The organism is Acidovorax sp. GW458-11-26-14-TSB4, assembly GCF_059423865.1.
The window spans coordinates 1-55,144 of record NZ_JBWKYR010000016.1; the positions used below are offsets into that span (position 1 = coordinate 1).

At 68.0% G+C, this 55,144-nt stretch carries 55 protein-coding genes (1 of these 55 cut by a window edge); 23 read left to right on the top strand and 32 right to left on the bottom strand.

The genetic code is table 11. From position 1 onward, the window contains the following. Positions 1-276: 276 nt before the first annotated feature. From AC07X5_RS24620 to AC07X5_RS24645, 6 genes are read right to left on the bottom strand one after another with little or no spacing between them, the layout of a single operon-like run. Positions 277-1,371, bottom strand: a complete 1,095-nt coding sequence (locus tag AC07X5_RS24620) for a lipocalin-like domain-containing protein (RefSeq protein ID WP_494772343.1) — start codon at positions 1,369-1,371, stop codon at positions 277-279. 22 nt (positions 1,372-1,393) lie between these two features. Then, positions 1,394-2,479, bottom strand: coding sequence for a PLP-dependent cysteine synthase family protein (locus AC07X5_RS24625; protein WP_494772257.1), 1,086 nt, complete (start codon positions 2,477-2,479; stop codon positions 1,394-1,396). A 41-nt stretch (positions 2,480-2,520) separates the two neighbouring features. Then, positions 2,521-5,112, bottom strand: coding sequence for an FtsX-like permease family protein (locus tag AC07X5_RS24630; RefSeq protein ID WP_494772258.1), 2,592 nt, complete (start codon positions 5,110-5,112; stop codon positions 2,521-2,523). 14 nt (positions 5,113-5,126) lie between these two features. Next, the gene (locus AC07X5_RS24635; RefSeq protein ID WP_494772259.1) at positions 5,127-5,783 is read right to left on the bottom strand and encodes an ABC transporter ATP-binding protein; all 657 of its coding nucleotides are present in this window, start codon (positions 5,781-5,783) and stop codon (positions 5,127-5,129) included. After that, positions 5,780-6,751: a tRNA (adenosine(37)-N6)-dimethylallyltransferase MiaA gene (gene miaA / locus AC07X5_RS24640; protein WP_494772260.1), complete on the bottom strand. Its 972-nt coding sequence runs from the start codon at positions 6,749-6,751 to the stop codon at positions 5,780-5,782. The genes AC07X5_RS24635 and miaA overlap by 4 nt, the downstream gene beginning before the upstream one ends. Beyond that, positions 6,738-7,979, bottom strand: coding sequence for a multidrug effflux MFS transporter (locus AC07X5_RS24645; protein WP_494772261.1), 1,242 nt, complete (start codon positions 7,977-7,979; stop codon positions 6,738-6,740). The genes miaA and AC07X5_RS24645 overlap by 14 nt, the downstream gene beginning before the upstream one ends. A 153-nt stretch (positions 7,980-8,132) precedes the next feature. On the opposite strand from AC07X5_RS24645, the gene AC07X5_RS24650 reads away from it, so the two are divergent. After that, positions 8,133-9,506, top strand: coding sequence for a serine hydrolase domain-containing protein (locus AC07X5_RS24650; protein ID WP_494772262.1), 1,374 nt, complete (start codon positions 8,133-8,135; stop codon positions 9,504-9,506). Here AC07X5_RS24650 and AC07X5_RS24655 read toward each other — a convergent pair. Beyond that, complete coding sequence (locus tag AC07X5_RS24655; protein WP_409956066.1) at positions 9,466-10,377, bottom strand: alpha/beta hydrolase; 912 nt, start codon at positions 10,375-10,377, stop codon at positions 9,466-9,468. The genes AC07X5_RS24650 and AC07X5_RS24655 overlap by 41 nt on opposite strands. Before the next feature lie 139 nt (positions 10,378-10,516). Beyond that, positions 10,517-11,860, bottom strand: coding sequence for an NADP-specific glutamate dehydrogenase (gene gdhA / locus AC07X5_RS24660; protein WP_409956065.1), 1,344 nt, complete (start codon positions 11,858-11,860; stop codon positions 10,517-10,519). Positions 11,861-12,116: 256 nt separating this feature from the next. On the opposite strand from gdhA, the gene AC07X5_RS24665 reads away from it, so the two are divergent. Next, positions 12,117-13,286, top strand: coding sequence for a glycerophosphodiester phosphodiesterase (locus tag AC07X5_RS24665; RefSeq protein ID WP_494772263.1), 1,170 nt, complete (start codon positions 12,117-12,119; stop codon positions 13,284-13,286). Positions 13,287-13,462: 176 nt separating this feature from the next. Here the strand turns inward: AC07X5_RS24665 and AC07X5_RS24670 are convergent, their stop codons facing one another. Further along, positions 13,463-14,113 carry a PA4824 family protein gene (locus tag AC07X5_RS24670; protein WP_494772264.1) on the bottom strand — a complete coding sequence of 217 codons (651 nt, stop codon included), beginning with the start codon at positions 14,111-14,113 and terminating at the stop codon, positions 13,463-13,465. Between the two features lie 145 nt (positions 14,114-14,258). Further along, positions 14,259-16,262, bottom strand: coding sequence for a DNA mismatch repair endonuclease MutL (mutL, locus tag AC07X5_RS24675; RefSeq protein ID WP_494772265.1), 2,004 nt, complete (start codon positions 16,260-16,262; stop codon positions 14,259-14,261). Positions 16,263-16,355: 93 nt separating this feature from the next. On the opposite strand from mutL, the gene AC07X5_RS24680 reads away from it, so the two are divergent. Further along, positions 16,356-17,006 carry a DedA family protein gene (locus tag AC07X5_RS24680; RefSeq protein ID WP_494772266.1) on the top strand — a complete coding sequence of 217 codons (651 nt, stop codon included), beginning with the start codon at positions 16,356-16,358 and terminating at the stop codon, positions 17,004-17,006. 87 nt (positions 17,007-17,093) lie between these two features. Here the strand turns inward: AC07X5_RS24680 and AC07X5_RS24685 are convergent, their stop codons facing one another. Further along, positions 17,094-17,336: a YMGG-like glycine zipper-containing protein gene (locus AC07X5_RS24685; protein WP_007856567.1), complete on the bottom strand. Its 243-nt coding sequence runs from the start codon at positions 17,334-17,336 to the stop codon at positions 17,094-17,096. Positions 17,337-17,617: 281 nt separating this feature from the next. Between AC07X5_RS24685 and AC07X5_RS24690 the strand changes: the two genes are divergently transcribed. Next, a complete protein-coding gene (locus AC07X5_RS24690; protein WP_494772267.1) occupies positions 17,618-19,204 on the top strand; it encodes a methyl-accepting chemotaxis protein in 1,587 nt (528 codons plus the stop codon). 9 nt (positions 19,205-19,213) lie between these two features. Here AC07X5_RS24690 and AC07X5_RS24695 read toward each other — a convergent pair whose 3' ends face one another. From AC07X5_RS24695 to tsaE, 3 genes are all read right to left on the bottom strand, one after another. After that, a complete protein-coding gene (locus AC07X5_RS24695) occupies positions 19,214-19,546 on the bottom strand; it encodes a cupin domain-containing protein (RefSeq protein WP_494772268.1) in 333 nt (110 codons plus the stop codon). Positions 19,547-19,652: 106 nt separating this feature from the next. Continuing rightward, positions 19,653-21,107 carry an N-acetylmuramoyl-L-alanine amidase gene (locus AC07X5_RS24700; RefSeq protein WP_494772269.1) on the bottom strand — a complete coding sequence of 485 codons (1,455 nt, stop codon included), beginning with the start codon at positions 21,105-21,107 and terminating at the stop codon, positions 19,653-19,655. 4 nt (positions 21,108-21,111) lie between these two features. Further along, positions 21,112-21,651, bottom strand: coding sequence for a tRNA (adenosine(37)-N6)-threonylcarbamoyltransferase complex ATPase subunit type 1 TsaE (gene tsaE, locus AC07X5_RS24705; RefSeq protein WP_494772270.1), 540 nt, complete (start codon positions 21,649-21,651; stop codon positions 21,112-21,114). A gap of 12 nt (positions 21,652-21,663) precedes the next feature. Between tsaE and queG the strand changes: the two genes are divergently transcribed. Then, entirely contained in the window at positions 21,664-22,746 is a 1,083-nt protein-coding gene (gene queG, locus AC07X5_RS24710) for a tRNA epoxyqueuosine(34) reductase QueG (RefSeq protein ID WP_494772271.1), read from the top strand. Here queG and AC07X5_RS24715 read toward each other — a convergent pair. After that, entirely contained in the window at positions 22,695-23,294 is a 600-nt protein-coding gene (locus tag AC07X5_RS24715) for an arylesterase (RefSeq protein WP_409960495.1), read from the bottom strand. The two genes, queG and AC07X5_RS24715, sit on opposite strands and share 52 nt — an antisense overlap. A 56-nt stretch (positions 23,295-23,350) precedes the next feature. Then, the gene (locus tag AC07X5_RS24720; RefSeq protein WP_494772272.1) at positions 23,351-24,259 is read right to left on the bottom strand and encodes an AEC family transporter; all 909 of its coding nucleotides are present in this window, start codon (positions 24,257-24,259) and stop codon (positions 23,351-23,353) included. 122 nt (positions 24,260-24,381) lie between these two features. Between AC07X5_RS24720 and AC07X5_RS24725 the strand changes: the two genes are divergently transcribed. The 3 genes from AC07X5_RS24725 to AC07X5_RS24735 all read left to right on the top strand — a co-directional run bounded on the left by AC07X5_RS24725 (position 24,382) and on the right by AC07X5_RS24735 (position 27,358). Further along, complete coding sequence (locus AC07X5_RS24725) at positions 24,382-25,344, top strand: tripartite tricarboxylate transporter substrate binding protein BugE (protein ID WP_494772273.1); 963 nt, start codon at positions 24,382-24,384, stop codon at positions 25,342-25,344. A gap of 71 nt (positions 25,345-25,415) precedes the next feature. Further along, positions 25,416-26,315, top strand: a complete 900-nt coding sequence (gene xerD, locus AC07X5_RS24730) for a site-specific tyrosine recombinase XerD (RefSeq protein WP_494772274.1) — start codon at positions 25,416-25,418, stop codon at positions 26,313-26,315. Between the two features lie 89 nt (positions 26,316-26,404). Next, positions 26,405-27,358: a Bug family tripartite tricarboxylate transporter substrate binding protein gene (locus tag AC07X5_RS24735; protein ID WP_494772344.1), complete on the top strand. Its 954-nt coding sequence runs from the start codon at positions 26,405-26,407 to the stop codon at positions 27,356-27,358. 66 nt (positions 27,359-27,424) lie between these two features. Here the strand turns inward: AC07X5_RS24735 and AC07X5_RS24740 are convergent, their stop codons facing one another. The 3 genes from AC07X5_RS24740 to AC07X5_RS24750 form a co-directional block, all read right to left on the bottom strand. Beyond that, entirely contained in the window at positions 27,425-28,705 is a 1,281-nt protein-coding gene (locus tag AC07X5_RS24740; RefSeq protein ID WP_409960465.1) for an EAL and HDOD domain-containing protein, read from the bottom strand. 102 nt (positions 28,706-28,807) lie between these two features. Then, on the bottom strand, positions 28,808-30,079 hold the full coding sequence (locus AC07X5_RS24745; protein WP_494772275.1) for an EAL and HDOD domain-containing protein: 1,272 nt from the start codon (positions 30,077-30,079) through the stop codon (positions 28,808-28,810). A gap of 73 nt (positions 30,080-30,152) precedes the next feature. Continuing rightward, the gene (locus AC07X5_RS24750) at positions 30,153-30,956 is read right to left on the bottom strand and encodes a ferritin-like domain-containing protein (protein WP_409960467.1); all 804 of its coding nucleotides are present in this window, start codon (positions 30,954-30,956) and stop codon (positions 30,153-30,155) included. 103 nt (positions 30,957-31,059) lie between these two features. On the opposite strand from AC07X5_RS24750, the gene AC07X5_RS24755 reads away from it, so the two are divergent. From AC07X5_RS24755 to AC07X5_RS24765, 3 genes are all read left to right on the top strand, one after another. Further along, on the top strand, positions 31,060-31,584 hold the full coding sequence (locus AC07X5_RS24755) for a gamma carbonic anhydrase family protein (RefSeq protein ID WP_494772276.1): 525 nt from the start codon (positions 31,060-31,062) through the stop codon (positions 31,582-31,584). 45 nt (positions 31,585-31,629) lie between these two features. Continuing rightward, complete coding sequence (gene hslO / locus AC07X5_RS24760; protein ID WP_494772277.1) at positions 31,630-32,622, top strand: Hsp33 family molecular chaperone HslO; 993 nt, start codon at positions 31,630-31,632, stop codon at positions 32,620-32,622. Positions 32,623-32,733: 111 nt separating this feature from the next. Next, a complete protein-coding gene (locus AC07X5_RS24765; protein WP_409960470.1) occupies positions 32,734-33,225 on the top strand; it encodes a CZB domain-containing protein in 492 nt (163 codons plus the stop codon). Here AC07X5_RS24765 and AC07X5_RS24770 read toward each other — a convergent pair. The 6 genes from AC07X5_RS24770 to pyrG form a co-directional block, all read right to left on the bottom strand. Further along, a complete protein-coding gene (locus AC07X5_RS24770) occupies positions 33,185-33,706 on the bottom strand; it encodes a hypothetical protein (protein ID WP_494772278.1) in 522 nt (173 codons plus the stop codon). The genes AC07X5_RS24765 and AC07X5_RS24770 overlap by 41 nt on opposite strands. A 20-nt stretch (positions 33,707-33,726) precedes the next feature. After that, positions 33,727-34,005: a septum formation initiator family protein gene (locus AC07X5_RS24775; RefSeq protein WP_409960472.1), complete on the bottom strand. Its 279-nt coding sequence runs from the start codon at positions 34,003-34,005 to the stop codon at positions 33,727-33,729. A 94-nt stretch (positions 34,006-34,099) separates the two neighbouring features. Next, complete coding sequence (gene eno / locus AC07X5_RS24780) at positions 34,100-35,386, bottom strand: phosphopyruvate hydratase (protein WP_409960473.1); 1,287 nt, start codon at positions 35,384-35,386, stop codon at positions 34,100-34,102. A gap of 148 nt (positions 35,387-35,534) precedes the next feature. Further along, positions 35,535-35,825, bottom strand: coding sequence for a DUF1330 domain-containing protein (locus AC07X5_RS24785; protein WP_007859228.1), 291 nt, complete (start codon positions 35,823-35,825; stop codon positions 35,535-35,537). 6 nt (positions 35,826-35,831) lie between these two features. Further along, positions 35,832-36,689, bottom strand: coding sequence for a 3-deoxy-8-phosphooctulonate synthase (kdsA, locus tag AC07X5_RS24790; RefSeq protein ID WP_494772279.1), 858 nt, complete (start codon positions 36,687-36,689; stop codon positions 35,832-35,834). A gap of 39 nt (positions 36,690-36,728) precedes the next feature. Then, positions 36,729-38,402, bottom strand: coding sequence for a CTP synthase (pyrG, locus tag AC07X5_RS24795; protein WP_409960474.1), 1,674 nt, complete (start codon positions 38,400-38,402; stop codon positions 36,729-36,731). Positions 38,403-38,515: 113 nt separating this feature from the next. Here pyrG and coaBC point away from each other — a divergent pair, with 113 nt between their 5' ends. The 4 genes from coaBC to AC07X5_RS24815 all read left to right on the top strand — a co-directional run bounded on the left by coaBC (position 38,516) and on the right by AC07X5_RS24815 (position 41,446). After that, entirely contained in the window at positions 38,516-39,739 is a 1,224-nt protein-coding gene (gene coaBC, locus AC07X5_RS24800) for a bifunctional phosphopantothenoylcysteine decarboxylase/phosphopantothenate--cysteine ligase CoaBC (protein WP_494772280.1), read from the top strand. A 49-nt stretch (positions 39,740-39,788) separates the two neighbouring features. Then, entirely contained in the window at positions 39,789-40,280 is a 492-nt protein-coding gene (locus tag AC07X5_RS24805; RefSeq protein ID WP_494772281.1) for a hypothetical protein, read from the top strand. After that, entirely contained in the window at positions 40,277-40,723 is a 447-nt protein-coding gene (gene dut, locus AC07X5_RS24810) for a dUTP diphosphatase (protein ID WP_494772282.1), read from the top strand. The genes AC07X5_RS24805 and dut overlap by 4 nt, the downstream gene beginning before the upstream one ends. 219 nt (positions 40,724-40,942) lie before the next feature. Further along, positions 40,943-41,446, top strand: a complete 504-nt coding sequence (locus AC07X5_RS24815) for an outer membrane lipoprotein (RefSeq protein WP_494772283.1) — start codon at positions 40,943-40,945, stop codon at positions 41,444-41,446. Between the two features lie 70 nt (positions 41,447-41,516). Here the strand turns inward: AC07X5_RS24815 and AC07X5_RS24820 are convergent, their stop codons facing one another. Next, positions 41,517-42,041, bottom strand: a complete 525-nt coding sequence (locus AC07X5_RS24820) for an FKBP-type peptidyl-prolyl cis-trans isomerase (RefSeq protein ID WP_494772284.1) — start codon at positions 42,039-42,041, stop codon at positions 41,517-41,519. A gap of 53 nt (positions 42,042-42,094) precedes the next feature. Between AC07X5_RS24820 and AC07X5_RS24825 the strand changes: the two genes are divergently transcribed. The 3 genes from AC07X5_RS24825 (at position 42,095) to AC07X5_RS24835 (ending at position 44,228) form a co-directional block, all read left to right on the top strand. Continuing rightward, positions 42,095-43,234, top strand: a complete 1,140-nt coding sequence (locus AC07X5_RS24825) for a JmjC domain-containing protein (RefSeq protein WP_494772285.1) — start codon at positions 42,095-42,097, stop codon at positions 43,232-43,234. A 2-nt stretch (positions 43,235-43,236) separates the two neighbouring features. After that, positions 43,237-43,764 (top strand): hypothetical protein, encoded by a 528-nt coding sequence (locus AC07X5_RS24830; RefSeq protein WP_494772286.1) that lies wholly within the window; start codon positions 43,237-43,239, stop codon positions 43,762-43,764. A 215-nt stretch (positions 43,765-43,979) separates the two neighbouring features. Beyond that, positions 43,980-44,228 (top strand): hypothetical protein, encoded by a 249-nt coding sequence (locus AC07X5_RS24835; protein WP_494772287.1) that lies wholly within the window; start codon positions 43,980-43,982, stop codon positions 44,226-44,228. An 89-nt stretch (positions 44,229-44,317) separates the two neighbouring features. Here AC07X5_RS24835 and AC07X5_RS24840 read toward each other — a convergent pair whose 3' ends face one another. From AC07X5_RS24840 to AC07X5_RS24865, 6 genes are all read right to left on the bottom strand, one after another. Next, positions 44,318-45,154 carry an MBL fold metallo-hydrolase gene (locus tag AC07X5_RS24840; protein WP_494772288.1) on the bottom strand — a complete coding sequence of 279 codons (837 nt, stop codon included), beginning with the start codon at positions 45,152-45,154 and terminating at the stop codon, positions 44,318-44,320. 70 nt (positions 45,155-45,224) lie between these two features. Beyond that, complete coding sequence (bamC, locus tag AC07X5_RS24845; RefSeq protein WP_494772289.1) at positions 45,225-46,322, bottom strand: NlpB/DapX family lipoprotein; 1,098 nt, start codon at positions 46,320-46,322, stop codon at positions 45,225-45,227. Positions 46,323-46,366: 44 nt separating this feature from the next. After that, positions 46,367-47,263, bottom strand: a complete 897-nt coding sequence (gene dapA, locus AC07X5_RS24850; protein WP_409960485.1) for a 4-hydroxy-tetrahydrodipicolinate synthase — start codon at positions 47,261-47,263, stop codon at positions 46,367-46,369. A 32-nt stretch (positions 47,264-47,295) separates the two neighbouring features. Further along, a complete protein-coding gene (locus AC07X5_RS24855; protein WP_409960486.1) occupies positions 47,296-47,850 on the bottom strand; it encodes a class I SAM-dependent methyltransferase in 555 nt (184 codons plus the stop codon). A 53-nt stretch (positions 47,851-47,903) separates the two neighbouring features. After that, the gene (locus tag AC07X5_RS24860; protein WP_409960487.1) at positions 47,904-48,071 is read right to left on the bottom strand and encodes a hypothetical protein; all 168 of its coding nucleotides are present in this window, start codon (positions 48,069-48,071) and stop codon (positions 47,904-47,906) included. A 27-nt stretch (positions 48,072-48,098) separates the two neighbouring features. Next, on the bottom strand, positions 48,099-49,316 hold the full coding sequence (locus tag AC07X5_RS24865) for an MFS transporter (RefSeq protein ID WP_409960488.1): 1,218 nt from the start codon (positions 49,314-49,316) through the stop codon (positions 48,099-48,101). A 120-nt stretch (positions 49,317-49,436) separates the two neighbouring features. Between AC07X5_RS24865 and AC07X5_RS24870 the strand changes: the two genes are divergently transcribed. The 5 genes from AC07X5_RS24870 to parC form a co-directional block, all read left to right on the top strand. Continuing rightward, on the top strand, positions 49,437-51,419 hold the full coding sequence (locus tag AC07X5_RS24870; protein WP_494772290.1) for a DNA topoisomerase IV subunit B: 1,983 nt from the start codon (positions 49,437-49,439) through the stop codon (positions 51,417-51,419). Beyond that, entirely contained in the window at positions 51,419-52,402 is a 984-nt protein-coding gene (locus tag AC07X5_RS24875; RefSeq protein ID WP_494772291.1) for a hypothetical protein, read from the top strand. Before AC07X5_RS24870 ends, AC07X5_RS24875 begins: the two co-directional genes overlap by 1 nt. A 49-nt stretch (positions 52,403-52,451) precedes the next feature. Beyond that, entirely contained in the window at positions 52,452-53,387 is a 936-nt protein-coding gene (locus AC07X5_RS24880) for a hypothetical protein (RefSeq protein ID WP_494772292.1), read from the top strand. Positions 53,388-53,479: 92 nt separating this feature from the next. Next, a complete protein-coding gene (locus AC07X5_RS24885) occupies positions 53,480-54,289 on the top strand; it encodes a lytic transglycosylase domain-containing protein (protein ID WP_494772345.1) in 810 nt (269 codons plus the stop codon). Next, on the top strand, positions 54,286-55,144 hold the start of the coding sequence (gene parC, locus AC07X5_RS24890) for a DNA topoisomerase IV subunit A (RefSeq protein ID WP_494772293.1). The gene runs 1,499 nt beyond the window's last position; the window shows 859 of its 2,358 coding nt (coding positions 1-859); the start codon lies at positions 54,286-54,288; its stop codon lies beyond the right edge, outside the window. The genes AC07X5_RS24885 and parC overlap by 4 nt, the downstream gene beginning before the upstream one ends.

A 55,144-nucleotide genomic window follows, 5' to 3' on the forward strand; every position in this document is an offset into this window, starting at 1 on the left:
GAGCTGCCTCGCAGAGGCAGCGCAGGGAGTTCTTCGGCGTCACCCCAGGACCGAGCATCGCAGGCTGCCCCCTCGCCGCCGGCGAGGGGGACACGGGCAGCGGGGTCGTCTTTTCTTGGCCTACCTTCTTTTGACGAAGCAAAAGAAGGTAGGTGCGCCGCCGGGCGCGCATCCCGGCTCCCGCCCTCAACCGAGGCATGCTGTGAGCACCGAGCACCGAGCACCGAGCACCGAGCACCGAGCACCGAGCACCGAGCACCGAGCACCGAGCACCGATTAGAGCTTCAACGCCTTCGCATACCCCGTCATCTCCAGATACCCCTTCCCCACCACCCGGCCATCCCGCACCAGCTCCGACAGGCCCTCCCAGTAGATCGCTCCGGTAGACCCACTGCTGTCCAGCTCCTGGTCATCCAGCAAACTGCGCACAACGAAAACACCCACCGGCGTCTGCACCCGCCACTGCACCGGATACTTCGCCCCGCTGTGTGGACTGCTCCACTCTCGCTCGGGAGTGAACACCACTTCGCCAGCGCCAAAGATGCGCGCAGCAACTTGCCCTGGCGGGCGGAAGGAACCGCCCGCCCACAACGCCGACCCATCCGCACGCCGCAGCCGAAACGCCGTGAGCGCGCTGCCATCGAGCAGGTTCATTCCGATCCAGTCCCAGCCCCGCGCCTCGGGGTGCATCAGCGCCTCGCTCCACTCATGGTCCATCCAGGCGCGGCCGCTGCCGGGATCGATGGCCAAGCGCTTGCCATCGAGCACGATGGCACCACTGACTGCCAGCTGCGGCTGGCTGTAGTAGTAGCTGGCCTGGGTGCTCTCGGGGCCCTTGCGTGACAGGCCTTCGCGGCCCTGCAGCAGCAGCGGCTGGGTGGCGCCGAACTGCAGTTGCAGGCCAAAGTGCTCGCCCTGGATACGGGTGGTGTAGCGGCCGCCTGGGCCATCGGGCAGATCGCTGCGCACCAGGCTCCAGTCCTGCAGGCGGATCGCTGTGTCGGCCTCGCTGGCCTGGGCTACGCCAAAGCCTGCGCGCGCGATGCGCTGGTCGTGGTGCAGTCTGCGGCCCTGCAGGTCGGTCAGTGCCGCATGGGCGAACAGCAGTTGCTTCGCAGCGAAGGCCGATTGGATGCCCTGTGCAGCATCCACGCGCGAGCGGAAAAACGTGACCTGGAAGCCCCAGTCCTGTGCGCCCGCCCGCGCATGGCCGGTGATGTACCACCACTCGGTGCGCAGCCCGGGGTGACTGCCATGGTCGCGCGGAAATGCCAGCACGCGAGGGGGCAGGGCATGGGCCATGCCGTGCCAGCCGGTCGCGCCCGCCATGCCCAGCATGAGTGCGCTGCGGCGCGAGAAGGCGGCTGGCATTGCGGGCGTAGTATTGCTCACGTCAATCCATCAAGGTCCGCACCTTGCGCTGGGCCTCGGTGCAGTCGCCGAAGTTCGTGGCCACCCATTCCGCGTTGAAGTAGGTGGGCAAATAGCGCTCGCCCGCATCGCACAGCAGCGAGAGGATGGAGCCCTGCTCGCCACGCGCGCGCATCTCGCTCGCCAACCTGAGCATGGCCACGAAGTTGGTGCCGGTGGAGGGCCCCACGCGCCGCCCGAGCAACTGCGACAGTGCATGCATGGCGGCCACAGACTCCACGTCGGCCACTTCCTCCATGCGCTCCACCAGGGTGCGGATGAAGCTCGGTTCCACGCGCGGGCGGCCGATGCCTTCGATGCGCGAGCCGGGCGCGGTCAGCGTGGCATCGCCCGTGCGGTGGTAGGCGCTGAACACCGAGCCGGCCGGGTCGGCCACGCAGACCTCGGTGGTGTGCTGCATGTAGCGCAGGTAGCGGCCGATGGTGGCGCTGGTGCCGCCCGTGCCCGCACCCACCACGATCCAGCGCGGCACGGGGTGCGGCTCGCGCGCCATCTGGGTGAACATGCTTTCGGCGATATTGTTGTTGCCGCGCCAGTCGGTGGCGCGCTCGGCGTACGTGAACTGGTCCATGTAGTGGCCGCCGGTCTGCTCGGCGATGGCGCGGGCCTCGGCGTACACCTGACCGGCGCTCTCCACCAAGTGGCAGCGCCCGCCGTGGAACTCGATCTGCGCAATCTTCTCGGGCGAGGTGCTGCGCGGCATCACGGCCACGAAGGGCAGGCCCAGCAGGCGCGCGAAATAGGCCTCGCTCACGGCAGTGGAGCCGCTCGACGATTCGACCACGGTCGAGCCCTCGCTGATCCAGCCATTGCACAGCGCATACAGGAACAGCGAGCGTGCCAGCCGGTGCTTCAGGCTGCCCGTGGGATGGGTGGACTCGTCCTTGAGGTACAGGTCGATGCCGTGCGCGGCATAGGACGGCAGACGCAGTGGAATGAGGTGCGTGTCGGCGCTGCGCTGGTAGTCGGCTTCGATGCGCGCGACGGCGTTGTGCAGCCAGGTGCCGGCCTGCACGGAAGGGGGATGGGTCTTGTGGACAGCGGTCATGGGGGGATTGTCTCGCAGTGCATACCGCTGCCGCACAGGGCTTACCAGTCTTCCTTCACGGCCATCACCGCATCGCGCCCGGCCGCCGCGCGCCCAGCCAGCCAGGCCGTCACCGTGCCCGAGACCACCACGGCCGCGCACAGCACCGCCAGGCGCCAGCCGGGGACGCGCAGGTCCATGGTCCAGTGAAAGCTCTGCGGGTTCACCACATGCACCAGCACCACCGACACGGCCAGACCCAGCAGCACGCCGGCGAGCGCGCCCACGCCGGTCCAGGCCGCGCCCTCGGCCGCGACCACGCCCAGGATCTGGCGCCGTGTGAGGCCCAGGTGCGCGAGCAGCCCGAACTCCTTGCGCCGCGCCAGCACCTGGGCGCTGAAGCTCGCCGCCACGCCGAACAGCCCGATGCCGATGGCCACCGCCTGCAGCCAGTAGGTGACCGCGAAGCTGCGGTCAAAGATGTGCAGCGAGCGCTCGCGGATCGCGGTGGCGGACATGAATTCCAACGGCAGCTCGCCTGCGCCTCGGGCCGCTGCCAGATCGCGGATGGCCTGCTGCAGCGCGGCCAGGTCGGCCCCCTCGCGCGGCCACAGCGCCAGGTCGCTGGTACGCGCATCGCCCGTGAGAAGCAGGTAGTCTGAGCGGTCCAGCGCCACCGCGCCCGACTGGCGCGCATAGTCGCGCCAGACCCCGGCGATGAAAAAGCGCGGGGCTTCGGCCGGGGTGCCGAAGGCCCGCGACAGTCCATCCCATTGCATGCCCGGGGCCAGTCCATACAGGTCCACCACGGCCTCGCTGATGTAGATGCCGATGCTGCCCGCAGGCACCGGCAGGGCCGTGCCCACCAATGGCAACTGGCGCGCCGGGTCGGCGCCCAGCGGGCGGCTGATCAGCATGAGCGCGGGGCGCGAGGGGTCGAGCTGCAGCGCGCTGGCGCGCAGCGGCTGCACCCGCTCGATGCCGGGCAAAGCGGCCACGGCCTCGGCAAAGCCGGCGGGCAGCAGGGCGGCTTCGCTGCCCGGCCCGCCCAGGGCCGAGCGCACGTAGAGCGGCGAGGGCAGCACCCCATCGAGCCACTGCGCGACCGAGCCGCGAAAGCTCGACACCATCACCGTCAGCGCCACGGCCAGGCTCAGGCTGGCCACCACCCCGCCCACGGCAATGGCGGCGCTGCCGCGCATGCGGCGCGCACGCTCCAGCGCCAGCAGGGGCAGGGCATGCCGGGCGGCCAGGGGCTGCAGCCGCGCCAGCAGCGCCGCCATGCCGCGCGGCAGCAGGGCGATGCCGCCGACCAGCAGCAGGGCAATGGCGCCATAGGCGGCCAGCGGAATGCCGGCCACGGGCGGCGCAAACGACAGCACCGCCCCAGCGGCCACCAGGGCCAGGCCCACCGTGCCCCGGTCGGCCCGGGCGCTGGCACTGCCCAGGCCTTTCAAGGTTTGCGCCGGGGGCAGGGTCTGTGCGGAACGTGCGGGCCACCAGCCACCGGCCAGTGCGGCGGCGATGCCCAGCGCCCCGTAGATGGCGGCCGCTGGGGCGCTCCACTGCAGCGCCGGCTGCACGCCCGCGAAATAGCCGCCCCCCAGGTCCCCACCCAGCAGTCGCAGTGCCGTGGCGGCCAGGCCCGTGCCCAGCGCGATGCCCGCCACGCTGCCCACCAGGCCCAGCACGGCCGATTCGGTCAGCACCAGGGCCAGGCGCTGGCGCGGCGTGGCCCCCAGCACGGCCAGCAGCGCGAACTGCGGCCCGCGCTGCGCCACGCTGAGCGCCAGCACCGAGAACACCAGGAAGGCCCCCGTGAACAGCGCCACCAGCGCCAGCACCGTAAGGTTGACGCGGTAGGCGCGCGACAGGTTGCTGATGCGCTGCGCTGCATCGCCCGGCTCGGCCAGCAGGGCCTGGGCGGGCCAGCCGGGCAGGGCGCGCAGGCTCTGTGCAAACGCCTGGCGGTCGGTGCCGGTCTGCAGTTGCAGATCGATGCGGCTCAGTTGTCCGGCGCGCCCGAACAGGTCCTGCGCGGCGCCGATGTCCATCACCGCCAGCGGCGCGCCGCCTGCGCCCACCGTGCCCGCCACACGCACCGGCAGGCGCTGCTGACCCGTGTGCAGCGTGATCTGCGGCAAAGGCGCTGCAGCGTCGGTGGGGGCCATGGACAGGCCCAGCGCCTGCAAGGCCGAGGGGTTCAGGAACACGGTGGCCGGTGAAAAAAGTGCAAACCGGTCCGCCTGCGGCCAGGCGCGCGGCATGAGCGCCGGCGCCACGGCCGGCAGCAGCAGCGCATCGGCCCCCAGCACGCGCAGCGGCACGCGCGCGGCCTGCGCGCCCAAGGCACCGGCCGGCGCCGCCACGGCCGACAGCTCCAGCACCGGGCTGGCACGCGCCACCTGGGGGTGCGTCGCCAGGCGCTCATAAAGCGCTTCGTCCAGGCTGCCCTGCATGGCCCGCAGCTCCAGGTCGGGCTGGCCGTTGACGGCGCGCACCGCCTGCGAGAACTCGTCCAGCGCCGAGGCATTGATCACATGCACCGCAAACGCCAGCGCCACCCCCAGCATCACCGCCGCCATGGCCGCCAAGCTGCGCCAGGGGTGGTGGCGCAGGTCCTGCCAGGAAAAGGTGCGCAGCAGGGCAAACATGGCGCGGGGCATATTCAGCCCGCGCCGATGCCGCCGCTGGTGAGGCGCAACACCCGGTCGGCGCGTGCGGCCGCCGCGTCCGAGTGCGTGACCAGCACCAGCGAGGCGCCGTGCCCGCGCGTCTGCGCGAGCAGCAGGTCCATCACGCGGGCGGCGGTGGTGGGGTCGAGGTTACCGGTGGGCTCGTCGGCCAGCAACAGGGCAGGGCGGTGCACCAGGGCGCGGGCAATGGCCACCCGCTGCAGCTGGCCGCCGCTGAGCTGCTGGGGCAGGCGCGCGCCCAGGCCTTCGAGCCCCACGGCCGTGAGCATCTGCAGCACGCGCGCGGGTTCGTTCTGGCCGAGCAACATCAGCGGCAGGGCCACGTTCTGCGCCACGTCCAGGTGCGGCAGCACATGGAAGGCCTGGAACACGAAGCCCACCTGCGCACGCCGCCACAGCGCGCGCGCCGTGTCGTCCAGTGTGCCCAGATCGGTGCTGCCGTGCGTGATGCGCCCGGTGTCCCAGGTATCCAGGCCCGCCAGGCAGTTGAGCAGCGTGGACTTGCCCACGCCCGAGTCGCCCACGATGGCCACAAACTCGCCGGGCTGCACGGTAAAGTCGACGCCAGCGAACACCGTGGCCTCGCCATAGTGCTTGCCCAGGCCTCTGACGCTGAGGGGCGCGGTCATGGCGCGGCGGCATCCAGCCGTGCCAGCACGGCGTGCACCAGTGCGGCCGTGGCATCGGACCGGTCGCAGGCAATGGCCTGGCGCGCGGGCATGCTGCGCAGCCAGGTGATCTGGCGCTTGGCCAGCTGGCGCGTGGCGGCGATGCCGCGTTCGCGCAGGCTGTCCATGGAGAAGCTGCCGTCCAGGCTCTCCCAGGCCTGGCGGTAGCCCACGCAGCGCATGGACGGCAGGTCGGGGTGCAGGTCGCCGCGTGCGCGCAGGGCCTTCACTTCGTCCAGGAAGCCGGCCTGCAGCATGGCATCGAAGCGCTGGGCGATGCGGGCGTGCAGCCAGGCGCGGTCATCGGGTTCCAGGCTGAACAGGGCCGTGCTGGCAGCAGCTGCGCTGGGGGCCCGGTCCTTGGCTGCGTGAAAACTCGACAGCGGTTTGCCAGAGACATGCCAGACCTCCAGCGCGCGCTGGATGCGCTGGCTGTCGGCCGGGGCCAGGCGCGCGGCGGTGGCCGGGTCCACACGCGCGAGTTCGGCATGCAGCGCGGGCCAGCCCTGCTCGGCGGCCTGGGCTTCGAGCCGCTCGCGCACAGCAGGGTCGGCCGCGGGCATGTCGTCGATGCCATCGAACAGCGCCTTGAAGTACAGCATCGTGCCGCCCACCAGTAGCGGCAGCGCGCCGCGTGCGCGGATGTCGGCGATGAGGCGCGTGGCGTCCTGCACGAACTCGGCTGCGCTGTAGGCCTGCAGCGGGTCGCGGATGTCGATCAGGTGGTGCGGCACGGCGGCCAGTTCGTTCGCCGCAGGCTTGGCGGTGCCGATGTCCATACCGCGGTAGACCAGGGCCGAGTCCACGCTGATGATCTCCACCGGAATGCGCGGCGCCAGCACGGCGGCCAGCGCCAGGGCGCCAGCGGTCTTGCCCGAGGCGGTGGGGCCGGCCAGCGCGATGGCTGGAAGGTGCTCAGGCGCGTTCACCCGGGTCTCCGAATTTCTGCACCAGCGTCCACGACAGCAGGGCCAGCACCACCGACCAGAACCAGATGCCGTTGACCAGCGGCCACACCGTGCCATCCAGGCGCAGGCCCAACCAGGCGCCGATGCCGAAGGCCGCCAGCATCATCATGAAGCCATTGAGCGCCGAGGCCACGCCGGCGGCCTGCGGGAACGGGCCCACGGCGCCGCTCTGCCCACAGGGCTGGTGGATGCCATGGGCCAGCATGAACAGCGAAAACGGCAGCAGCAGGGCCACGGGATGGTGCCAGCCCAGGAAGGCGACCAGCGCCATCAGCGTGCCGCCCGCCAGGCTCAGGCCGCCCGCGATGGCCACGGAGCGCTTGAGTCCAAAGCGCGCCAGCAGCCTGCGGCAAAGAAAGGTGCCCGCGAAATAGGCTACGCAGGCCGATGCCATGGCCCCGCCGTACTGCGTGCGCGACAGGCCGAGCATGTCGATGAACACGAACGACGAGGACGCGAGAAAGGTGAACAGCCCGCCGTAGGTGGCCGTGGTCTGCAGCGAGAAGGCCCAGAAGGTCGGGGTGCGCAGCACGTGCAGCCAGGTGGCCAGCAGGGTCCCGGGCTGCAGCGCACGCGGGTTGCGGTGCACCAGGGTCTCGGGCAGGCGCAAGGCCACCAGGGCCAGCGTGGCCACGGCATACACCGTGAGGGCTGAGAGCGAGGCACGCCAGCCCAGCCACTCGGCCAACAGGCCGCCCAGCGGTGCGCAGATGCAGGCCACGAAGCCCAGGCCGGTGAGCGCCTTGGACATGGCACGCGCGCCCTCCAGCGGGGTGTACAGGTCGCGCACGATGGCGCGTGCGCACATCACCACCGAGCCCATGGCCGCGCCCTGGGCGATGCGCCACACGATCAGCAGCGACATGCTGGGCGCCAGCGCGCTGCCGATGGATGCCACGGTGTAGATGGACAGCCCCACCAGCAGGATGGGGCGGCGGCCGAAGCGGTCCGACAGCGGGCCCCAGACCAGCTGCGAAGAGCCGAAGGCCAGCAGCAGGCCGCTGAGCGTGAGCTGGGCCGCGGACACGGGCGCGCCCAGGCTGCGTGTGAGTGCCGGCAGTGCCGGCAGGTACAGGTCGGTGGTGACGGGCTGGATGCTCAGCAGCGCGGCCAGGATCAGGATGGCGAGCGCCGGTGCGATGGCAGCAGGCGCGGCCATGCGGCCGGCGGTGGCAGAAGGAGCGGACATATCTGTCCGAGCGTACCAGAAGGGGCGGGGAAACCCGGGTATGGCGGCTTCACGTCGCCTGCACGACATTGGGACGCCAAGGGCCGCCCTACAGTGCATTGCGGCGCCTGGCGCGGCGCCCGCAGCACCACCACAACAACAGGAGACAAGCGCATGCACCACCACTGCAACCCCGGCCGCCTGGCCCGGATACTGCCTTCCCGCTCACCGAGCCTGCCGACCTCCCTGGCCCGTGCGGCACTGGCGCTGGTGCTGGGAGGCGTCCTCGCGGCTGGCGCGCACGCTCAGGCCCCAGCGGCCCCGGCCCTGCCACCGCCCGAATCGGTCACGCTCGACAAGCTCGGCTACATGGGCACCTTCCCGCCCGAAGGTGCCCAGCGCGTGGACCTGAGCAACTCCTACAAGTACCCGCAGATGCGCTGGGCGCTTCAGCACCTGCGCGAGCTGCAGCCCACGCGCAACATCCGCCGGGGTGCAGCCCCCGCATCGGCCCTGCCGGCCGATCCGCGCCCGCTGGGTGCGTTCTCGTTTGAGGATGACAAGGACCAGCCCATCACGGTGGACCAGTGGCTCACCCGCACCTACACGGATGCCATCGTCGTGCTGCACAAGGGCAAGGTGGTCTACGAGCGCTACGACAACCAGATGAAGCCCTGGACGCCGCACCTGTTGTTTTCGGTCACCAAGTCCTTCACCGGCTTGATGGCCGCGCAGCTCGCGCATGAGGGCAGGATCGACCCCGACGCGCTGGTCACCAAGTACGTGCCCGAGCTGGCCGATTCGGCCTGGGGCGACATGAAGGTGCGCGAGGTCATGGACATGACCGGGGCCGTGCGTTTCCGCGAGGTCTACACCGACCCCACCACCGAGATATTCGGCTACAGCTGGGCCAGTGGCATGCTGCCGCGCCCGCCGGGCTACCAGGGGCCCACCACCATCTACGACTTCCTCAAGACCCTGAAGAAGGAGGGCGAGCACGGCGAGGGTTTTGTCTACCGCACCGTGCATTCCGAAGTGCTGGGCTGGATCGTCTCGCGCGCCACGGGCAGGCACTGGGCCGAGCTCATGGGCGAGAACATCTGGCAAAAGCTGGGCATGGAGGAGGACGCCCACGTGATGGTGGACAGCGTGGGCACGCCGCTGCAGGGCGCTGGCCTGAACGCCACGGCGCGCGATCTGGCGCGCTTTGGCGAAATGCTGCGCCAGGGCGGTACCTTCAACGGCCAGAAGGTCTTCGACAAGGCCGTGATCGACGACACGGCCAAGGGCGGCGATCGCACGAAGTTCCAGTTCCGCGGCATCCAGACCGCTCGGCCCGGCTACAGCTACCGCAACCAGTGGTGGGTGCTGCACAACGCCGATGGCGCCTACGAGGCCTCCGGCATCCACGGGCAGATGGTCCACGTGAACCCGGCCGCGGAGATGGTGGTCGTCAAGCTCTCCTCGCACCCCGTGGCCAGCGCGGCGGCCACGCATGCGCTCACGCTCAAGGCGTGGTCGGCGCTGGCGCAGGCCGTTCGGCGTTGAGGCCCACGATGGGCGCGGGGTCGCCCTCGTAACCGGGGGGCGAGAGCCGGAACAGCGAGACCAGGGCCTCGCGGTAGAGGTCCATGCCGACGTCGTTGGTGTTGTGGTGCGAACCACCCTCCACCAGCACGAAGCGCTTGGGCTCCTGGGCAGCGTCGTAGAGTTTGCGCCCCAGCGTGGGGGCGATCAGGCTGTCCTTGCTGCCGTGCACCACCAGCAGGGGCGAGCCGATCTCGGCCACCTTGCGCACCGACTCGAAGCGCTGGGTGATCAGCGCCGACACCGGCAGCCAGCCCCACTTGAAGGTGCTGATCACTTCGGCAATGCTGGTGAAGGTGCCCTCCACCATCACGCCCTTCTCGTCCTTGACCTCGCGCGCCAGGTCGATGGCGATGGCGCCGCCCAGCGAGTGGCCGAAGAGGTAGCGTGGTGCCGTGGGATGGCGCGCGGCCAGCCAGTCCCAGGCGGCGCGTGCATCCTCGGCGGCCATGGCCTCCGAGGGCAGGCCGGCGCTGCTCTGGCCGAAGCCGCGGTAGTCGATGGCCAGCACCGAGAATCCCAGTGCCTGCATGCGCCGGATGCGCGGGGACGAGCCGGCCACGTTCCAGCGCGCACCATGCAGGTACAGCAGCACCGGCGCATCGGCGCGCTCGGCGGGCATCCACAGCCCGTGCAGGCGCTCGGCCTTGGCCGTGGTGCGGGATTCGAAGTCGATCCACACGTCCTGCATGCCCTCGGTGATGCCCGTGCTGCCCCAACTGCGGTTGCTGGGCTGGAAGATCCATTCGCGCTGCTTGGCATCCAGGGTCGAGCAGCCGGCACTGACCGCCAGGGCCAGGGCCAGGGAAAGCAGGAGGGCGGTACGCTTCATGGCAGGAACTGAGTCGCGTGCGTGTAGGAAAGTTCTGCTTTTCGATGCATACAACGTGCCTGTTACGCAAAAGGGAGGCCCTGCCTCCCTTTTGTTACCTATTTCCCGCTTTCGGCGGGATTTTGGCTGCTTTTGCCGGTCAGACCACGCCCTGCGCGAGCATGGCATCGGCCACCTTCACGAAGCCCGCTACGTTGGCGCCGTCCACATAGCTCACGCTGCCATCGGCGCGTTGGCCGTAGCGCAGGCAGGCGGCGTGGATGCCCTGCATGATCTGCAGCAGGCGGGCATCGACTTCCTCGCGCGGCCAGGACAGGCGGGCCGCGTTCTGGCTCATCTCCAGGCCCGAAGTGGCCACGCCCCCCGCGTTGCTGGCCTTGCCGGGCGCATACAGCACACCTGCTGCCTCGAAGGCCTTGGCCGCTTCGATGGTCGAAGGCATGTTGGCACCCTCGGCCACACAGACCACGCCGTTTCGGATCAGCACGGCTGCGTCGTCGGCATCGAGTTCGTTCTGCGTGGCGCAGGGCAGGGCCACGTCCACCGGCACATGCCAGGGGCGCTTGCCGGCCTCGAACTTCGCACCCGTGCGTGCGGCGTAGTCGGCCACGCGGCCGTAGTGGTGGTTCTTCACGTCCATCAGGATGGCCAGCTTCTCGGTCGTGAAACCCTCTTCGTCGATGATGGTGCCGCTGGAGTCGGACACCGTGACCACCTTGGCCCCGAGTTCCATCGCCTTTTCCACCGCGTACTGCGCCACGTTGCCCGAGCCGGACACCGACACGCGCAGGCCGTCGAAGCTGTGGCCGCGCTGCTTGAGCATCTCGGCTGCGAAGTACACCGTGCCGTAGCCGGTGGCTTCGGGGCGGATCAGCGAGCCGCCGAAGGACAGGCCCTTGCCCGTGAACACGCAGTCCGCCCGGTTGCTGAGCTTCTTCATCATGCCGGCCATGAAGCCCACCTCGCGCCCGCCCACGCCGATGTCACCGGCCGGCACGTCCGTGTCCGCCCCCACGTGGCGGAACAGCTCAGAGACAAAAGCCTGGCAGAAGCGCATCACCTCGCCGGGGCTCTTGCCCTTGGGGTCGAAGTCCGAGCCGCCCTTGCCGCCGCCCATGGGCAGGGTGGTCAGCGCGTTCTTGAAGGTCTGCTCGAACGCCAGGAACTTGAGCACCGACAGGTTCACCGAGGGGTGAAAGCGCAGGCCCCCTTTGTACGGGCCGATGGCCATGCTGTGCTGGATGCGGTAACCGCGGTTCACCTGCACGCTGCCATGGTCGTCCACCCAGGAGACGCGGAACATCACCACGCGCTCGGGTTCCACCAGGCGGTCCAGCAGGCCATGTTCGGCATAACGCGGGTGCTTCTGGATGAAGGGCCAGAGACTTTCCGTGACTTCTGTAACGGCCTGCAAGAACTCGGGTTGATGGGGGTTGCGTTGCGCTACCTGCGCCAGGAAACTGCCTGCGGAGTCGTACTTCATGTCGGAAAAAGGCTTTCTTCAGTCAACAAAGGATGGAAAACGGCCCGGCAAAGGCCCGGACCCGGCTTATGTCAAAAAAGCATGGACCCATGCATTCCAATGCACGATCGTGGGGATTATGACGCCTGTATTGCACCAAATTGATGCGTTAGGGTGATGTGTCGCAGGATTAATTCCCGCTTTTGGGGCGTCATGTACATGTCACACGCCGACCCCACAGTTCGGCGATTCCAATTCACAAACGAGGAGAAGACGAATGCACATCAATGGTTCGAAGGCCGTTCCCCTGGCCGTGTTGGCTGCCCTGGCGCTCACCGCCTGCGGTGGTGACGACGAGTCCAAGTACCCCACGCTCAACGGCGCGACGCCCCTGGTGGTCGGCCACCGCGGTGCCAGCGGCTACCTGCCCGAGCACACGCTGGAGAGCTACCGCCGCGCCATCGAGCTGGGTGCCGACTTCGTCGAACCCGACCTCGTCGCCACCAAGGACGGCGTGCTGATCGCGCGCCACGAGCCCAATATCACGGCCACCACCGACGTCTCGCAGCGCCCCGAGTTCGCCAGCCGCAAGACCGAGAAGACCGTGGACGGCGTCAAGGAACAAGGCTGGTTCGCCAGCGACTTCACCCTGGCCGAGATCAAGACCCTGCGCGCCGTCCAGCCCATGGCGGACCGCGACCAGTCGAACAATGGCAAGTTCCAGATCCCCACCTACGAGGAGATCATCGAACTGGCCAAGACCGAAGGCGCCAAGGCCGGCCGCACGGTGGGCGTGTACACCGAGACCAAGCACCCCACCTACCACGTGGGCCTGAACCTGGCGCTTGAAGACCGCCTGCTGGCCATCCTGGCCAAGAACGGCTACACGGCCAAGAACTCGCCGGTCATCATCCAGTCCTTCGAGGTCGCGAACCTCAAGTACCTGCGCAGCAAGTCCCAGGTGCGCCTGGTGCAGCTGGTGGACGCCGACGACGTGAAGGCCGACGGCAGCATGTCGCTGGTGGCTCCGTACGACAAGCCGTACGACTTCGCCGTGGCCGGCGATGCCCGCACCTTCGCCAGCCTGCTGACCCCGGCCGGCCTGAAGGAAGTGAAGACCTACGCCGACGGCATCGGCCCCTGGAAGCCTTATCTGATCCCATCGAAGCAGGTGGACGCCAACAACGACGGCAAGGCCGACGACCTGAACGGCGACGGCATCATCGACAACCGCGACCGCGTGATGATGCCCCCCACCGACGTGGTGAAGAACGCGCATGCCGAAGGCCTGTTCGTGCACCCCTATACCTTCCGCAGCGAGCCCAAGCAGCTCGCATCGGACTTCAAGGGCGACCCCAAGGCCGAGTACAAGCTGTTCTTCAACCTGGGCGTGGACGGCCTGTTCAGCGACTTCCCCGACCAGGCAAAAGCCGCTCGCGATCATTGAGCCCCCCTGAGGCGCTGCGCGCCATCCCCCCCCAAAGGGGGGGCGCTCCCAGCGCGGCGGGGGCGGCCCTTGCGCGGGAGCGCTGGCCTTTGGCAGCGCCAGTTTTTTCGGCGTTGCTCCTTGCGATCGCTTTCGGCCCCCTTGGGGCCGATTTCTTTTTCAGCCGGAAAGCCGTCTCAGAAGCCGCGCCGGATACCCGCGCTCAGCAGCGTGCGGCCCTGCTGCCGCCCGATGCTGCCATCGACTTGCCACTGGGGCGTCCATTCCCAGCGGGCGCCGGTCTGGAAGGTGGGGGCGCTGCCGCGCTGGCCGAAGGCTTCGGCGTGCACGGTGACGGGGCCGAAGGCGCGTTCCACGGCAAATCCCCAGGCGGGGGCCCAGTGCCGTTCGGGCATGCGCAGGGCGCCCAGGTTGGCGTGCAAGGCCCCCCACGGGGTGGCGCAGGTGCCTACCAGGGTCAGCGCCAGGGTGTTGTGGGCCGTGTGGCGGGTGTGCACCACGCCGACGCTGCTGGCCGCGTTGCAGCCTTCGTCCCGGGACGGGCTCCACAGCCATTTGGCCTGCAGGCCGTGCAGGGTGGTCCGGGCCCCGTGGTCACGGGCCAGTACCGCACCCAGCTCCATCCCTTGCCACGGCGAATAGGCCGGGGCCAGGTAGCTGGTGCCCCGAGCTCCACGGGCACCTTCCCACCAGGCCTCCAGTTGGCCTTGCCCGGTGTCTGCCACGCCCGCATCGTCCACGCTCATCGGGCGGCCTGCCTGGGCTGGCAGCGCCACCGCCAAAGCCACTGCGGCGCCCAGCCACCTGGGTGTGGAGGAGGTCGCCATGGGGGACGAGGGGGAACGTTCGAGGAGCATGGGAAGTTGGCTGGGGATGTGCTGCAACAGGCACTCCGTGGCAGGGGTTCTCAGCATAGCGCCGTCCTGTGACGGTGCACAGGCAAGGCCCTCGTCCGCAGGAGACTGGTACGGTTCAGCGCCCGCGCAGGAACAGCGCGTCCAGTTCGCGCATGGACAGCTGGCGCCAGGTGGGGCGGCCATGGTTGCACTGGTCGGAGCGGTCCGTGGTCTCCATCTGGCGCAGCAGGGCGTTCATCTCGTCGAGGGTGAGCCGGCGGTTGGCGCGCACCGCGCCATGGCAGGCCATGGTGCCCAGGATCTCGTTGCGTGCGCGCTGTACCACCGTGGTGGCGTCGTGCGCGGCCAGCTCGGCCAGCACGCTGCGCGCCAGTTCCACCGGGTCGCCCTGGGCCAGCGTGGTGGGCACGGCGCGCACAGCCAGGGTCTTGGGCGAGAAGGGCACGACCTCCAGGCCCAGCATGTCCAGCACCTCCACCGAGGCCTCGGCCGTGGCCACCTCTTCGGGCGTGGCCGCGAAGGTGGCGGGGATCAAGAGGGGCTGGCTGGCGATGCGCGCGCCGCTGTCCACCTGGGACTTGAGGCGCTCATAGACGATGCGCTCGTGCGCGGCATGCATGTCCACGATGACCATGCCCTGGGCGTTCTCGGCCAGGATGTAGACGCCATGGATCTGGGCCACCGCGCGGCCCAGGGGCCAGGCGATTTCCTGGCCGTCGCGGCCGGTGGGCAGGGGCGCATCGCCCGCGCTGCGCTGAATGGCCGGTGCAGGCGGCACCACCGGGGCATAGGCGACCTGCGTGGCCACCGTGCCGTCGGTGCTCCGGGCGTCCACGGGTGCGGTGCTTGCCCCCCAGGTGGCCGCTGCGGCCGGCGCCGGCGCGGAAGCCGGCCCCCACAGGGCCTGCAGGTCCGATACCTTGTTGCCCACGGGCTCGTCAAAACGCATGGCCGACTGGGCGCGCCAGTCGGGCAGCGGCGACCTGGCCAGGGTGAAGGGGGCCGGTTCGGTGGCCGCAGGGGGCGTTTCTGCAGCCAGGGCTGCAGCGGCCAGCGCGGCGGCGCGCGGTGCGGCCAGCGCATTCTCCACCGCATGGCGCACGGCCTGGTGCACCTCGCGGCTGTCGCGAAAGCGCACCTCGATCTTGGTCGGGTGCACGTTCACGTCCACGCGCGCAGGGTCGATCTCCACGTACAGCGCATACACCGGTTGCTTGTGGCCGTGCAGCACGTCTTCGTAGGCGCTGCGGGCCGCGTGGGTGAGCACCTTGTCGCGCACGAAGCGGCCGTTCACATAGCAGTACTGGTGGTCGGCGCGCGAGCGTGCGGCATCGGGCAGGCCGGCGCGGCCGGTCACGGTGACCGGGCCCGCGCGGTGGTGCACGGCCACCGATTCGGTGACGAAATCCTCGCCCAACACATCGGACAGGCGGCGCGCCAGCGCATCCTGCGCATCGCCCTGGCCGGGAACGAAGGTGGCGCGCCACTGCTCCACCAGCTTGCCATCGTGCCAGATGGCAAAGCCCACATCGGGCCGCGCCAGCGCATGGCGGCGCACGGACTCGATGCAGTGCGCGAGTTCGGTGGCGTCGGTCTTCAAAAACTTGCGCCGCGCCGGGGTGGAGAAGAACAGTTCCTTGACCTCCACCGTGGTGCCCGTGGCGCGGGCCGCAGGGCGCAACTCGCCGCTGCGCGCGTCGAGCAGGAAGGCCGTGGCCTGGCTGGCCGGGCGCGACAGCAGCGACATCTCGGACACCGAGGCCACGGCGGCCAGGGCCTCGCCGCGAAAGCCCATGGTGGCCACCGTCTCCAGGTCGGTGAGGTTGGTGATCTTGCTCGTGGCGTGGCGGCGCAGGGCCACGGGCAACTCGTCCTGCGGAATGCCGCCACCATCGTCCTCCACCGTGATCAGGCGCACGCCACCGGCCGACAGGCGCACGGTGATCTGGCTGGCGCCGGCATCCAGGGCGTTGTCCACCAGCTCGCGCACCACGGAGGCGGGGCGCTCGACCACCTCGCCGGCGGCGATCTGGCTGATCAGTTCGTCGGGCAGGTCGCGGATCGGGCGGCGGGCAGGGAGGGTGCCAGCGGTGGAGGTGGGAAGGGGGATGGAGCTCACCAGGGCATTTTAGGGTGCGCTCGCGTGGGGGATTGGCGGCGCTGGCAAATGTCCCATGGGGATAATGCGCGCTGCTTTCAACCGCCCTGACCCATGGAACTCTTCACTTTCCTGATCGACTTCATCCTGCACGTGGACAAGTACCTCGAGATGTTCGTGCAGAACTACGGGCCCTGGGTCTATGCACTGCTGTTCGTCATCGTCTTCGTCGAGACCGGCGTGGTCGTCATGCCCTTCCTGCCCGGGGATTCGCTGATGTTCATCGTCGGCGCGCTGTGCGGTGCGGGGCTCATGAACTTTCCCCTGGCCTGCACGGTGCTCATCGTGGCGGCCATCCTGGGCGACCAGTGCAACTACTCCATCGGCCGCTACTTCGGGCCCAAGGTGTTCCAGTGGGAGAACTCACGCTGGTTCAACCGCCGCGCCTTCGACCAGGCGCATGCCTTCTACGAGCGCTATGGCGGCATCACCATCGTGATCGCGCGCTTCATGCCCTTCATCCGCACCTTCGCCCCCTTCGTGGCCGGCGTGGCTGAGATGTCGCGCGCCAAGTTCACGGCCTACAACGTGGGCGGCGCGCTGCTGTGGGTGCTGGGCATCGCCACGGCGGGCTACTTCTTCGGCAACTTCGCCTGGGTCAAGGAAAACCTGGACAAGATCATCTGGGCCATGATCTTCATCCCCGGCCTCATCGCCATCTTCGGTGCCTGGCGCGCCGGGCGCAAGGCCAAGGCCCTGGCCTGACCCCGCGGGCCCGAATGGCAAAGCGCCGCCCATCGCGAGATGGCGGCGCTTTTTTCATGGCCGCGGTGAGGCGGCGATGAGTGCGGCTTAACGGCGATAGCGGCGTTGGTCGCGGTCCTCGCCGATTTCGTGGCCCACCAGGGCACCGGCCGCAGCGCCGCCGATGGTACCCACAGGGCCGCCGAAGATGGCGTTACCGGCGGCACCGCCGACCACGGCACCGACGCCGGTACCGACTTGAGCGTTGGTGGGGTTGGAGGCGCAACCACCCATGGCCAGTGCGGCGGTGGCGGATGCGGCGACAAGAAGTGTACGGAGCGTGGTGGTCATGGCAAGAGTCCTTTGCGGTTGGTGGATCAGGCCTTGAGGCTCTGAAGCCCGGAGGCAGCAGGGTTTCGACCTGTGCCTCTAATGTCCCGCGCCAGCCGTTTTTGCGGTGTAGGTACGCGGGGGCAGCGGCTGTAGGACCCTGTCCGGGCGCCCTGTCCCGGCAAATCGTGGTGCGAAGCACTTGCTGATGGTGAACGGTGCCTTGGGAGGGTTATGCTGTGTTCGTTCCAGCCGCAGCTTGCGCCGCAGGCGGGGCAATAAAAAAGACACGGAGACACACCATGACCACCCTTGCACTTCCATCACCCCGCAGCGACAACAGCACCTCGGGGGGACAACTGACCGTGGCCCAGCAGATCGGCCTGGTGGTGGCCCTGGCGGCTGCCGTGCTCATCGTCGTGCTGGCGCTCAGCCTGGTGCGCGTGCAGCACCTGGGCGCCACGGTGGACCACCTGGCCAGCGAGCAGGTGGAGCGCCTGCAACTGGCGCTGCGCTGGCGCAGCAACATCGCGGTCAATTCCACGCGCGTGTTCTCGGTCGTGCAGTCCGAGGGCGACGACCTGCAGAACTTCTTCAAGGATCTGATCGCGGCGACCACGGCCGATACCTCGCAGGTGCAAAAGCGCTACACCGAACTGGAGAGCAGCCCCGAGGGGCTGCGCATCCAGGAAGAATTGGCCACGGTGCGCAAGCCCTACCTGGAAACACGCGACAAGGCCCTGGCCCTCAAGAAGGCGGGCGACATGGCGGCCGCCAAGGCGTTCGCCCTGTCCACCTTCGTCCCGGTGGTCAACCAGTACAACGCGGTGGCCGACAAGATGGTGGCCTACCAGGTCCAGCGCTCGGCCGACCAGGCTGCCGAAGCGGCGGGCCTGATCCGCTCGTACCGGACCACGGTGCTGGTGGCTGGCGTGGCGGGTCTGGCGCTGCTGATGCTGCTGTCCTGGGTGGTGGTGCGGCGCATCCGCGCTTCGTTGCATGGGGTGGCGGTGGTGGCGCGCAACATCGGCGAGGGCGACCTGTCGCAGCACATCGCCGTGCAGGGCCGTGGCGAGGTGGCCGAGATGATGCAGGCCATGCAGCACATGCAGACCTCGCTGGTGCGCATCGTGGGTGCGGTGCGCCAGAGCAGCGACTCCATCGCCACGGGCTCCAGCGAGATCGCCATGGGCAACGCCGACCTGAGCCAGCGCACCGAGGAGCAGGCGAGCAACCTGGAGGAAACGGCCGCCTCGATGGAAGAGATCACCAGCACCGTGAAGAACAATGCCGACACTGCGCGCAAGGCGGCCGCGCTGGCCGGCACCGCGTCGCAGGCGGCGGTCAAGGGGGGCGAGGTGGTGGGCCAGGTCGTGGCCACCATGCAGGACATCTCGGCCGCGTCGAAGAAGATCACCGACATCATCGGCGTGATCGATGGCATCGCCTTCCAGACCAACATCCTGGCGCTGAATGCAGCCGTGGAAGCAGCCCGCGCCGGCGAGCAGGGCCGGGGCTTTGCCGTGGTGGCCAGCGAGGTGCGCAGCCTGGCCGGCCGCAGCGCCGAGGCGGCCAAGGAGATCAAGGGCTTGATCGGTGCCAGCGCCGAACGCGTGGACAACGGCACCCGGCTCGTGGCCGATGCGGGCTCCAGCATGGAAGACATCGTCAACCAGGTCAAGCGCGTGAACGAACTGATCGCCGAGATCTCCAGCGCCACGGGCGAGCAGACCATCGGCATCGGCCAGGTCGGCGAGGCCGTGACCCAGCTCGACCAGGTGACACAGCAGAATGCCGCGCTGGTAGAGCAGAGCGCCGCCGCGGCCGACAGCCTCAAGCACCAGGCCGCGCGCCTGGCGGAGATCGTCAGCGTATTTCGCCTGGCGTAGCCCCTGGGATCATCCCGGAAGCAGGCAGATCGTCAGCAGCAGCGACGAATCCTTGACGGCCTTGAGCGCGTGCGGCGAGCGCGGTGCCAGGTGCACGAAGTCACCGGGCTGCAGCAGTTGCACCGATTCGCCGGCATGGAACTCCACCGCGCCCTCCAGGCATTGCACAGTGGCTTCGCCCGGGGTCTGGTGCTCGCGCATGGCCTTGCCTGCGGGCAGCACCACGCGCATCACTTCCAACTGGCCGGCCTTGAGGATGGCCGAGGTGGTGGCGCCGGCCAGTTGCGCGCCCAGGGGGCGCACGCTGGCCACTTCGCCGGATTGTGCGTGGGGCAGTGCCATGGTTCTTCTCCTTCACCGGAGTCGTGGATCGTTGGCTCCCACTGTGCCTGTGAAGGGCCGAGGAAGCAAGCCACACCCCTGTGGAGGGCGTGCCGGCCTACACCGGTTATACCGAGCGGCTGCGTGCCAGCGGTGGGTTCTTGGCAAAGTAGCGCGTGATGCCGCGCATCAGTGCATCGGCCAGTTGCACCTGGTAGGCGGGGCTGCGCAGCTTGGCCTCTTCCTCGGGGTTGCTGATGAAGGCGGTCTCCACCAGCACGCTCGGGATGTCGGGCGCCTTGAGCACGGCAAAACCGGCCTGTTCCACGCGCGGCTTGTGCAGCTTGGCCATGTTGCCGATCTCGCCCAGCAGCACACTGCCGAGCTTCAGGCTGTCGTTGATCTGCGCCGTGGTGCTCATGTCCAGCAGCATGCGCTGCACGTGGCGGTCCTGGCTCTGCACGTTCAGGCCGCCCACCAGGTCGGCCTGGTTCTCCTTGTTGGCCAGCCAGCGCGCGGCCGTGCTCGAAGCGCCGCTCTGGCTCAGCGCAAAAACGCTGGCGCCGCGCGCCGCCGGCGTGGTGAAGGCATCGGCGTGGATGCTCACGAACAGGTCGGCCTGCACGCGGCGTGCCTTCTCGACGCGCGTGCCCAGAGGCACGAAGAAGTCGCCATCGCGCGTGAGGAATGCGCGCATCGGGTTGCCGCCCACGGTGGTGGCGTTGATGCGGTCGCGCAGCAGGTGGGCCACACGCAGCACCACGTCCTTCTCGCGCGTGCCGCCGGGGCCGATGGCGCCGGGGTCCTCGCCGCCGTGGCCGGGGTCCAGCGCGACGATGATGATGCGGTCGGTCTGCGTCGCCGTGGCCTTGTTGTTGCCCCCGCCCCGGGCCGGCGGTGCGGCCGCGACGGCGGGTGGTGCAGGCGCCGGGTCGGGCGGCGCGACCGGCGCCTGGGGGGGCGGCCGGTTGGCGTGCTGGGCAATCAGGTCGCCCAGCGGGTCGCTCTCGGCCGAGGGGGGCGCTGGCGTGGGGACCGGAGGGCGCGTGGGGGCGGCTGCAACCGCGGCGGCGGGAGCGCGGCCACCCGAGGTCTCGCGCAAGCGCTCGGCGATCAGGGCCTCCAGCGGGTCCACCGGCGCAGCCGGGTACAGGTCGAACACCAGGCGGTGCTGGTAGGCGGCCACCGGGGGCAGGGTGAACACCTGGGGCATGGCTGGCTGTTTCAGGTCCACCACCAGGCGCACCACGTTGGGCGCGTTCTGCCCCACGCGGATGCCGGCGATGTTGGGGTCGTCGGGCTTGACCTTGGCCACCAGCTCGCGCAGCTCGGGGCTCAGGTCGATGCCTTCGATGTCCACCGCCAGGCGCGGCGGCGTGGTCACGAAGAACTGCTTGGCCGTGAGCTTGCCATCGGACTCGATGGTCACGCGCGTGTATTCGGGTGCGGGCCAGACGCGCACCGCCAGGATGGTGGCGCCGCGGACAATTTCCTGCGTACCCAGCAACAGCACCAGGCTGCCCGCCTGCAGCAGGCTGCGGCGGGACGGTGGGCGGGGCGCCGGGTGGGAGGGCAGCGTCATTCGTTCAGAGTCCTTGCAGCAGCCGTTGGCCGGCGGCGGTATTGGCGTGCACGGTCACTTGCCTTTCGGTGTCGTCAATTGCTTCAATGTGTATAGCAAGGTCGGCAGGCGGGGTGAGCGCTGCGGCCTTTTCCGGCCATTCTGCCACCTTGAGGCCCGGGTTGGCAAAAATGTCCCTGAATCCGGCGTCTTCCCACTCGCGCGGATCGTCGAAGCGATAGAAGTCGAAGTGCCAGACGGTGGTGGCGTGCGGTGCCAGGCCCGGGGCCTCGTGCGGCTCCACCACGGCGTAGGTGGGGCTCTTGATGCGGCCCTGCACGCCCAGGGCGCGCAGCAGGTGGCGTACCAGGGTGGTCTTGCCCGCGCCCAGGTCGCCGTGCAGGGTGAGGAAGGCCTGGGCCAGCAGCTGCGGCTGGGCGGACAGCGCCTGCGCGAAGGCGGCGGTGTCGTCCTCACTGTGCCAGAGCCAGGTCCGAGGGCTTTGCCCGGCGGCCGGGACCGCGGGGCTTTCTACAATCTGGCCGGTATGTGGTGCAACAGTCAACTCGTTCCTCAAATGCAGGAGTGGGCCCGCGAGCTGGGATTTTCCCAAATCGGCGTGGCGGGGGTGGATTTGTCGGCCGCCGAAGACGGGTTGATGCAGTGGCTGGCCCAGGGGTTCCATGGCGAGATGCATTACATGGCCAGCCACGGCACGCGCCGCGCGCGCCCTGCCGAGCTCGTGCCCGGCACCGTGAGCGTGATCACCGCACGCATGGATTATCTGCCGCGCGGCAAGGCCATGGAAGGCTGGCAGGAGGCGGAGCTGTCGCGCCTGGCGCGCCCGGGCGAGGGCATCGTCTCGGTCTATGCCCGGGGCCGCGACTACCACAAGGTGCTGCGCGCGCGGCTGCAAAAGCTCAGCGACCGCATCGCCGAGGCCGTCGGCCCGTTCGGCCACCGGGTGTTCACCGACTCGGCCCCGGTGCTGGAGGCCGAGCTGGCCGCGCGCAGCGGCCAGGGCTGGCGCGGCAAGCACACGCTGGTGCTCAACCGCGAGGCGGGCTCGATGTTCTTTTTGGGCGAGATCTACGTGGACATGCCGCTGCCCGAGAGCGCACCCGTCAGCGCGCACTGCGGCAGCTGCAGCGCCTGCATCGCCATCTGCCCCACACAGGCCATCATTGCGCCGCACCGCATCGATGCGCGCCGCTGCATCTCCTACCTGACCATCGAGCATGGCGGCGCCATCCCTCTGGAGTTCCGTGCGGCCATGGGCAACCGCATCTACGGCTGCGACGACTGCCAACTGGCCTGCCCCTGGAATAAATTCGCTCAGGTCAGCCGCCTGCCCGATTTCGACGAGCGCAACGGCCTGTCGGGCCAGCAACTGGTGCATCTGTTCGCCTGGGACGAGGCCACCTTCCTGCGCATGACCGAGGGCGGCCCCATCCGCCGCATCGGCCATGAGCGCTGGCTGCGCAACGTGGCCGTGGCCCTGGGCAATGCGCTGCGGGCGACGGGCGACGAGGCTCTTCGCGCGGCGCTGCAATCGCGCGCTGGCGATGCCAGCCCCCTGGTGCGCGAGCACGTGGCCTGGGGCCTGGCTCAGGCGCCGGCCAGCAGCCCGGTTGCCCTGAGCGTCTCCACCAGCCCCTGAGCGAAGCGCTCGTACCCTGCCGCATTCGCGTGGATCTGGTCGGAGCGCAGCGTGGCGTCGGCCAGCACACCGGACCATCCCTTGCGGTGCAGGGGAATCCTGAGTTCGCTGGCGATCTCTGCGTACATGGCATGGTCGCTCAACTGGCCCAGCGTGGCCATGACCGTGAATTCCGGCACGGCGACCAGCAGCACCTGGGCGCCGGCGGCGCGTGCCAGCTCGCAGATCTGGCGCACATTGGCGCGCGTGGCGCTGGCGCTCTGGCGGCGCAGGAAGTCGTTGCCGCCGATGCCCACGATCACCAGCGCGGGCTGGTGCTGTTGCAGCAGGTCCGGCAGCCGCTGCAGTGCCTGTGCCGAGGTGTCGCCCGAGATGCCGCCGTTGACCACCTTCCACCCGGTCAGGCGCTGCAGCACGGCGGGGTAGGCGCTGTCGGCGGACGCGCCCACACCCGAGGTGAGCGAGTCGCCCAGCGCGAGCACGGTGGCCCCGGACGGGATGGCCTGGGCACGCGGCGGCTTGCGCCCGCAGCCCGCCAGCGGAGCCATGGCGGCCGCCAGCAGGCCGATGGCCAGGAGGTGCCGGCGAGCGAGCGTGGTGGTATTCACCGCAGTACTCCCAGGGCAAAAGGCAGGCTCACCACGCCGAGCACGGTGGACAGCGTCACCAGCCCGGCCACGTAAGGCCCGTTGTAGCCCATGCGCGCGGCCAGCACATAGCAGGTGCTGGCCGTGGGCAGGGCCGAGAAGGCCAGCAGCACCGTGGTCTGCACCGGGTTGAGTGCGAACAGCTTCGCCAGGCCGAACGCGATCACGGGCAGCACCAGGTGGCGGATGGACAGTACCGCCACGCTCAGCGCCTTGCCGCGCGTGAGCATGCCGAACTGCATGCCCGCGCCCGCGGCCATCAGCCCCAGGGCCAGCGAGGCGGCGCTGATGCGTGTGACGGTGGGCTCGATCCAGCCCGGGATGCGAAAGCCCAGCAGGTTGGCCACCAGGCCGGTGACGGTGGCCACGATCAACGGGTTGCGCACCAGCTCGCGCAAAAAGCCGTGCTCGCCCTGCAGCGCCATGGGCCACACGGCGGCCACGTTGAACAGCGGCACGCACACGCCGATCAGCACGGCAATCATCAAGAGGCCCTGGGCGCCCGCGAGCCGCTCGGCAATCGCCAGGCCGATGAAAGAGTTGAAGCGGAACGCGATCTGCGCGCTGGCCGCATGGTCGCGCAGGTCCAGGCGCTTGCCCAGCCAGGGCCAGCGCGGCAGGCTGTATGCCAGTGCGATGCCCGCCACGCCGGTGAGCATGCCGGCCGCGATCAGGCCCGAGGCGGCGCCGATGTCCACCGGGCTCTTGACGATGGACTGGAACAGCAGCACCGGAAACAGCAGGTAGTACACCAGGCTTTCGACCGGCTGCCACACCGAGCGGTTCAGCGGGGTGAAGCGGCACACCAGATAACCGCACAGGATCAAGGAGAAATCGGGGAGCAGGAGCTGGGCATAGTTCACCATTCGAGGATAAACCAAGCTCTGGTGACCTGCGGGTAAGCCCCTATGTGGAATCCATAGGGAGCCAGGGCCCGCATTGCGCATACCATTGCCTACCGCCAAGTAAACCCCAGAAGGAGAAATCAATGCAACGTCGCCAATGGCTCGCGCTGACGCTGGTGGCTGCCGCAGGATCTGCCGCAGCCCAGGGCTATCCCAACAAGGTCATCAAACTGCAGGTGCCCTTTGCCCCCGGTGGCACCACCGACATCATCGCGCGTGTGATCGCCGACCCGCTGGGCAAGGCCCTCGGCCAAAGCGTGATCGTCGAGAACAAGGCCGGTGGCGGCGGCATCGTGGGTGCGGCCGAAACCGCGCGTTCGGCGCCGGACGGCTATACCCTGGGCGTGGCCACGGTGTCCACCACCGCGGCCAACCCGGCCATCAACCCCAAGACGCCGTACAACCCGATCACGGACTTCACGCCCATCACCAACATCGCGGCCACGCCCAACGTCATCGCCGTGCACCCGAGCTTTCCGGCCAAGGACTACAAGGCCTATGTGGCCGAGCTCAAGAAGTCGCCGGGCAAGTACTCGTACTCCTCGTCGGGAACGGGCGGCATCGGCCACCTGCAGATGGAGCTGTACAAGAGCCTGTCGGGCACCTTCGTCACGCACATCCCCTACCGTGGCGCCGGCCCGGCGCTCAACGACACGGTGGCCGGCCAGGTGCCGATGATCTTCGACAACCTGCCCTCGGCACTGCCTTTCATCAAGGAAAACCGGCTGGTGCCCATCGTGGTCGCGGCACCCCAGCGCGTGGCCGGCCTGCCCAATGTGCCGACGTTCAAGGAACTGGGCCTGGAGCCCGTGAACCGCATGGCCTACTACGGCATCGTCGGCCCCAAGGGCCTGCCCAAGGACGTGGTCGACAAGGTCAACGCCGCCGTGCGCAAGGCCCTGGAAGACCCGGCCGTGAAGAAGCGCATCGAGGAAACCGGCTCCATCGTGATCGGCAACACGCCCGAGCAGTTCGCCGAGCAGATCAAGGCCGAGTTCGGTGTCTACAAGGACGTGGTGGCCAAGCAGAAGCTGGCGCTGGAATAAATACGCCAGCGCGGGCCACGCTGTCCACCAGGCCGCCCACGGGCGGCTTTTTTACGTGCTATGGTTTTGGCATGCTCACCGCCAGCCTGAATGCGATCGATACCTTTGTGGATGCCCTCTGGCTGGAGGATGGCCTGTCGCGCAACACCCTGGCGGCCTACCGGCGCGACCTCACGCTGTACGCGCAGTGGCTGGCCAAGCACCACCCTGAAATGGCGCTCGACGGCACCGCCGAGCAGCACCTGCAAGGCTACTTCGCGGCGCGCCATGGCGAGACCCGCGCCACCTCGGCCAACCGGCGCCTCACGGTGCTCAGGCGCTACTTCCACTGGGCGCTGCGCGAGCGCCGCATCAGCGCCGACCCCACCGTGCGCCTGCAGGCAGCGCGCCAGCCCCTGCGCGTGCCCAAGACCCTGTCGCAGGCCCAGGTGGAGGCATTGCTCACCGCCCCCGACCTGGGCAACCCGCTGGGCCTGCGCGACCGCACCATGCTGGAGCTGATGTACGCCAGCGGCCTGCGCGTGACCGAGCTGGTCACGCTCAAGACCTTCCAGCTGGGGCTCAATGAAGGCGTGCTGCGCGTCACCGGCAAGGGCAGCAAGGAGCGGCTCGTGCCCTTTGGTGAGGAGGCACGGGCCTGGCTGCAGCGCTACCTGGCCGAGGCGCGCGGCGCCATCCTCGGCGGGCAGCAGACCGACGACCTGTTCGTGACCCAGCGCGGCGCCGGCATGACGCGGGTGATGTTCTGGGTCATCGTGAAGAAGTGGGCGGCTGTGGCCGGCATCACCACGCCGCTGTCGCCGCACACGCTGCGCCATGCCTTCGCCACCCACCTGCTCAACCACGGCGCCGACCTGCGCGTGGTGCAACTGCTGCTGGGGCACGCCGACATTTCCACCACCACCATCTACACCCATGTGGCGCGCGAGCGGCTCAAGGCGCTGCACGCGCAGCACCACCCGCGCGGCTGAACACATCCCATCACCAGGAAAGAACCAACATGGCAATCCAAGACAACCACCACGCCGTCAACACGGGCCGGCGCACTGCGCTCGCGGCCATGGCCAGCGGCGCTGCGGCCCTGCTGGCGCCCGGCCTGCTGCATGCCCAGGCACCCGCCTGGCCCGCGCGCCCGGTGCGCATCGTCGTGGCCTACCCGGCCGGCGGGGTCAGCGATGTGGTCGCGCGCCTGCTGGCCGACAAGCTCTCGCCCGTGCTTGGCCAGCCCGTGGTGATCGAGAACAAGGCCGGCGCCAGCGGCAGCATCGGCCTGGATGCGGTCGCCAAGGCCACCGACGGCCACACGCTGGGCTTTGCCGCCATCAGCCCCCTGGCGCTGAACCCCCACCTGGGCACATCGCCCTTCGATCCCGCCAAGGACATCGTGCCCGTGGCCAGCGTGATGTACTCGCCCGTGCTGTTGCTGGGCACGGCGGCCAGCAGCGCGCGCGACTTCCGTGATCTGCTGGCGCAGGCCAAGGCCAAGCCGGGCGCCATCCGCTGGGCCACTTCGGGCCAGGCGTCGCTGGGCCACATCATGCTGGAGCAGGTGATGCATACCGCCAGCGTGCAGATGACGCACATCCCCTACAAGGGCGGCGGCCAGCAGATGAACGACGCGCTCAGCGGCCAGTTCGAGATCCTCTCCACCAACGCCGGGCCGGCCGTGCTGCAGCACATCAAGGCCGGCAAGCTCAAGGCCCTGGCCGTGGGGGCGCCGGATCGGCTCGACACCCTGCCCGACGTGCCCACGCTGGCCGAGCTGGGCCAGGGCGCGGCCAACCTGTCCTCGCTGTTCGGTGTGTTCGCGCCGGCCGGCATGCCGGCCGCCGTGGTGGCGCGCCTGAACGTCGAGATCAACAAGGTGCTGGCCCTGCCCGACGTGCGCGCCAAGCTCGACGCCTCCGACAACGTGCCCCTGGGCGGCACGGCGGCCGACTTCGGCAAGCGCATCGCCATGGAATCCGAGGCCAACCTGCGCATCATCCGCGCGGCGGGCATCAAGGGGCAGTGACGGGTTTTGACCACGCGAAAATGACAAAGGGGAGCCGAGGCTCCCCTTTTTATGCGCCGCGCAGGCTCAATCAGCGTTGAGGCTTTCGGCCCAGGTCAGGGCCTGCAGGTGGGCCCAGTTGACCTGGCGGTTGGACAGGTGCAGGGCCTCGGCCATGCGCGCGAACACCACCTCGTCGCCGCTCTCGCAGGCCTTGGTGAGTTCCAGGAACGGCGCGAACACGCCCGTGTTGTGCAGTAGCGCATCGGTCACGGGCTGGGGCAGGGCCACGGATTCGAGGGCCTTCTCGATGGGCACGTTGAGCATGGTGTCCAGCAGCGAGAACACGCCCACCACGAAAGCGTTGTCGCAATCCTCGGGGGGCAGCAGTTCGGTGGCCAGCAGCTCCATCAGGCGGCCACGCACCACGGCGGTCTGGCCCACGGCCGGTGGCGAACCATCGGCACGCGAGGTGGTCATGAGCAGGGCGGCCCAGCGGAACAGCTTTTTCAGGCCCAGGATCATCACCGCGTGGCGGAACGAGGTGATCTCGCACGACAGTCCGAAGCCCGAGGAGTTGATGAAGCGCAGCAGGTTGAAGGACAGCGTGGGGTCCTTCTTGAGCAGGTCTTCGATCTCGGCCGTGCTGGCCTGTTTGCGCACCAGGTTGATCAGCTGGATGATGGTGGCCTGCGAGGGCCGGATGGTCGTGGCCTTGACCAGCGAGGGCTTGGCGAACCAGAAGCCCTGGAACAGCTTCACGCCCAGGTCGGACATCATCTTGAACTGCTCGGGCGTTTCCACCTTTTCGGCCACCAGCGTGGCCTTGGCGTAGTTGCCGGCAAACTTGACCAGGGGCGCGGCCAGCTCGGGCTTGAAGGCCTGCATGTCGAGCTTGATGTAGGACGCCAGCGGCATCCAGTTGGCATAGGCACGGCGCAGGGCATGCTGGTTGAACGCCAGGCGAAAGCCGCGCGTGCGCAGCGACTCGAGCACGGGCACGCGGCCGTCGATCTCTTCCTGGGTGGCGCTGTCGGCCAGGGGCGGCACTTCGAGTACCACCTTTTCGGGGTGGATCAGCTCCAGGTGGCCGCCGGCCAGGCTGTCGTGCGTGCAGTTGATGAAGACGGTCTTCTTGCCCACCAGGGCTTCGGTGCCCGCATAGGACAGGGCGTTGAACAGCAGCGCCGCATCGCTGGCGGCCGTGTGCGAGGCGCTGGCGGTGGAACGGTCGAACAACTCGTAGCCGTACACGGCACGGTGCTGGTCCACGATGGGCTGGCGCGCAATGATGGCCAGGTTGCTGTCTTCGACGTTTTCCTGGGTCGGGTCGACTTCGGGTGCGGCGTGTTCAGGTGTGGTCGACATGGGGCGCTTGCGGTAGATGGGGCGAAAGGGGTTGCTGAGGGGATTCTAGACCCGCTCCTGCAATCCTTCTGTATGCAAAAAGCACGCCCCCGTGCCGCAAGGTCAATCCTCGGTCAACTGGTCGGCCCAGGCCAGGGCCTGCAGGTGGGCCAGGTTGATCTGCTGGCTGGTCAGGTGCAGGGTGCCGGCAGCGCGATGGAACACGGCGTCGTCGCTGGATTCGCAGGCCTCGGCCAGGTTCAGCAGGTCCCCGAGGAAACCCTCGCGGCGCAGCAGCGCGGCGGCGGATGCCTCAGGCACATTGAGCAGACCGATGGCCGATTGCATGGGGATGGAAAGCATCACGTCCAGCAGCGAGAAGATGCCCACCACGAAAGCCTGGTCGGCCTCGTCGGGGGGCAGGGTCTCCAGGGCCAGCAGCTCCATCAGGCGCCCGCGCACCACGGCGGTCTGGCCCACGGAGGAGGGCGCGCCGCTGGTGCGCGATGCGGTGAGCAGCAGCGCGGCCCAGCGGAACAGCTTTTTCAGGCCCATGAGCATCACCGCCTGGCGGAAGGAGGTGATCTCGCGGTTCATGCCGAAACCGGCCGAATTGATCAGGCGCATGAGGTTGAAGGCCAGGCCAGCATCCTTCTTGAGCACTTCCTCGATCTCGTCGGTGCTGGCCTGCTGGCGCACCAGGTTGATCAGCTGGATGATGGCGCTTTGCGACGGCGTGAGCAGCTTGGCCTCGACCAGTGCCGGGCGGGCGAACCAGTACCCCTGGAACAGCTGCACGCCCTGGGTGGACACCATGTCGTACTGCTGGGCGGTTTCCACCTTCTCGGCAATGAGTTCGGCCTGGGAGTGGCGCCCGGCATAGCTGATCAGCACTGCCAGTTGGTCGGCCGCCAGTACCGACAGGTCGAGCTTGATGTAGTCGGCCAGCGGCAGCCAGGGAGCATAGGTCGACTGCAGCACCGTGTGGTTGAACGCCAGGTGAAAACCGCGGTCGCGCAGGCCGGTGAGAATCGGCAGGCGCGCCGCCACCTCCTCGCTCGCCGCGTGGCCCAGGGGGGGGATCTCCAGCACCACCTTGTCGGGGTCCAGCAGCTCCAGGTGGCCGCCCGAGAGGCTTTCGTGCGTGCAGTTCACGAAGATCAGTTTCTTGCCGACGAGTTCTTCGGTGCCCGCATGCGAGAGGGCATTGAAGATCAGTATCACGTCGCTGGCCGCCGTGTGCGCAGCTTCGGTGCGCGAGCGGTTGAACAGCTCGTAGCCGACCACGACCTGCTGGCCATTGACGATGGCCTGGCGCGCGATCATTGCCACGGACGACTGGCCAGGCGCAGTGCTGGCAGGGTAGGTTCTTCCATGGGCAGGATGGGTGGGCATGGATCGTGGATGCGTTGGCTGGACATGGGGGATGAAAGGGCGCGAAGCATTGTAGGGAAGATCGTGGACACGTTCAGCCCTGCTGCAGCCATGCCAGTTCGGCGTCGGTGAATCCCGCCGCACGGCGCGCGCTGTCGTTGAAAGGGGGCTTCAGGCGTGGCGCCTCGTACTGGCGCACCAGCACGCCGTAGTGGGCTTCGGGCTCCAGGCCTTCGCGCGTGCACAGCCAGCGGTACCAGTGGTTGCCGATGGCCACGTGGCCGACCTCGTCGCGCAGGATGGTATCGAGGATGTCCACGGCCGCCAGCGCATCGGGCGTGCCCACCTGGCGCAGCTTGCGCTGGATCAGGGGCGTGGCGTCGAGCCCGCGCGCCTCCAGCGTGCGCGGCACCAGGGCCATGCGCGCCACGATGTCGTGCTGGGTCTTCTCGCACATGGTCCACAGGCCCTGGTGGGCCGGGAAGTCGCCATAGTCGTGGCCCTGGGCGCGCAGGTGCGCGCGCAGCAGGCCGAAGTGGGTGGCCTCCTCGGCAGCCACGCGCAGCCAGTCCAGGTAGTAGGCGCCGGGCATGCCGTCGAAGCGCCAGATGGCATCGAGCGCCAGGTTGATGGCGTTGAACTCGATGTGGGCGATGGCGTGCAGCAGGACGGCCCGGCCTTCGGGCGTGGCGGGCGAGCGGCGCGCCACCTCGGTGTGGCGCAGCAGCAGGGGGCGCTCGGGGCGGCCGGGCAGCACGCCGGCATCCGCGGGGCCGGCAGGGGCTTTTTCTGCTATCGAAAAATGAGCTGCCTGCGCATGCAGGCTAAGCGACTGCGCCGCTTTTTGTTCGGGGTCTGCAAGGCACAAGACCTGCAGTGCACGTTGGCGAAGCTCCATCCTTACAATTCTAGGCCCTGCCTTTGCGCAACGCTGCAAACGCTTTGTAACCATTGGCAGGCCCCCGGTGCGAACAATACTTCCCTTGTCTGGAGACTGCGGTATGGCGATTTACGAACTCGATGGTGCGATTCCCCAGGTGGCCGCTTCGGCCTGGGTGGCCGACAGCGCCCAGGTCATGGGCAACGTGGTGCTGGGCGAGGACGCGAGCGTCTGGTTCGGCACCGTGGTGCGCGGCGACACGGAAAGCATCACCATCGGCGCCGGCTCCAACATCCAGGACGCCAGCGTGCTGCACGCCGACATCGGCAAGCCGCTGGTGGTGGGCGAGCGCGTGACCGTGGGCCACCAGGTCATGCTGCACGGCTGCACCATCGGCGACGAGTCGCTGATCGGCATCGGTGCCATCGTGCTCAATGGCGCCAAGATCGGCAAGCACTGCCTGGTAGGTGCCGGCGCGCTGGTGACCGAAGGCAAGGAGTTTCCCGATGGCTCCATGATCATCGGCAGCCCCGCCAAGGCGGTGCGCGAACTGTCTCCCGAGCAGATCGAAGGCCTGCGCCAGAGCGCGCAGCACTACATCGACAATGCGCGCCGCTTTCACAGCGGTCTGCACCGGATCGCCTGAGCACTTTTCTCGGCTGATCCCCGTATTTGACTGGAACCCTTTCGCGTGTCTGAACTTCACAAATTCCTTTTCGATGGCCTGCCCGTGCGCGGCATGCTGGTGCGCCTGACCGACGCCTGGACCGACATCCTGCGCCGGCGTGCCGGCAACACGGCCACCGGCGCCTATGCCGCCCCCGTCACCGAGCTGCTCGGCGAGATGGCGGCGGCCGGCGTGCTGATGCAGTCGAACATCAAGTTCAATGGCGCGCTGATCCTGCAGGTGTTCGGCGATGGCCCGGTGAAGCTGGCCGTGGCCGAGGTGCAGTCCGACCTCTCCTTGCGCGCCACTGCCACGGTCACCAGCGAAGTGCCGGCCGACGCGCGCCTGAGCCAGATGGTCAACGTGGGCGGCAGTGGGCGCTGCGCCATCACGCTCGATCCCAAGAACCGCCACCCCGGCCAGCAGCCCTACCAGGGCGTGGTGCCGCTGCATGGCGACCACCACGAAAAGCTCGAACGCCTGTCGGACGTGCTGCAGCACTACATGCTGCAGTCCGAGCAGCTCGACACCGTGCTGGTGCTGGGCGCCAACGAGCAGGTGGCGGCCGGCCTGCTGATCCAGCGCATGCCCATCAAGGGCGAGGGCAACCTGGCCGAGGGCCTCTCGCACCGCGAGAACGAAGACCAGATTGGCCACAACGAGGACTACAACCGCATTGCCCACCTGGCTGCCAGCCTGACGCGCGAAGAATTGCTGAGCCTGGATGTGGACACCATCCTGCGCCGCCTGTTCTGGGAGGAAAAGCTGTTGCGCTTTACCCCCCAGCAGGGCGATACGGGCCCGCGCTTTGCCTGCACCTGCAGCCGCGAGCGCGTGGGCAACATGCTGCGCAACCTGGGCGCGGCCGAGTCCGAGAGCATCCTGGCCGAGCGCGGCGAGATCGAGGTGGGCTGCGAATTCTGCGGCCAGCAGTACCGCTTCGACGCGGTGGACGCGGCGCAGATCTTCGTGGAGCCGGCCATCATCCAGCCCCAGGGACCCACGGGCATGCAGTAGCCGGGGCGCCGCCACGCGGGGTGTGGTTGCTCATCTGACCATCGTTGACAATCGTGGCCGCCGCGCGGGCCGTGGCAGGTCTACCATGAAGGCCTGTACCAAAGGTGTGTCATGGGGTTTATCAGTCGCGTCATGGGCTTCTCGGCCCGCAACAGGGCAGTGCCGCCGCTGGCGCTGTACGAGAGTTCGCTCGCGCAGGACTCCCGGCGTGCCGACACGGTGCTCGCCGTGCTCGACCTCGATGCCGCCATCAACGCCCATGAGCGCTGGAAAGAGCGGCTGATGGACTACCTCGAAGGCCGCTCGGCCAAGGGGCTGGACCCGGCCATGGTGCGCCGTACCGACCAGGACGCCCTGGGCCGTTGGCTGCACGGCGTGGGCGCCGAGCTGCTGGGCGACCGCCCGGCCTTCACGCTGCTGGTGGCGCGCCACCAGTACTTCCACGAACAGGCCGCCACCATCGTCGAGCTGGCGCAGCAGGGCGAATGGCCGCGCGTGGTCCAGGTGCTCAATGGCGGCTACCGCCACGGCTCCAGCCAGGTGGTGCTGCTGCTCAAGGAGCTCAAGCGCAGCCTTGCGCAGGAGGCCGCGTCAGCGCAGTGAACAGCCGGTGCTCGCACACCGGGTCGCTGCATTTCTCGCACCCATAGGCGCGCAGCCGGGCTGCGCGGGCTTCGCTGTGCGCCGAAGAAGCCTGCTCCCCGATGGCCTGGTTCCCCAGCAGCGGGCCCAGCGCACGCAGCACACTGGCCAGGCGTGCCGGCCCCTGGCCGTACACCACGCGGTAGGCGATGGCCTGGGCGCCGAGCGTGGCGCGCAACTGGGCATCCAGGGCCTGCCGGGGCTCTTGCTCCGCCGCCGGGCAGGGCAGGTCCAGTCCCATCAGCAGGGTGATTTGCGCGCCCTGGTGCGCCTGCAGTGCGGCAGCCACGTGTACGGCATCGCCGGCGGCAACGGCCTGTGCCAGCAGGGAGTGGGTGAGCGTCAGAGGGGCGGGCGCTGCGCCCAGGTGCGGCGCGAGGGCCTCGGCCAGCGCATGGGTGCCGGTGCCGGGGGCACCCAGCAGCACGATGGTGGAGGTCACGGGAAGGGTGTCCACCGCGCTCAGCGCGGCGTGAACTGCACGTAGATCTCGTTGGGCCGCACCATGCCCAGCTCGCTGCGCGCCTTTTCCTCGACCATGTCCAGGCCTTCCTTGAGGTCGTGCACCTCGGAGCTCAGGCGCTCGTTGGCCTGCTGTGCCTGGGCATTGGCGGCCTTTTGCACGTCGATCTGGCGCTGCATCTCGTTCACGCGCGGCAGGCTGCCGCGCCCCAGCCAGAGCTGGGCGTGCACGGCTGCCAGCAGGGCCAGCAGCACGACCGGAACGAGGCGGTTGACCATGGTGGCGCCAGCTTACCTGTTTGCGCGCAGGAACGGCCGCCCGCGGCCGGAGGCCGTCGGCAGGGCAGGCGGCCGGACCGGCATGCGGGCAGGCTCAGCGCAGGTTGTAGAACGCGGCGCGGCCGGGGTAGTGCGCGATGTCGCCCAGGTCTTCCTCGATGCGCAGCAGCTGGTTGTACTTGGCGATGCGGTCCGAGCGCGACAGCGAGCCGGTCTTGATCTGGCCGGCGTTGGTGCCCACGGCGATGTCGGCGATGGTGCTGTCCTCGGTCTCGCCCGAGCGGTGCGAGATCACGGCGGTGTAGCCGGCGCGCTTGGCCATCTCGATGGCGGCGAAGGTCTCGGTCAGCGTGCCGATCTGGTTGATCTTGATCAGGATCGAGTTGCCGATGTGCTTGTCGATGCCTTCCTTGAGGATCTTGGTGTTGGTCACGAACAGATCGTCGCCCACCAGCTGCACGTTCTTGCCCAGGCGCTCGGTCAGGATCTTCCAGCCATCCCAGTCGCCTTCGTGCATGCCGTCTTCGATGCTGATGATGGGGTACTTGTCGCACCAGCTGGCCAGCATGTCGGTCCACTGCGTGGCCGTCAGCTTGAGGCCGCCTTCGCCTTCCAGCACGTAGTGGCCGTCCTTGTAGAACTCGCTGGCCGCGCAATCCAGGCCCAGGGCGATCTGCTCGCCTGCGGTGTAGCCGGCGGCTTCGATGGCCTGCAGGATCAGCACGATGGCGGCTTCATGGTTCTCGACGCTCGGTGCAAAGCCGCCTTCGTCGCCCACGGCGGTGCTGATGCCCTTGTCGTGCAGGATCTTCTTCAGGGCATGGAACACCTCGGCGCCCCAGCGCAGGGCTTCGCGGAAGGTGGGGGCGCCCACGGGGATGATCATGAACTCCTGCAGGTCCAGGCTGTTGTTGGCGTGTGCGCCGCCATTGATCACGTTCATCATGGGCACGGGCAGCTGCATGCTGCCCATGCCGCCCAGGTAGCGGTACAGCGGCAGGCCGGACTCTTCGGCTGCGGCGCGGGCCACGGCCATGGACACGGCCAGCATGGCGTTGGCGCCCAGGCGGCTCTTGTTGTCGGTGCCATCGAGGTCGATCAGCGTCTTGTCCAGGAAAGCCTGCTCGGAGGCATCCAGGCCCAGCACGGCCTCGGAGATCTCGGTGTTGATGTGCTCCACCGCCTTGAGCACGCCCTTGCCCAGGTAGCGGCTCTTGTCGCCATCGCGCATTTCGATGGCCTCGCGGCTGCCGGTGGACGCGCCCGAAGGCACGGCCGCACGGCCCATCACGCCCGACTCCAGCAGCACGTCGCACTCGACGGTGGGGTTGCCGCGGCTGTCCAGCACTTCGCGGCCTACGATGTCAACAATGGCACTCATGATCTTCCTTGAGGGTTTTTGAAATTCATCCAGACAGGCATGGGGCAGGTGGAATCCAGCCAGAACTGATGCTGTCGCGCGTCGGTCGCGATTCTATGCTACCGATTTGATAGTAATTAAGGGGTCCGGGTACGAACCGGGTACGGACTCAGACGCCTTCGACGCACACCATGCGCATGATCGCAGCGCCTTCGCGCGCCGCCTTGGCCTTCTGGTACTCGGGCGTATCGTAGAAGGCGCGGGCCGCCTCGAAGCTCGGGAACTTGAGGATCACCGTGCGGCCGGGGTTCCAGTCACCCTCGAGCACCTCGACCTTGCCGCCGCGCACGCACACTTCGGCGCCGTGGGCCTGCATGGCGATGGTGCTCCACTTGCGGTACTCCTCGTACTGCGTGGGGTTGGTGACGGTGACGGATGCGATGACGTAACCACTGCTCATGATGTCTCAGGCTCCAAAGTTGTTTTCGAGAAAACCGTTCTTCTTGGTGATGCCGTCCAGGGCCACCAGGGTCTCCAGCAGCGCCTTCATGTGCTTCAGGGGCACGGCGTTGGGGCCGTCGGACAGGGCCTTGGCCGGGTCCGGGTGGGTTTCCATGAACAGGCCGGCCACGCCCACGGCCACGGCCGCGCGCGCCAGCACCGGCACCATTTCGCGCTGGCCGCCGCTGCTGGTGCCGTTGCCGCCGGGCAGCTGCACCGAGTGCGTGGCGTCGAACACCACCGGGGCATTCGTCTCGCGCATGATGGACAGGCTGCGCATGTCCGACACCAGGTTGTTGTAGCCAAAGCTCGCGCCGCGCTCGCAGGCCATGAAGGCGTCCTCGGGCAGGCCGGCTTCCTTGGCGGCAGCGCGGGCCTTGTCGATCACGTTCTTCATGTCGTGGGGCGCAAGGAACTGGCCCTTCTTGATGTTCACCGGCTTGCCCGACTGCGCCACGGCGCGGATGAAGTCGGTCTGGCGGCACAGGAAGGCAGGCGTCTGCAGCACGTCGACCACCTTGGCGGCCTCGGTGATGTCGTCCTCGGTGTGCACGTCGGTGAGCACCGGCACGTTGAGGTCCTTGCGGATCTTGGCCAGGATCTCCAGGCCCTTCTCACGCCCCGGGCCGCGAAAGCTCGTGCCCGAGGAGCGGTTGGCCTTGTCGAAGCTGCTCTTGAAGATGAACGGGATGCCCAGCGATCCCGTGATCTCCTTGAGCTGCCCGGCCACGTCCATCTGCAGTTGCTCGGACTCGATCACGCAGGGGCCTGCGATGAGGAAGAAGCGTTGGTCGAGGCCGACGTCGAAGCCGCAGAGTTTCATGGCAAGGTCTCTTTTCTTCTGTGGGTTTTGCGCAGTCAGTCAGGCCGCCACCGCGGGCTTTTGCTGCAGGCTCTTCTGGTGCTCCACCGCCGCCTTGATGAAGGCGTTGAACAGCGGGTGGCCGTTCCAGGGCGTGGACTTGAACTCGGGGTGGAACTGCACGCCGATGAACCAGGGGTGTACGCTCTTGGGCAGCTCCACGATCTCGGTGAGCTGCTCGCGCTGCGTCAGCGCCGAGATCACCAGGCCCGCCTTGCGCAGCTGGTCCAGGTAGTTCACATTGGCTTCGTAGCGGTGGCGGTGGCGCTCGGTCACGATGTTGCCGTAGATCTCGTGCGCCAGCGTGCCGGCCGAAACGTCCGAGCTCTGCGCGCCCAGGCGCATGGTACCGCCCAGGTCGGAGTTCTCGTCGCGCTGCTTGATGGTGCCGTCGGCGTCCTTCCACTCGGTGATCAGGGCGATCACGGGGTGGGGCGTGGCGGGCTCGAACTCGGTGCTGTTGGCGTCCTTGAGGCCGGCCACATGGCGCGCGTACTCGATGGTCGCGACCTGCATCCCGAGGCAGATGCCCAGGTAGGGCACATGCTGCTCGCGGGCGAAGCGGGCGGTGCTGATCTTGCCTTCCACGCCACGCGCGCCAAAGCCGCCGGGCACCAGGATGGCGTCGTACTTGGCCAGCTTCTCGGCCGCGTCATCGGCGTTGATGGTCTCGGAGTCCACATGCTCGATCTTCACGCGCACGTGGTTCTTCATGCCGGCGTGGCGCAGTGCCTCGTTCACCGACTTGTAGCTGTCCGACAGGTCCACGTACTTGCCGACCATGGCGATGGTCACTTCACCTTGCGGGTGCTCGGTCTCGTACACCAGCTGGTCCCAGCGCTTGAGGCTGGTGGGCGGCGTGTTCAGGCGCAGCTTGTCGCAGATCAGGCCATCCAGGCCCTGCTCGTGCAGCATGCGCGGCACCTTGTAGATGGTGTCCACGTCCCACATGCTGATCACACCCCACTCGGGCACGTTGGTGAACAGCGAGATCTTGCTGCGCTCGTCCTCGGGCATGCGGCGGTCGGCGCGGCACAGCAACGCGTCGGGCTGGATACCGATCTTGCGCAGTTCCTGCACGGTGTGCTGCGTGGGCTTGGTCTTGAGCTCGCCGGCCGCGGCGATCCAGGGCACGTAGGTCAGGTGCACGAAGGCGGCGTTGTTCGGGCCGAGCTTGAGGCTCAGCTGGCGCACGGCCTCCAGGAAGGGCAGGGACTCGATGTCGCCCACGGTGCCGCCGACTTCGACGATGGCCACATCGACCGCATCGTCGGTGCCGACACCGGCGCCGCGCTTGATGTACTCCTGGATTTCATTGGTGACGTGCGGGATCACCTGCACCGTCTTGCCCAGGTAGTCGCCGCGGCGCTCCTTCTCCAGCACGCTCTGGTAGATGCGGCCGGTGGTGAAGTTGTTGGTCTTTTTCATGCGCGTTTCGATGAAACGCTCATAGTGGCCGAGGTCGAGGTCGGTTTCGGCGCCGTCGTCCGTGACGAACACTTCGCCGTGCTGGAACGGGGACATGGTGCCCGGGTCCACGTTGATGTACGGGTCGAGCTTGATGAGGGTGACTTTGAGGCCCCGCGATTCAAGGATCGCGGCAAGGGAGGCTGAGGCGATTCCCTTGCCCAGGGAAGACACCACACCGCCGGTGACGAAGACAAATTTGGTCATGTCTTTTTTGGTGGTGGGAAATCGGGATTATAGATGGCCGCCCGGCACCGGGCCGGGCCAAGGTCTTTCGGGCGTGCCTGCCGGCATGCCGGCCGTCTGCTAAATTCGCGCCCATGAATGAGCTTGCTGGCAAACACATTGTTCTGGGTCTGAGCGGGGGCGTAGCCTGCTACAAGTCGGCCGACCTGTGCCGCCAGCTCATCAAGGAGGGCGCCACCGTGCAGGTGGTGATGACCGAGGCCGCCGCGCAGTTCATCACCCCGGTGACCATGCAGGCCCTGTCGGGACGGCCGGTCTACGGCTCGCAGTGGGATGCGCGCGAGCCCAACAACATGCCCCACATCAACCTGAGCCGCGAGGCCGATGCGATCCTGATCGCGCCCTGCAGCGCCGACTTCATCGCCCGCCTGGTCCAGGGCCGCTCCGACGAGTTGCTGAGCCTGCTGTGCCTGGCCCGTCCCATGGACAAGGTGCCCCTGCTGCTGGCACCGGCCATGAACCGCGAAATGTGGGCCCACCCTGCCACCCAGCGCAATCTGGCCCAGGTGGCCAGGGACGGCGCCCGGGTGCTCGGCGTGGGCAATGGCGACCAGGCCTGCGGCGAAACCGGCGACGGCCGCATGCTGGAGCCGCTGGAGTTGCTGGACGAGCTGATCGCCTTCTGCGCGCCCAAGCCCCTGGCCGGGCGCAAGGTGCTGATCACCGCCGGCCCGACCTTCGAGGCCATCGACCCGGTGCGCGGCATCACCAACCTCTCCAGTGGCAAGATGGGCTTTGCCATCGCCCGCGCCGCGCGCGAGGCGGGTGCCGAGGTGACCCTGGTGGCTGGGCCCGTGCACCTGCCCACGCCGCGCGGCGTGCAGCGCGTCAACGTGCAGTCGGCCCAGCAGATGCTGGCGGCGGTGATGGCGCTGGCGCCCACCTCGTCGGTGTTCGTCGCCACGGCGGCCGTGGCCGACTGGCGGCCGGCCACCCAGGCGGGCGAAAAGATCAAGAAGGATGGCTCGGGCCAGGCGCCGACCCTGGCCTTTGCCGAAAACCCCGACATCCTGGCCACGGTGGCCCAACTGCAAGAGGCGCAATCGGGCGAGCTCTACTGCGTAGGGTTTGCCGCCGAAAGCCATGACCTGCTGGCCCATGCCACGGCCAAGCGCCTGCGCAAGAAAATCCCGCTGCTGGTGGGCAACATCGGTCCCGCCACCTTCGGCCAGGACGACAATGCCCTGCTGCTGGTGGATGAGCACGGCCACCGCGAACTGCCCCTGGCGTCCAAGCGCTCGCTGGCTCAGGGCCTGGTCGCCGAAGTGGCGGCACGCTTGCCGGCACGGCGTGGCTGAGCAGGGCGCGCATCCGATTCCATGATCCCCGGAGGGAGGCCTTGTGAGCATGCACTCGATCAAACCCGAATGGGACACCCCGCCCAATGGCGATTTTGCCAGCTACGTGGAGCGCCTGAGCGCCCAGCAGGCCCTCCAGGCGGGGCGCTCGCAGGCCGCGCATTCGGCCCAGGTGGTGCACCCTGGCGGCGTGGCCCCCGGGTCCGCCCAGGCGGCCGCACGCCGGGCTGCGGCCAGTCCCACGCCCGTGGCCGTGGCATTGCCCCCAGATCTGCTGCAAATGTTGGCCCCGTTCGTCGGCATGGTGCGCATCGCCCGCACCCTGCTGGCCGTGGTTGCGGCGGTGCATGCACTCACGCTGCTGATGGCAGGGCAGGGCTCATGGTTCGTGCTGGCAGTGATGGCCGGCCTGTGGTGGTTCATGGGCATCGTGATCAATGCCGCGTCGGCGGCGGGCACCGTGGTGGTGCCCAAGCCCGTGGCCGTGAAGGAGCGCCAGCGGCAAGCCGCCCAGCAGCGCAAGACAGGAAACAAGAAGTGAAGATTGACGTCAAGATTCTCGATCCGCGCATGGCGGACCAGTTGCCTACCTATGCCACGCCCGGCAGTGCGGGGCTCGACCTGCGGGCCTGCCTTGATGCACCGCTCACCCTCGAACCCAATGCTTGGCAACTGGTGCCTACGGGCATCTCCATCTACCTCAAGGACCCGGGCTACGCCGCGCTGATCCTGCCGCGCTCGGGCCTGGGCCACAAGCACGGCATCGTGCTCGGCAACCTCGTCGGTCTGATCGACAGCGACTACCAGGGCCAGCTCATGGTGAGCGCCTGGAACCGCAGCAGCACCGCCTTCACGCTCGAACCCATGGAGCGCCTGGCGCAGCTGGTCATCGTGCCGGTGGTGCAGGCACAGTTCAATGTGGTCACGGAATTCCCCCCCTCCGAGCGCGGCGAGGGAGGCTACGGCTCCACCGGCAAGGGCTGATCTGTAAGCGCGAGCACAAACGCTTACAAGCGCGGTGCTGGCTTTTCTGTCCTGTAGGTGAGCACTGACGTCACCAGGGTGCGCGGCCTGACGCAGCCATCGGCTGCCAGATGGCGTGGCGGGCGCATCCCCGGTGCTTCAATCTCAGCATTGCTTGGCGGTAAACGCTGCGGTCCCCGCAGCGGCCTGCCCGGCGAGATTCATTCCAGGAGATTTGCCATGACCACCAAGTTCACCCGCATCGCCACCCTGACCGGCTCCCTCGTGCTGATTGCCAGCCTGGCCGCCTGTGGCGCCCCCCCCCGCTCGGAGGAATACTATGCCGGCGGCGGCTACACCACCACGGTGGCGCCCGCCCCGGTCTACAACACGTCGGTCGTCACCGAGTTCGGCCGTGTGGCCAACATCGAGACCACGCACACGCAAGGTTCCGGCCGCACCTCGGGTGCGGGCGCCGTGATCGGTGCGGTGGTCGGCGGCGTGCTGGGCAATGCCGTGGGCGGTGGTTCGGGCCGTGCAGCCGCCACCGCAGTGGGGCTGATCGGCGGCGCCGTGGCCGGCAATGCCGTGGAGCGCCGCAACAACAGCGGCGAATACCTGGGCTACCGCGTTTCCATCCAGCTGGACCAGGGCGGCTACCGCGCCTATGACGTGCCCTCGCCAGGCGATCTGCGCATCGGCGACCGTGTGCGCATGGTCGAAGGCCAGATCCAGCGCATCTGACGCCCTGTCTGCGCCGCAAATGGAACAGGCCCTCGCGAGGGCCTGTTCCATTGTGGCTTTCTGGAAAGGGTCAGTGCAACAGGTCGTTGCCAGGCGCCTGCGGCTGCACACGGAAGAAACCGGTGCCAGCCGTGCCCTGGCCGATCTCGTCCTCGGTCGCTTCGCGCACGGCGTGCACCTGCAACGTGATGCGCAGCGCGATACCGGCCAGCGGGTGGTTGCCGTCCAGCACCACATGCTCGGGGTAGACCTCGGCCACGGTGTAGAGCGCGTCGCGCGGGGCGTCGGGGTTCACGCCTTCGGGCAGGGCTGCGCCATCGAAGGTCATGCCTTCTTCGAGCTCTGCGGGGAACAGCGAGCGCGGCTCCAGGAACAGCATTTGGTCGTTGAAGTCGCCAAAGGCGTCTTCGGGCTCCAGGTGCAGCGCGACGGAGGCGCCCACGCCATGGCCCTGCAAGGCCTCATCGATGCGGGGCAAAAGGTCGTCGCCCCCCACGAGGAACTCCACGGGCTCATCGAGCACATCGAGTTCCTCGCCCAGGGTGTCCTTGAGGATCCAGGTCAGAGCGACCACGCATTGTTCGGTAATTTCCATAGGAGAATTGTCGCAGTTTGACCAACCGCCCCGCAAAGGGCCGCACAGTACCCATGGACGCCCACCAAGCCCTGACCCTTCTGGGGGGCCTTTCCCCTGCCCAGTTCATGCGCCGCCACTGGCACAAGAAGCCCCTGCTGGTGCGCCAGGCCATACCCGGCTTCGTGGCGCCGGTGCAGCGTGCCGCGCTGTTCGACCTGGCCGGGCAGGAGGGCGTGGAGTCGCGCCTGGTGCAGCAGGTCAAGGGCGCCTGGAAGCTGCGCCAGGGCCCGTTCACGCGCCGCGCGCTGCCCTCGCTCAAGCAACCCGACTGGACCCTGCTGGTCCAGGGCGTGGACCTGCACGACCAGGGCGTGCATGCGCTGATGCAGCAGTTCCGCTTCGTGCCCGAGGCGCGCCTGGACGACCTCATGATCAGCTATGCCAGCGATGGCGGCGGCGTGGGCCCGCACTTCGACAGCTACGACGTGTTCCTGCTGCAGGCCCATGGCCGGCGGCGCTGGCGCATCGGCCGCCAGAAGGACCTCACCCTCAAGGACGGCATCCCCCTCAAGGTGCTCGCGAATTTCGAGCCCGAGGAAGAGTTCGTGCTGGAGCCTGGCGATATGCTCTACCTTCCCCCGCTCTATGCGCACGACGGCATTGCCGAAGGCGAGTGCATGACCTATTCCATCGGCTTTCGCGCGCCGGCGCGGGCCGAGCTCGCCAATGAACTGCTGGTGCGCCTGACCGAGGAGGCCGAGGAGGGTGACACCCGCGTGCTCTACCGCGACCCGCGCCAGGAGGCGGTGGAGCAGCCCGCCGCCATCCCGGCCAGCCTGCAGGACTTCGCCCGCGACGCCCTGGCCCGGGCCCTGGCCGAACCGCTGGCGCTGGAGCGCGCCCTGGGCGAGTACCTGACCGAGCCCAAGCCCAACGTCTGGTTCGACCCCGACGAATCCGGCGCCATGATCGAGAGCGTGGTGCTGGACCGGCGCACGCGCATGATGTACGACGCGCACCATGTATTCATCAACGGCGAGAGCTACCGCGCTGGCGGCCGCGATGCCACACTGATGCGCCGCCTGGCCGACCAGCGGCGCCTGTCCGCGCGGGAACTGGCGCGCGCCAGCGACGATGCGCTCCAACTGGTATCGTCCTGGTGCGATGCGGGATGGGCCCACTCCGGTGCCCAGGAGCCGCAGGAGGATTGACCGTGACGCAGGACCCGAGCACCCCACCGTCGGCCGCTTCGCCAGGCGAGCTGCCTTCGGGCCGTTTCGCCAGCCGCGAGACCTTCATCCAACTGGTGCGCGATGCGCTGGCCACCGCGGCGCGCGAGGGCTGGGGAGAGATCGTGCTCAGCGATGCCAATTTCCACGACTGGCCGCTGGGCGAACGCGCGGTGGCCGAATCGCTGCAGGCCTGGGCCAAGACGGGCCGGCGCTTCACCATGCTGGCCGGATCCTACGACGACCTGATCCGCCGCCACGCGCGTTTCGTGCGCTGGCGCGGCACCTGGGACCACATCATCACCTGCCGGCGTGCCGGCTCGGCCGATCCGCTCGACATCCCCAGTGTGTTATGGTCGCCGCAGTGGGTGATGCACCGGCTCGACCCCGAGCGCTGCGTGGGCGTCACGGGCAGCGAGCCTGATCGCCGCGTGCTCGTGCGCGAAACGCTCAATGAATGGCTGCAGGGAAAAAGTGCACCGGGCTTCCCCGCCTCCACCCTGGGCCTGTAGGACAAACGCCCGACTTGGCGTTTCCAGGCCTTGCACCATGTGAAGGCATGGTAAACCTTGCATCGGTGTTAGTCAGTATTGACTAAATGCCAATATAATCGGCGGCTGCGCCGAAATGGTGCTACTCAAGTGCACTGTGCCAATGCGCAAAGGCTTTTTCGGGCCGGGCGCCGTGGCTTTTCAAGATTCTGTCTGTCCACAATAGGAAAATCGCAATGAAGAACTCTCTCGTTCTGGCCGCCCTGATCGCTGCTGCAGCCCTCGCCGCTTGCGGCAAGAAGGAAGAACCCGCTCCAGCACCAGCGCCAGCACCCGTGGAAGCTCCCGCTCCAGCACCTGCACCAGCTGCTTCCGAAGCCGCTCCTGCTGCTTCCGACGCTGCTGCTGCCGCTTCGGACGCTGCTGCTGCCGCCAACGCTGCTGCCACGGCTGCTACCGCTGCTGCCAGCGCTGCTTCGAACTAAGCACGCCTGAACCGCGGCCGGCGCCTGGCGCCGGCCATGGCTCGGAAACCCTGCCCTCGCAAGAGTGCAGGGTTTTTTTTCGCTCGCCCTCAGAACAGGGAGGTGGGCAGCGGCGGCGGGGTCAGTGGCCCTGTGGGCGTGGGCTGTTCACCCACGGTCAGCCAGCCCGTTCCCTGGGCCTGGTCGGCCACCACGATGAGCTCGGGTGCCCACTGCAGTGCACCCGCAAGCGCCTGCCGGGCCAGTTCGGGCGTGTTGTTGCGCGCGCTCAGGTGGGCGGCCACCACCCATTGCAGGCCATCGTGCCGCACGGCCTGCACGATGGCGGCCGTGGCCTGGTTGGCCAGGTGGCCGTAGGCACCGCCCACCCGGCGCTTGAGGAAGGCCGGGTAGGCCGAGGCGGCCAGCAGGTCCGGATCGTGATTGGCCTCGATGAACAGCGCGTGGCAGCCTGCCACCTGCTGCAGTACGTGGGACGAGGCATGGCCCAGGTCGGTGAGCAGCGCCAGGTCGTGGGCGCCATCGGTGCAGCGCAGCTGCAGGGGCTCGCGCGCATCGTGGGGCACCGTGAAGGGGCGAAACGACAGCGGGCCCAGCTCGATGGCCTGCATGTCCTGCGCCAGGTGCAGCAGCCCATCGAAATCGGGCGCGCCGATGGCCATGTGCGTGCCCTGGCTCATCCACACAGGGATGCGGTGGCGCAGCGCGAGCGCGTGCGCGCAGCCGATGTGGTCAGAGTGTTCGTGGGTGATGAACAGGCCGTCGATCTGGCCGATCTGCAGTCCGGCCGCCGCCAGGCGGGTTTCGAGCTGGCGCGGGCCGATGCCGCAATCGACCAGCAGGCGCCGGGTGTGCAGGCCGTCGCTGGCCTCCACCACGGTGGCGTTGCCAGCGCTGCCGCTGGCGAGGTTCTTCAAACGCAGCATGGAGAAATGAAGAGCGCCTGGGCACCACCCCGAGGGATGGCGTCCAGGCGCCGCAGGGTGGGGTGTCCGTTTACTTCAGCTCGTCTGCAATCACGCGCAGGATGCGCTCGGCGTTGGCCGAGGATTCGGGCGAGCCGCCCTCGTTGAGCACCGACACGGTGGTCGACTCCGCCTGGCTGCGCACCACGATGCGGTACTTGAGCGGCGGCACGGCGGCTGGCGAGCGGCTGAACAGCTTGCCGAAGAAGCCCTGCTCCTTCTTGTCCGCGTTGGGTGCGACGTAGCGCACGAAGTACACGCCTTCATTGCGGTTGCGGTCTTCCACGGTGAAGCCGGTGCGGTCCAGCGCCACGCCGACACGGCGCCAGGCGCGGTCGAAGCCCTCGTTGATCTGCACCACGGGTACATTGTTCACATTGGCCACCGTGGCCGATTGCGCCACCGGTGCGGCGGAGGCTGCCACGACGGCCTTGGACTGCTCCTGGCTCACGCCCAGCCGGACCATCAGGCGGCGCAGGAATTCGGTTTCCAGCTCGGGGTCGGCTGCACGGGGCTGCCAGACGGTCTGGTCCTTGGTGGTGTTGCTGTAGACCTCGATCATGCCGCGGTGCGTGATGTAGACCTCGGTGCCGCCAGCGGCGTTGCGCTCCAGGCGGGTGCGGAAGCGGTCACGCTCGCCGGTGGAGTACAGCGAGTCGATGACCTTGCCCAGCGTGGAGCGGATCAGGTCCTGCGGCAGCTTGGCGCGGTTCTCGGCCCAGTCGGTCTCCATGATGCCCAGGTTGGCCTGGTCCAGGTCCAGCGTGAAGCCGTTCTCCAGCCAGAAGTCGCGCACGGGCTCCCACAGCTTGTCCGCCGGGCGGTCGATCACCAGCCAGCGCTTGTTGCCTTCGCGCATGATGCGCACGTCGCCCAGTTGCGCGGCGGCCGCGTTGGCCGTGCCCGAGGGCTGGGCCGCCTGGCTGGCCTGCAGGGCTGCGGCCGACACGGCGCCGCCCGGCACGTTGTAGCGGGAGTCGCGCGAGAGCTGGGTCAGGTCCGGAGGCACCTCCAGCGTGGAGCCCTTGGCGGCGCTCTTGTAATCGATCTTGTCGCCTTCGAGGGCGGAGCAGGCGGACAGTGCCAGGGCGAGGGCCAGCAGGCCCACTCGGGTAGTAACAGCGTTCACGCGAATATCCTTGGAGTGTCAGGGTTCGGGCGCAGCCCGGGTTGTTAGATCAGGCTGGCGGAGCGCAGGGCCGCCTCGACCACGGCTTCATTGGCCGGGCTCAGAGGGGTCATGGGCAGGCGCAGTGTGCCACCGCACAGGCCCATGCGGGCCACGGCCCACTTCACGGGGATGGGGTTGGCTTCGACGAAGAGCTGCTTGTGCACGGGCATCAGCTGGAACTGGATTTCCATGGCGCGCCGCACGTTGCCGGCAATCGCCGCCACGCACAGTTCGTGCATCAGGCGCGGCGCCACGTTGGCCGTCACGCTCACATTGCCATGGCCGCCGCACAGCATCAGGGCCACGGCGGTCGGATCGTCGCCCGAGTAGATGCCGAAACCCTTGGGAGCTTCGCGTATCAGCCACTGCGCGCGCTCGATGTTGCCCGTGGCCTCCTTGATGCCGATGATGCCGGGCACCTGGGCCAGGCGCAGCACGGTGTCGTGCTGCATGTCCGCAACCGAGCGTCCGGGCACGTTGTACAGGATGGTGGGCAGGTCGCCCACGGCCTCGGCGATGGCTTTGAAATGCTGGTACTGGCCCTCTTGCGTGGGCTTGTTGTAGTAGGGGACGACCTGCAGCTGCGAGTCGGCGCCCACCTTCTTGGCAAAACGGGCCAGCTCGATGGCCTCGGCCGTCGAATTGGCGCCGCAGCCGGCCATGATGGGCACGCGCTTGGCGGCCTGCTCCACGGCCACGCGGATGATCTCGCAGTGCTCCTCGACGTTTACCGTGGGCGATTCGCCCGTAGTGCCCACGACGCCGATGCAGTCGGTGCCTTCGGCAATGTGCCAGTCGATCAGTTTGCGCAGCGCAGGGTAGTCGACGCTGCCGTCCTCATGCAGGGGGGTGACGAGGGCGACGATGCTGCCGGTGAGTGGCACTAAGGAAGATGTCATGTCCGCAGTGGTGAACGGGATAAAAGAGCATTCTAACTAGGCCGGCTGGCCAGCAGATGTCTTGAGGGTGCCCCGGCGTCCGCAAGTTCCCTCACGGCCGTGATGCGCTGCACGAAACGTGCGGGTTCTTCGACAAAGCCGTCCTCGTAGGCCACGGTGCGCAGGCCATTGCAGGCTGCCAGCAGTTCACCCGGCTGCAGCAGGAACTCGGACCGTGCGGGGCGGCCCACCGTTTCGTTACCGTGTGCAAAGGTCTCGTAGAGCAGTACACCACCCGGCGCCAGGCTCGCCAGCAGGGTGGGAAACAGCGGGCGCCACAGGTAGTTGGTCACCACTACCGCGCCGAACTGCCGCCCGGCGAAAGGCCAGGGGCCGTTCTCGATATCGGCGCAAACCATCTCGCCGAGCGGTGCGGCGGCCGCCACCGCCTCGGCGGATCGGTCCACCCCCACCACGGCATGGCCCAGGCCGTGCAGCCAGCGCAGGTGGCGCCCCGCACCACAGGCCACATCGAGCACCGTGCTGCCGGGCGCGATCAGGTGGGACCAGCGGCGCACCCAGTCCGATGGGTTGTCAGATCCGTGCATCGTTTGCTATTGAAAAAGGAGCGCGCTGTGCCCTGGGGTGGGCCGTATCCGGCTCAAAAGCAGCTCCACACCTTGTCGGCCAGCAGCACCATGAATTCGGGGGCCGTGTACAGGCCGAAAACGGCCAGGCAGGCCACGATGGAGACCGCCCACGCCAGCAGCCGCCACGCCAGCGGCAGGGCCGGCGGGCTGGGGGGCTGGGGCTCGGGGGCGGTGGGCATGGCAGAAGGCGGTGGTTCAGCCCGCCATCATGCCGGCACCGGGGCCCTGCGCTGGATAGGGCTTTCCTTGACCGGCAGGTTCACCAGGGCCGCGAACACTCCAAGGGCGATGGAGATGTACCAGACGATGTCGTAGCTGCCCGTGGCGTCGTACAGGTAGCCGCCCAGCCACACGCCCAGGAAGCTGCCGATCTGGTGGCTGAAGAACACGAAGCCGCCGAGCATGGACAGGTGCTGCACGCCGAAGATCTGGGCAATGGTGGCATTGGTGGGCGGAATGGTGGACAGCCACAGCGTGCCCATGACGGCCGAGAAGATGTACACCGAGGCCGGCGACAGCGGTACCACCAGGAACACCGCAATGGCAATCGCCCGCGCAAAGTAGATGAAGGCCAGGATGTAGCGCTTTTGCAGGCGCTGGCCCAGGGTGCCCGCAATATAGGTGCCGAACACGTTGAACAGGCCGATCAGCGCCAGCGCGTAGCTGGCCACCTGGGGCGAGAGGCCGTGGTCCTTGAGGTAGCTGGGCATGTGCACGCCGATGAACACCACCTGGAATCCGCAGACGAAGTAGCCCGCCATGAGCAGCGTGAAGCTGGGATAGCGGAAGGCCTCCAGCAGCGCCTGGGCGATTGTCTGGTCGCGCTTGACCGGGGCCGTGCCCTTGAAGCCCGGCTCGCGCAGGCCGAAGGCCAGGGGCACGATGAGCAGCACTGCCAGCGACAGCGTCAAAAGCGCCTGCTGCCAGCCGAAGCTGGCGATCAGCCAGCCCTCCAGGGGTACCATGAGGAACTGGCCGAAGGAGCCGGCCGCTGCGGCCACCCCCATGGCCCAGGAGCGCTTCTCGGGCGCGATCTGGCGGCCCAGCACACCATAGATCACCGCATAGGTGGTGCCCGCCTGGGCAGCGCCGATCAACACGCCGGTAGTCAGCGCGAACAGCAGCGGCGTGGGTGACAAGGCCATGCCGGCCAGGCCTGCCGCATACAGGGCGGCGCCGGCCAGCAGCACGCGGAAGGCGCCGAATCGGTCGGCCGCCATGCCCGCGAAGATACCGATCAGGCCCCAGGAAAGGTTCTGGATGGCGATGGCCAGGGCGAATGTCTGGCGTGTCCAGCCCATTTCCTGGGTGATGGGCTGCAGCCACAGGCCGAAGCCGTGGCGGGTGCCCATGGACAGGGTGACGATGGCCGCGCCGCACGCGAGCACCTGGAACATGGACAGTTTCGGAGGATTCAAGGACATGCGCAGAATGTAGCCAGATTGGCCACAATCTGCCCGCACACTACCGAACAGTACAGTTGCCAGCAATGGACCTGTATTTTCATCCAGCTTTTGCTGCGCCGCCGCACTACAATCCGCCGCATGTCTGCCAAACCGTCTTCCGTTTCCGCCAGTGAATATTCCGAGGGCTCGATCCGTGTGCTCAAGGGCCTGGAGCCCGTCAAGCAGCGCCCGGGCATGTACACCCGCACCGACAACCCCCTGCACATCATCCAGGAGGTGCTGGACAACGCCGCCGACGAGGCGCTCGCCGGCCATGGCAAGAAGATCAAGGTCACGCTGCACGCCGACGGCTCGGTGAGCGTGGAGGACGACGGGCGCGGCATCCCCTTCGGCATGCACCCCGAGGAAAAGGCCCCGGTGATCGAGCTCGTCTACACCCGCCTGCATGCCGGCGGCAAGTTCGACAAGGGCTCGGGCGGCGCCTACAGCTTCTCGGGCGGCCTGCACGGCGTGGGCGTGAGCGTCACCAACGCCCTGTCCACCCGGCTGGAGGTGAGCAGCCACCGCGAGGGCAAGGTGGCGCGCCTGGCATTCTCGGCCGGCGACGTGGTCGAACCCCTGGTGACGCGGGCCCTGGAAGCCGGCGAGCGCAAGCAGGGCACGACCGTGCGCGCCTGGCCCGATGCCAAGTACTTCGAGTCGAGCGCGCTGCCCATGGGCGAGCTCACCCACCTCCTGCGCAGCAAGGCCGTGCTCATGCCCGGCGTCACCGTGACGCTCACCAACGAGAAGACGCGCGACACCCAGACCTGGCAGTACAAGGGCGGCCTGCGCGACTACCTGATGCAGACGCTCAGCGGCGACCCGGTGATCCCGCTCTTTGAGGGCGAGGGCTATGCCGACCGCAACAACGAGAGCTTTGCCGAGGGCGAGGGGGCATCGTGGTGCGTGGCTTTCACCGAAGACGGCCAGCCCATGCGCGAGAGCTACGTCAACCTGATCCCCACCAGCGCCGGCGGCACGCACGAAAGCGGCCTGCGCGACGGCCTGTTCAACGCCGTCAAGAGCTTCATCGAGCTGCACAGCCTGCTGCCCAAGGGCGTCAAGCTGCTGCCCGAGGACGTGTTCGCCCGCGCCAGCTACGTGCTCTCGGCCAAGGTGCTGGACCCGCAGTTCCAGGGCCAGATCAAGGAGCGCCTGAACTCGCGCGACGCCGTGCGCCTGGTGTCGGGCTTCGTGCGCCCGGCGCTCGAACTGTGGCTCAACCAGCACGTGGACTACGGCAAGAAGCTCGCCGAGCTGGCCATCAAGGCCGCGCAGACGCGCCAGAAGGCCGGCCAGAAGGTCGAAAAGCGCAAGGGCTCGGGCGTGGCCGTGCTGCCCGGCAAGCTCACCGACTGCGAAAGCCGCGACATCGCCCACAACGAAGTCTTCCTGGTCGAGGGCGACTCGGCCGGCGGCAGCGCCAAGATGGGCCGCGACAAGGAAAGCCAGGCCATCCTGCCGCTGCGCGGCAAGGTGCTCAACACCTGGGAGGTGGAGCGCGACCGCCTGTTCGCCAACAACGAGATCCACGACATTTCGGTCGCGATCGGCGTGGATCCGCACGGCCCGAACGACACGCCCGACCTCTCGGGCCTGCGCTACGGCAAGGTCTGCATCCTGTCGGACGCCGACGTGGACGGCTCGCACATCCAGGTGTTGCTGCTCACGCTGTTTTTTCGCCATTTCCCCAAGCTCATCGAGGCCGGCCACATCTATGTGGCCCGCCCGCCGCTGTTCCGTGTGGACGTGCCGGCGCGCGGCAAGAAGCCTGCCGCCAAGATGTATGCGCTCGATGAGGGCGAACTCACCGCCATCCTCGACAAATGCGCCAAGGATGGCGTGGCGCGCGAGAAGTGCCAGATCAGCCGCTTCAAGGGCCTGGGCGAGATGAACGCCGAGCAACTGTGGGAGACCACGCTCAACCCCGACACGCGCCGCCTGCTACCCGTGCAATTGGGCGGCATGGACTTCGCCGCGACCGAGGGCCTGATCACCAAGCTCATGGGCAAGGGCGAGGCAGCCTCGCGGCGCGAGCTGATGGAACTGCATGGCGATGCGGTCGAGATCGATATCTGATGATGACGCTGCTGCATCTGGGGCGTTTGCTCGGCATGGTGGCGCTGATGGGGGCCTTGCTCCCTGCGGTGCTTGCCTTCGCCGATCAGAGGCCTGCCCAGATGCTGTTGGCTGGCTCCTGCATGCTTGCAGGCCTGTTGGTGGCCGTGGTTTGCGACCTTGCATTGGATGCCGCCCTGGAGCGCAAGCTGCGGCAGGAGCAGCAAAAAGGGCAGGGCTTCACACAAGCGCAACTGCAGGTGGGGATGCACTGGTTACGGTGGCTGCTTCAGGTGGGGGCCACCGGGGGCTTCGCATTGCTGTCCGTGCTCTGTGCGCTGGCGGCATGGAAAGCGGATTCCCTGGTGGTGGGTGCATTGGCGGCCGGGGTCGCTGCAATGCTCCTGGCCGCCATGGGCGGCTTGCTCGTGCTGGCACTGCGGGTGGCGCGTTCCGGCCATCTGCTGTGCGTCGGTCCTACGGGGATTTCGGTGGCCGGCGAGCGCGCCGTCCCGTGGCCGATGGTACGGGGCCTAGACCTGTGGTACGGATCTGCAGGGCTTCGCCATGCAGGAGAGTCCATCAGGCGCCCCTACCGTCTGCAGTTGGCGGTTGATGCGCCATCGGCGCGGACCGCCGGTGTGGGTGCAGGGTATGGGCCGTGGCGGTGGAATCGCCCCCGTCTCACCGCAGAGGGCCGCATTCTGGAAGTGCCGCTGTATCTGTATGCAGCCAGCCCGCATGCCATCGAGGGCGCGGTACGGACGCTGTGCAAGCGCCATGGCGAGCGCTTTCTCGACCAGTGGAAGGCCCATGCACGCCCTGAAGAATTGGCGGATCTGGAGCGGGCAGATGCACAGAGAAAGCGGCAGGAGCAAGTGTTTGCCGTCGCCAATTCGGTCCGCTACGAAGACATCGCGAAACTGCCTGCGGCCGAGCGCAGGCAGAAGGTCCAGGCCGCCATGGACGGATTGAAGGAACTCGGTTTCCTCAAGACAAAGTGAAGCCCAGAATGCCTGGACGTTTCTTTTGGTTTTCACGCGGCGGTATCTGATGTCCTGGCTGCATCTTGGACGGGGGCTCGGCGCGGTGGTTCTGATCGGGGGATTGCCCGCGATCATGATGGCCATGTCCGCTCCCGAACCTGTGAGAACACCGTCTCTGCTTTCGGTAGCAGCTTGCATGATCGGTGCTTTTTGGTTGGTCATTCGATGTGACCGTGCGCTTCGTCGCAGGCAAGCGCACTATGCAGGCAAGGAAGAGGTGCTGGGCCAGGAATTCTCGCAAGCGCAATTGCTGGTTGGAATGCTGTGGCCTCGATGGCTGCTGACGGTGGCTTTGTTCCTGTGCATGGGCGTATTGGCCGTGATGTTTGGCGCAACGCACAGGAGCCGGGATCCGGTGCTCAGCGTCGTCGTGGTGGCATTGGTGCTGTCCTTGCTCGCGATCGCGCTCTGGACGCATGGGTCGCAGGCCGTACGCGCGTTCCGGTGCGGTTACCTGCTGCGCGTGGACCAGCTTGGATTCCATGTGGTTGGTGAGTTTTTTGTTCCTTGGCCGAAGGTTCACGATGCGGCGGTGAGGCACGGCAATTTTCTGAAACTGCAACTGGTGGTCGATCCTTCGGCGGCAGTTGCTCTCAAAGGCAGGGAGGGCGAGTTGCCCTGGCAATGGGGACGTCCGGTGGTTGCGGCACATGGCCGCCTCATCCAGGTGCCGCTGCGGCTGCTCGATGTGAGCCCGCGTTTTCTGGAAGGGGCCGTGTACGCGCTTTGCAAACGCTATGCGGGCCAGGAATTTTGGGACCGCAATGCGGCCGCACGCAGTGAACGCGAATTGGAAGCTATTTCTCGCAGACTTGAGGCCCTCAATTCGATCCGGCTGCAGGACATTCTGAAAATGCCCGTGGCAAAGCAGGAGGAAATTCTCCAGGCCGGTCTTGATGCTGTGGATGAACTGCGCTTCCCCGAAAAAGTAAAGACACCATGATGCCCTGGCATTTTTCGCTGCTGCAAGCCTGGATGGGCCGAACACCACGTTCAGCCGGCCGTGGCTGGGCCTGGCGCGAGGCAGCGGCGGGAATGGCGTTGGCCCTGGCCATGGGCCTTGGCCTTTTCCCCGGCCCCGCCCACGCCGACCTCTGGGCCTATGTCGACCCGCGCGGCGTGACGCACTTCGCGCCCGAGCAGGTGGATGCCAACTACCAGCTGTTCTTCAAGGGCAACGAGTTCGATTCCACGCGCGATGGTCCCTCCGATGCGCAGGCCCTGCCCCATGCCCTGCCGCCGGCGGGGGCCAGGCTGCTGGCGTTCTTCGACATTGCGCCGGACTACAAACGCGTCAAGCACCATCTGCGTGCCGCCGCTGCCAAGCACGATGTGGACTACGAACTGCTGCAGGCGCTGATCGCCACGGAGTCGGGCTTCGATGCCGATGCCGTGTCGCCCAAGGGCGCCGTGGGGCTGATGCAGGTGATGCCGGCCACGGCCACGCGCTTTGGTGTGAGCGCTGATGCGAAACGCTCGGTGGAGAAGAAGCTCACCGATCCGGCCGTGAACGTGCCCACCGGCACGCGCTACCTGCGCCACCTGCTCAACCTGTTTCCCGAGCGCCTGGACCTGGCCCTGGCCGCCTACAACGCGGGCGAGGGCGCGGTACAGCGCGCCGGCAACCAGATCCCGGCGTACAAGGAAACGCAGAACTACGTGCGCACCGTGCTGGGCCTGTATGCGCAGCTCAAGCCGCCCGCACCCGTGAAAAGCCAGCGCGCGGTGTCCGGCCGCGTGCGCATGGAACTGCAGGGCGGCGCCCTGAACCGGGGTAACCTGCCACCCACCGGTGTGGTGCAGGCGCCCGCAATGACTGAACCTGAATCCCGCAAGAACGAATGAGCGACCAACCCACTCTCGATTTCCCGGCCTCCGACGACGGCGGCGATGATTCCCTGGGCCTGGCCGGCTACGCCCAGCGCGCCTACCTGGAGTACGCGCTTTCGGTCGTCAAGGGCCGGGCCCTGCCCGACGTGTGCGATGGCCTCAAGCCCGTGCAGCGCCGCATCCTGTACTCCATGGACCGCATGGGCCTGGGCTACAGCGGCCCCACGCGCAACACGGCGGCCAAGCCGGTCAAGAGCGCCCGCGTGGTGGGCGATGTGCTGGGCCGCTTCCACCCGCACGGCGACCAGTCGGCCTACGACGCGCTGGTGCGCATGGCGCAGGATTTTGCCCAGCGCTACCCGCTCATCGATGGCCAGGGCAACTTCGGCAGCCGCGATGGCGACGGCGCCGCGGCCATGCGCTACACCGAGGCCCGCCTGTCGCGCATCACCAGCCTGCTGCTCGACGAGATCGACGAGGGCACGGTCGATTTCATGCCCAACTACGACGGCAGCACGGAAGAGCCGCGCCAGCTGCCCGCGCGCCTGCCGTTCGCGCTGCTCAACGGTGCCAGTGGCATTGCCGTGGGCCTGGCCACCGAGATCCCGAGCCACAACCTGCGCGAGATCGCCGATGCCTGCGTGGCGCTGATCAAGACGCCCGCGCTGTCGCAGGACGACCTGATGGCCCTGGTGCCCGGCCCCGACTACCCTGGCGGCGGGCAGATCATCAGCAGCCCTGGCGACATCGCCGACGCCTACCGCACCGGCCGCGGCAGCCTCAAGGTGCGCGCGCGCTGGAAGATCGAGGAACTCGCGCGCGGCCAGTGGCAACTGGTGGTCAACGAGCTGCCACCGGGCGTGAGCTCGC

Excerpts from the sequence above, each read along its gene's own strand:
- AC07X5_RS24860 (WP_409960487.1), bottom strand. The coding sequence starts at position 48,071 with ATGCCCACCGCCCCCGAGCCCCAGCCCCCCAGCCCGCCGGCCCTGCCG.
- AC07X5_RS24740 (WP_409960465.1), bottom strand. The coding sequence starts at position 28,705 with ATGTCGACCACACCTGAACACGCCGCACCCGAAGTCGACCCGACCCAG.
- AC07X5_RS24725 (WP_494772273.1), top strand. The coding sequence starts at position 24,382 with ATGCAACGTCGCCAATGGCTCGCGCTGACGCTGGTGGCTGCCGCAGGA.
- AC07X5_RS24820 (WP_494772284.1), bottom strand. The coding sequence starts at position 42,041 with ATGGAAATTACCGAACAATGCGTGGTCGCTCTGACCTGGATCCTCAAG.
- AC07X5_RS24825 (WP_494772285.1), top strand. The coding sequence starts at position 42,095 with ATGGACGCCCACCAAGCCCTGACCCTTCTGGGGGGCCTTTCCCCTGCC.
- AC07X5_RS24880 (WP_494772292.1), top strand. The coding sequence starts at position 52,452 with ATGTCCTGGCTGCATCTTGGACGGGGGCTCGGCGCGGTGGTTCTGATC.
- AC07X5_RS24720 (WP_494772272.1), bottom strand. The coding sequence starts at position 24,259 with ATGGTGAACTATGCCCAGCTCCTGCTCCCCGATTTCTCCTTGATCCTG.
- AC07X5_RS24655 (WP_409956066.1), bottom strand. The coding sequence starts at position 10,377 with ATGAAGCGTACCGCCCTCCTGCTTTCCCTGGCCCTGGCCCTGGCGGTC.
- AC07X5_RS24750 (WP_409960467.1), bottom strand. The coding sequence starts at position 30,956 with ATGGAGCTTCGCCAACGTGCACTGCAGGTCTTGTGCCTTGCAGACCCC.
- AC07X5_RS24875 (WP_494772291.1), top strand. The coding sequence starts at position 51,419 with ATGATGACGCTGCTGCATCTGGGGCGTTTGCTCGGCATGGTGGCGCTG.
- AC07X5_RS24885 (WP_494772345.1), top strand. The coding sequence starts at position 53,480 with ATGGCGTTGGCCCTGGCCATGGGCCTTGGCCTTTTCCCCGGCCCCGCC.
- AC07X5_RS24870 (WP_494772290.1), top strand. The coding sequence starts at position 49,437 with ATGTCTGCCAAACCGTCTTCCGTTTCCGCCAGTGAATATTCCGAGGGC.
- AC07X5_RS24620 (WP_494772343.1), bottom strand. The coding sequence starts at position 1,371 with ATGCCAGCCGCCTTCTCGCGCCGCAGCGCACTCATGCTGGGCATGGCG.
- AC07X5_RS24775 (WP_409960472.1), bottom strand. The coding sequence starts at position 34,005 with ATGGTCAACCGCCTCGTTCCGGTCGTGCTGCTGGCCCTGCTGGCAGCC.
- AC07X5_RS24715 (WP_409960495.1), bottom strand. The coding sequence starts at position 23,294 with ATGGCTCCGCTGGCGGGCTGCGGGCGCAAGCCGCCGCGTGCCCAGGCC.
- coaBC (WP_494772280.1), top strand. The coding sequence starts at position 38,516 with ATGAATGAGCTTGCTGGCAAACACATTGTTCTGGGTCTGAGCGGGGGC.
- queG (WP_494772271.1), top strand. The coding sequence starts at position 21,664 with ATGCAGGAGTGGGCCCGCGAGCTGGGATTTTCCCAAATCGGCGTGGCG.
- AC07X5_RS24685 (WP_007856567.1), bottom strand. The coding sequence starts at position 17,336 with ATGACCACCACGCTCCGTACACTTCTTGTCGCCGCATCCGCCACCGCC.
- dapA (WP_409960485.1), bottom strand. The coding sequence starts at position 47,263 with ATGACATCTTCCTTAGTGCCACTCACCGGCAGCATCGTCGCCCTCGTC.
- AC07X5_RS24805 (WP_494772281.1), top strand. The coding sequence starts at position 39,789 with ATGCACTCGATCAAACCCGAATGGGACACCCCGCCCAATGGCGATTTT.
- AC07X5_RS24665 (WP_494772263.1), top strand. The coding sequence starts at position 12,117 with ATGCACATCAATGGTTCGAAGGCCGTTCCCCTGGCCGTGTTGGCTGCC.
- AC07X5_RS24840 (WP_494772288.1), bottom strand. The coding sequence starts at position 45,154 with ATGCTGCGTTTGAAGAACCTCGCCAGCGGCAGCGCTGGCAACGCCACC.
- AC07X5_RS24700 (WP_494772269.1), bottom strand. The coding sequence starts at position 21,107 with ATGACGCTGCCCTCCCACCCGGCGCCCCGCCCACCGTCCCGCCGCAGC.
- AC07X5_RS24745 (WP_494772275.1), bottom strand. The coding sequence starts at position 30,079 with ATGCCCACCCATCCTGCCCATGGAAGAACCTACCCTGCCAGCACTGCG.
- eno (WP_409960473.1), bottom strand. The coding sequence starts at position 35,386 with ATGAGTGCCATTGTTGACATCGTAGGCCGCGAAGTGCTGGACAGCCGC.
- AC07X5_RS24695 (WP_494772268.1), bottom strand. The coding sequence starts at position 19,546 with ATGGCACTGCCCCACGCACAATCCGGCGAAGTGGCCAGCGTGCGCCCC.
- AC07X5_RS24670 (WP_494772264.1), bottom strand. The coding sequence starts at position 14,113 with ATGGCGACCTCCTCCACACCCAGGTGGCTGGGCGCCGCAGTGGCTTTG.
- xerD (WP_494772274.1), top strand. The coding sequence starts at position 25,416 with ATGCTCACCGCCAGCCTGAATGCGATCGATACCTTTGTGGATGCCCTC.
- AC07X5_RS24855 (WP_409960486.1), bottom strand. The coding sequence starts at position 47,850 with ATGCACGGATCTGACAACCCATCGGACTGGGTGCGCCGCTGGTCCCAC.
- AC07X5_RS24650 (WP_494772262.1), top strand. The coding sequence starts at position 8,133 with ATGCACCACCACTGCAACCCCGGCCGCCTGGCCCGGATACTGCCTTCC.
- AC07X5_RS24815 (WP_494772283.1), top strand. The coding sequence starts at position 40,943 with ATGACCACCAAGTTCACCCGCATCGCCACCCTGACCGGCTCCCTCGTG.
- kdsA (WP_494772279.1), bottom strand. The coding sequence starts at position 36,689 with ATGAAACTCTGCGGCTTCGACGTCGGCCTCGACCAACGCTTCTTCCTC.
- AC07X5_RS24865 (WP_409960488.1), bottom strand. The coding sequence starts at position 49,316 with ATGTCCTTGAATCCTCCGAAACTGTCCATGTTCCAGGTGCTCGCGTGC.
- AC07X5_RS24755 (WP_494772276.1), top strand. The coding sequence starts at position 31,060 with ATGGCGATTTACGAACTCGATGGTGCGATTCCCCAGGTGGCCGCTTCG.
- pyrG (WP_409960474.1), bottom strand. The coding sequence starts at position 38,402 with ATGACCAAATTTGTCTTCGTCACCGGCGGTGTGGTGTCTTCCCTGGGC.
- AC07X5_RS24625 (WP_494772257.1), bottom strand. The coding sequence starts at position 2,479 with ATGACCGCTGTCCACAAGACCCATCCCCCTTCCGTGCAGGCCGGCACC.
- AC07X5_RS24635 (WP_494772259.1), bottom strand. The coding sequence starts at position 5,783 with ATGACCGCGCCCCTCAGCGTCAGAGGCCTGGGCAAGCACTATGGCGAG.
- AC07X5_RS24835 (WP_494772287.1), top strand. The coding sequence starts at position 43,980 with ATGAAGAACTCTCTCGTTCTGGCCGCCCTGATCGCTGCTGCAGCCCTC.
- AC07X5_RS24765 (WP_409960470.1), top strand. The coding sequence starts at position 32,734 with ATGGGGTTTATCAGTCGCGTCATGGGCTTCTCGGCCCGCAACAGGGCA.
- AC07X5_RS24630 (WP_494772258.1), bottom strand. The coding sequence starts at position 5,112 with ATGTTTGCCCTGCTGCGCACCTTTTCCTGGCAGGACCTGCGCCACCAC.
- AC07X5_RS24735 (WP_494772344.1), top strand. The coding sequence starts at position 26,405 with ATGGCCAGCGGCGCTGCGGCCCTGCTGGCGCCCGGCCTGCTGCATGCC.
- AC07X5_RS24645 (WP_494772261.1), bottom strand. The coding sequence starts at position 7,979 with ATGTCCGCTCCTTCTGCCACCGCCGGCCGCATGGCCGCGCCTGCTGCC.
- gdhA (WP_409956065.1), bottom strand. The coding sequence starts at position 11,860 with ATGAAGTACGACTCCGCAGGCAGTTTCCTGGCGCAGGTAGCGCAACGC.
- AC07X5_RS24690 (WP_494772267.1), top strand. The coding sequence starts at position 17,618 with ATGACCACCCTTGCACTTCCATCACCCCGCAGCGACAACAGCACCTCG.
- AC07X5_RS24680 (WP_494772266.1), top strand. The coding sequence starts at position 16,356 with ATGGAACTCTTCACTTTCCTGATCGACTTCATCCTGCACGTGGACAAG.
- AC07X5_RS24785 (WP_007859228.1), bottom strand. The coding sequence starts at position 35,825 with ATGAGCAGTGGTTACGTCATCGCATCCGTCACCGTCACCAACCCCACG.